Source organism: Cryptosporangium arvum DSM 44712, assembly GCF_000585375.1.
Taxonomy (GTDB): Bacteria; Actinomycetota; Actinomycetes; order Mycobacteriales; family Cryptosporangiaceae; genus Cryptosporangium; species Cryptosporangium arvum.
Window position 1 is genome coordinate 5287365 of record NZ_KK073874.1, and the last position, 54200, is coordinate 5341564.

Annotated in this window: 59 protein-coding genes, 2 pseudogenes and 2 riboswitches (2 of these 63 cut by a window edge); of the genes and pseudogenes, 36 read left to right on the forward strand and 25 right to left on the reverse strand. The window is 73.7% G+C overall.

Features of this window, described 5'->3' with window-relative positions:
- Positions 1-858, reverse strand: the 5' end (the start) of a protein-coding gene (locus tag CRYAR_RS23980; protein ID WP_084700886.1) for an AAA family ATPase. Its footprint begins 1677 nt before the window's first position; 858 of the gene's 2535 nt are visible here — the first part of the coding sequence; it begins with the start codon at positions 856-858; the stop codon falls past the left edge of the window.
- On the reverse strand, positions 855-1520 hold the full coding sequence (locus tag CRYAR_RS23985; protein WP_035855379.1) for a hypothetical protein: 666 nt from the start codon (positions 1518-1520) through the stop codon (positions 855-857). The genes CRYAR_RS23980 and CRYAR_RS23985 overlap by 4 nt, the downstream gene beginning before the upstream one ends.
- 152 nt (positions 1521-1672) lie before the next feature.
- Between CRYAR_RS23985 and CRYAR_RS23990 the strand changes: the two genes are divergently transcribed.
- Positions 1673-2989, forward strand: coding sequence for a serine hydrolase domain-containing protein (locus tag CRYAR_RS23990; RefSeq protein ID WP_051570875.1), 1317 nt, complete (start codon positions 1673-1675; stop codon positions 2987-2989).
- A 13-nt stretch (positions 2990-3002) separates the two neighbouring features.
- Positions 3003-3716: a MerR family transcriptional regulator gene (locus CRYAR_RS23995; RefSeq protein ID WP_211247608.1), complete on the forward strand. Its 714-nt coding sequence runs from the start codon at positions 3003-3005 to the stop codon at positions 3714-3716.
- Between the two features lie 40 nt (positions 3717-3756).
- Here the strand turns inward: CRYAR_RS23995 and CRYAR_RS24000 are convergent, their stop codons facing one another.
- A complete protein-coding gene (locus tag CRYAR_RS24000) occupies positions 3757-4323 on the reverse strand; it encodes a TetR/AcrR family transcriptional regulator (protein ID WP_035855380.1) in 567 nt (188 codons plus the stop codon).
- A gap of 124 nt (positions 4324-4447) precedes the next feature.
- Here CRYAR_RS24000 and CRYAR_RS43550 point away from each other — a divergent pair, with 124 nt between their 5' ends.
- The 6 genes from CRYAR_RS43550 (at position 4448) to CRYAR_RS24030 (ending at position 9238) form a co-directional block, all read left to right on the forward strand.
- A complete protein-coding gene (locus tag CRYAR_RS43550) occupies positions 4448-5014 on the forward strand; it encodes a hypothetical protein (protein ID WP_051570876.1) in 567 nt (188 codons plus the stop codon).
- Positions 5015-5115: 101 nt separating this feature from the next.
- Positions 5116-5670 (forward strand): copper chaperone PCu(A)C, encoded by a 555-nt coding sequence (locus tag CRYAR_RS24010; protein WP_035855381.1) that lies wholly within the window; start codon positions 5116-5118, stop codon positions 5668-5670.
- On the forward strand, positions 5667-6851 hold the full coding sequence (locus CRYAR_RS24015; RefSeq protein ID WP_035855382.1) for a Dyp-type peroxidase: 1185 nt from the start codon (positions 5667-5669) through the stop codon (positions 6849-6851). The genes CRYAR_RS24010 and CRYAR_RS24015 overlap by 4 nt, the downstream gene beginning before the upstream one ends.
- A complete protein-coding gene (locus CRYAR_RS24020) occupies positions 6824-7441 on the forward strand; it encodes a copper resistance CopC family protein (protein WP_051570877.1) in 618 nt (205 codons plus the stop codon). The genes CRYAR_RS24015 and CRYAR_RS24020 overlap by 28 nt, the downstream gene beginning before the upstream one ends.
- 88 nt (positions 7442-7529) lie before the next feature.
- Complete coding sequence (locus CRYAR_RS24025) at positions 7530-8840, forward strand: PP2C family protein-serine/threonine phosphatase (RefSeq protein WP_051570878.1); 1311 nt, start codon at positions 7530-7532, stop codon at positions 8838-8840.
- Positions 8837-9238, forward strand: a complete 402-nt coding sequence (locus CRYAR_RS24030) for a response regulator (protein ID WP_035855383.1) — start codon at positions 8837-8839, stop codon at positions 9236-9238. The genes CRYAR_RS24025 and CRYAR_RS24030 overlap by 4 nt, the downstream gene beginning before the upstream one ends.
- Here CRYAR_RS24030 and CRYAR_RS24035 read toward each other — a convergent pair.
- From CRYAR_RS24035 to CRYAR_RS24050, 4 genes are all read right to left on the reverse strand, one after another.
- On the reverse strand, positions 9207-11426 hold the full coding sequence (locus CRYAR_RS24035; RefSeq protein WP_211247609.1) for an ATP-binding protein: 2220 nt from the start codon (positions 11424-11426) through the stop codon (positions 9207-9209). The genes CRYAR_RS24030 and CRYAR_RS24035 overlap by 32 nt on opposite strands.
- Before the next feature lie 18 nt (positions 11427-11444).
- Positions 11445-12557: an L-talarate/galactarate dehydratase gene (locus CRYAR_RS24040; RefSeq protein ID WP_035855384.1), complete on the reverse strand. Its 1113-nt coding sequence runs from the start codon at positions 12555-12557 to the stop codon at positions 11445-11447.
- Positions 12557-13462: a 5-dehydro-4-deoxyglucarate dehydratase gene (gene kdgD / locus CRYAR_RS24045; RefSeq protein ID WP_035866120.1), complete on the reverse strand. Its 906-nt coding sequence runs from the start codon at positions 13460-13462 to the stop codon at positions 12557-12559. Before kdgD ends, CRYAR_RS24040 begins: the two co-directional genes overlap by 1 nt.
- Positions 13463-13532: 70 nt before the next feature.
- Entirely contained in the window at positions 13533-14417 is an 885-nt protein-coding gene (locus CRYAR_RS24050) for a LysR family transcriptional regulator (RefSeq protein ID WP_035855386.1), read from the reverse strand.
- 126 nt (positions 14418-14543) lie between these two features.
- Between CRYAR_RS24050 and CRYAR_RS24055 the strand changes: the two genes are divergently transcribed.
- The 7 genes from CRYAR_RS24055 (at position 14544) to CRYAR_RS24085 (ending at position 23429) form a co-directional block, all read left to right on the forward strand.
- Positions 14544-15518 carry a tripartite tricarboxylate transporter substrate binding protein gene (locus CRYAR_RS24055; RefSeq protein ID WP_035855387.1) on the forward strand — a complete coding sequence of 325 codons (975 nt, stop codon included), beginning with the start codon at positions 14544-14546 and terminating at the stop codon, positions 15516-15518.
- The gene (locus tag CRYAR_RS24060; protein ID WP_035855389.1) at positions 15515-16075 is read left to right on the forward strand and encodes a tripartite tricarboxylate transporter TctB family protein; all 561 of its coding nucleotides are present in this window, start codon (positions 15515-15517) and stop codon (positions 16073-16075) included. Before CRYAR_RS24055 ends, CRYAR_RS24060 begins: the two co-directional genes overlap by 4 nt.
- 15 nt (positions 16076-16090) lie before the next feature.
- Complete coding sequence (locus tag CRYAR_RS24065) at positions 16091-17578, forward strand: tripartite tricarboxylate transporter permease (RefSeq protein ID WP_035855390.1); 1488 nt, start codon at positions 16091-16093, stop codon at positions 17576-17578.
- A gap of 14 nt (positions 17579-17592) precedes the next feature.
- Positions 17593-18717, forward strand: a complete 1125-nt coding sequence (locus tag CRYAR_RS24070; RefSeq protein ID WP_035855391.1) for an MFS transporter — start codon at positions 17593-17595, stop codon at positions 18715-18717.
- Positions 18718-19122: 405 nt separating this feature from the next.
- Positions 19123-19701 (forward strand): hypothetical protein, encoded by a 579-nt coding sequence (locus CRYAR_RS24075; RefSeq protein ID WP_051570880.1) that lies wholly within the window; start codon positions 19123-19125, stop codon positions 19699-19701.
- Between the two features lie 519 nt (positions 19702-20220).
- Positions 20221-20997, forward strand: a complete 777-nt coding sequence (locus CRYAR_RS43555) for a copper resistance CopC family protein (protein ID WP_169745080.1) — start codon at positions 20221-20223, stop codon at positions 20995-20997.
- The gene (locus CRYAR_RS24085) at positions 20994-23429 is read left to right on the forward strand and encodes a cytochrome c oxidase assembly protein (RefSeq protein ID WP_157018020.1); all 2436 of its coding nucleotides are present in this window, start codon (positions 20994-20996) and stop codon (positions 23427-23429) included. The genes CRYAR_RS43555 and CRYAR_RS24085 overlap by 4 nt, the downstream gene beginning before the upstream one ends.
- Positions 23430-23432: 3 nt before the next feature.
- Here the strand turns inward: CRYAR_RS24085 and CRYAR_RS24090 are convergent, their stop codons facing one another.
- Positions 23433-23693 (reverse strand): hypothetical protein, encoded by a 261-nt coding sequence (locus tag CRYAR_RS24090; protein ID WP_211247611.1) that lies wholly within the window; start codon positions 23691-23693, stop codon positions 23433-23435.
- Positions 23690-24298, reverse strand: coding sequence for a superoxide dismutase (locus tag CRYAR_RS24095; protein WP_035855392.1), 609 nt, complete (start codon positions 24296-24298; stop codon positions 23690-23692). Before CRYAR_RS24095 ends, CRYAR_RS24090 begins: the two co-directional genes overlap by 4 nt.
- A gap of 87 nt (positions 24299-24385) precedes the next feature.
- On the opposite strand from CRYAR_RS24095, the gene CRYAR_RS24100 reads away from it, so the two are divergent.
- Genes CRYAR_RS24100 through CRYAR_RS24120 form a run of 5 tightly spaced genes read left to right on the forward strand, consistent with a single transcriptional unit; the run spans position 24386 to position 28626 of the window.
- Complete coding sequence (locus CRYAR_RS24100; RefSeq protein WP_035855393.1) at positions 24386-25468, forward strand: FecCD family ABC transporter permease; 1083 nt, start codon at positions 24386-24388, stop codon at positions 25466-25468.
- Between the two features lie 8 nt (positions 25469-25476).
- Complete coding sequence (locus tag CRYAR_RS24105) at positions 25477-26430, forward strand: ABC transporter substrate-binding protein (protein WP_084700894.1); 954 nt, start codon at positions 25477-25479, stop codon at positions 26428-26430.
- Positions 26427-27194, forward strand: coding sequence for an ABC transporter ATP-binding protein (locus CRYAR_RS24110; RefSeq protein WP_035855396.1), 768 nt, complete (start codon positions 26427-26429; stop codon positions 27192-27194). Before CRYAR_RS24105 ends, CRYAR_RS24110 begins: the two co-directional genes overlap by 4 nt.
- Positions 27191-27877, forward strand: a complete 687-nt coding sequence (locus CRYAR_RS24115) for a class I SAM-dependent methyltransferase (protein ID WP_035855397.1) — start codon at positions 27191-27193, stop codon at positions 27875-27877. Before CRYAR_RS24110 ends, CRYAR_RS24115 begins: the two co-directional genes overlap by 4 nt.
- Positions 27874-28626 carry a class I SAM-dependent methyltransferase gene (locus tag CRYAR_RS24120; RefSeq protein ID WP_035855398.1) on the forward strand — a complete coding sequence of 251 codons (753 nt, stop codon included), beginning with the start codon at positions 27874-27876 and terminating at the stop codon, positions 28624-28626. The genes CRYAR_RS24115 and CRYAR_RS24120 overlap by 4 nt, the downstream gene beginning before the upstream one ends.
- Here CRYAR_RS24120 and CRYAR_RS24125 read toward each other — a convergent pair.
- The 5 genes from CRYAR_RS24125 to CRYAR_RS24145 all read right to left on the reverse strand — a co-directional run bounded on the left by CRYAR_RS24125 (position 28623) and on the right by CRYAR_RS24145 (position 31630).
- The gene (locus CRYAR_RS24125) at positions 28623-29324 is read right to left on the reverse strand and encodes a (2Fe-2S)-binding protein (RefSeq protein WP_035855399.1); all 702 of its coding nucleotides are present in this window, start codon (positions 29322-29324) and stop codon (positions 28623-28625) included. The genes CRYAR_RS24120 and CRYAR_RS24125 overlap by 4 nt on opposite strands.
- A gap of 2 nt (positions 29325-29326) precedes the next feature.
- Complete coding sequence (locus tag CRYAR_RS24130; RefSeq protein ID WP_035855400.1) at positions 29327-30139, reverse strand: CbtA family protein; 813 nt, start codon at positions 30137-30139, stop codon at positions 29327-29329.
- Positions 30139-30351 carry a CbtB domain-containing protein gene (locus tag CRYAR_RS24135; RefSeq protein WP_035855401.1) on the reverse strand — a complete coding sequence of 71 codons (213 nt, stop codon included), beginning with the start codon at positions 30349-30351 and terminating at the stop codon, positions 30139-30141. The genes CRYAR_RS24130 and CRYAR_RS24135 overlap by 1 nt, the downstream gene beginning before the upstream one ends.
- 45 nt (positions 30352-30396) lie before the next feature.
- A riboswitch (adenosylcobalamin (AdoCbl) riboswitch) is annotated at positions 30397-30489 on the reverse strand.
- Positions 30490-30532: 43 nt separating this feature from the next.
- Positions 30533-31294, reverse strand: a complete 762-nt coding sequence (gene cobF, locus CRYAR_RS24140; protein WP_035855403.1) for a precorrin-6A synthase (deacetylating) — start codon at positions 31292-31294, stop codon at positions 30533-30535.
- A 9-nt stretch (positions 31295-31303) separates the two neighbouring features.
- Positions 31304-31630 carry a DUF6223 family protein gene (locus CRYAR_RS24145; RefSeq protein ID WP_035855404.1) on the reverse strand — a complete coding sequence of 109 codons (327 nt, stop codon included), beginning with the start codon at positions 31628-31630 and terminating at the stop codon, positions 31304-31306.
- Between the two features lie 154 nt (positions 31631-31784).
- Here CRYAR_RS24145 and CRYAR_RS24150 point away from each other — a divergent pair, with 154 nt between their 5' ends.
- Positions 31785-32855, forward strand: a complete 1071-nt coding sequence (locus tag CRYAR_RS24150) for a sensor histidine kinase (RefSeq protein WP_035855405.1) — start codon at positions 31785-31787, stop codon at positions 32853-32855.
- Complete coding sequence (locus CRYAR_RS24155) at positions 32852-33514, forward strand: response regulator (protein ID WP_035855406.1); 663 nt, start codon at positions 32852-32854, stop codon at positions 33512-33514. The genes CRYAR_RS24150 and CRYAR_RS24155 overlap by 4 nt, the downstream gene beginning before the upstream one ends.
- A gap of 2 nt (positions 33515-33516) precedes the next feature.
- Here the strand turns inward: CRYAR_RS24155 and CRYAR_RS24160 are convergent, their stop codons facing one another.
- On the reverse strand, positions 33517-33903 hold the full coding sequence (locus CRYAR_RS24160) for an ATP-binding protein (RefSeq protein WP_157018022.1): 387 nt from the start codon (positions 33901-33903) through the stop codon (positions 33517-33519).
- Positions 33904-34047: 144 nt separating this feature from the next.
- On the opposite strand from CRYAR_RS24160, the gene CRYAR_RS43560 reads away from it, so the two are divergent.
- Complete coding sequence (locus CRYAR_RS43560; RefSeq protein ID WP_051570885.1) at positions 34048-34407, forward strand: STAS domain-containing protein; 360 nt, start codon at positions 34048-34050, stop codon at positions 34405-34407.
- Here CRYAR_RS43560 and CRYAR_RS24170 read toward each other — a convergent pair.
- Together CRYAR_RS24170 and CRYAR_RS24175 are read right to left on the reverse strand one after the other, a co-directional pair.
- Entirely contained in the window at positions 34404-35261 is an 858-nt protein-coding gene (locus tag CRYAR_RS24170) for a bifunctional 5,10-methylenetetrahydrofolate dehydrogenase/5,10-methenyltetrahydrofolate cyclohydrolase (protein WP_035855407.1), read from the reverse strand. The genes CRYAR_RS43560 and CRYAR_RS24170 overlap by 4 nt on opposite strands.
- 15 nt (positions 35262-35276) lie before the next feature.
- Positions 35277-35360: riboswitch (ZMP/ZTP riboswitch) on the reverse strand.
- A complete protein-coding gene (locus CRYAR_RS24175) occupies positions 35360-35899 on the reverse strand; it encodes a hypothetical protein (protein WP_035855408.1) in 540 nt (179 codons plus the stop codon). Its footprint overlaps the riboswitch before it by 1 nt.
- A gap of 133 nt (positions 35900-36032) precedes the next feature.
- On the opposite strand from CRYAR_RS24175, the gene CRYAR_RS24180 reads away from it, so the two are divergent.
- From CRYAR_RS24180 to CRYAR_RS43565, 6 genes are all read left to right on the forward strand, one after another.
- Entirely contained in the window at positions 36033-37967 is a 1935-nt protein-coding gene (locus CRYAR_RS24180) for a sensor histidine kinase (protein WP_035855409.1), read from the forward strand.
- Positions 37967-38602 (forward strand): response regulator transcription factor, encoded by a 636-nt coding sequence (locus CRYAR_RS24185; RefSeq protein ID WP_245620717.1) that lies wholly within the window; start codon positions 37967-37969, stop codon positions 38600-38602. The genes CRYAR_RS24180 and CRYAR_RS24185 overlap by 1 nt, the downstream gene beginning before the upstream one ends.
- Before the next feature lie 123 nt (positions 38603-38725).
- Positions 38726-38953: a hypothetical protein gene (locus CRYAR_RS24190; protein ID WP_035855412.1), complete on the forward strand. Its 228-nt coding sequence runs from the start codon at positions 38726-38728 to the stop codon at positions 38951-38953.
- Between the two features lie 28 nt (positions 38954-38981).
- Positions 38982-39464 (forward strand): pyridoxamine 5'-phosphate oxidase family protein, encoded by a 483-nt coding sequence (locus tag CRYAR_RS24195; protein ID WP_035855413.1) that lies wholly within the window; start codon positions 38982-38984, stop codon positions 39462-39464.
- Positions 39465-39494: 30 nt separating this feature from the next.
- Positions 39495-39968 (forward strand): hypothetical protein, encoded by a 474-nt coding sequence (locus CRYAR_RS24200; protein ID WP_035855414.1) that lies wholly within the window; start codon positions 39495-39497, stop codon positions 39966-39968.
- A gap of 55 nt (positions 39969-40023) precedes the next feature.
- Entirely contained in the window at positions 40024-40899 is an 876-nt protein-coding gene (locus CRYAR_RS43565; RefSeq protein WP_051570886.1) for a DUF4352 domain-containing protein, read from the forward strand.
- A 45-nt stretch (positions 40900-40944) separates the two neighbouring features.
- Here CRYAR_RS43565 and CRYAR_RS24210 read toward each other — a convergent pair whose 3' ends face one another.
- The 4 genes from CRYAR_RS24210 to CRYAR_RS24225 all read right to left on the reverse strand — a co-directional run bounded on the left by CRYAR_RS24210 (position 40945) and on the right by CRYAR_RS24225 (position 44167).
- Positions 40945-41160 (reverse strand): hypothetical protein, encoded by a 216-nt coding sequence (locus tag CRYAR_RS24210; protein ID WP_035855415.1) that lies wholly within the window; start codon positions 41158-41160, stop codon positions 40945-40947.
- A 14-nt stretch (positions 41161-41174) separates the two neighbouring features.
- Positions 41175-42389, reverse strand: a complete 1215-nt coding sequence (locus tag CRYAR_RS24215) for an alpha-amylase family protein (RefSeq protein WP_035855416.1) — start codon at positions 42387-42389, stop codon at positions 41175-41177.
- An 81-nt stretch (positions 42390-42470) separates the two neighbouring features.
- Positions 42471-43139: an NADPH-dependent F420 reductase gene (locus CRYAR_RS24220; RefSeq protein ID WP_035855418.1), complete on the reverse strand. Its 669-nt coding sequence runs from the start codon at positions 43137-43139 to the stop codon at positions 42471-42473.
- Positions 43136-44167, reverse strand: a complete 1032-nt coding sequence (locus tag CRYAR_RS24225) for an LLM class flavin-dependent oxidoreductase (RefSeq protein ID WP_035855419.1) — start codon at positions 44165-44167, stop codon at positions 43136-43138. Before CRYAR_RS24225 ends, CRYAR_RS24220 begins: the two co-directional genes overlap by 4 nt.
- Positions 44168-44209: 42 nt before the next feature.
- Between CRYAR_RS24225 and CRYAR_RS24230 the strand changes: the two genes are divergently transcribed.
- The gene (locus CRYAR_RS24230; protein ID WP_035866147.1) at positions 44210-44716 is read left to right on the forward strand and encodes a MarR family winged helix-turn-helix transcriptional regulator; all 507 of its coding nucleotides are present in this window, start codon (positions 44210-44212) and stop codon (positions 44714-44716) included.
- A 9-nt stretch (positions 44717-44725) separates the two neighbouring features.
- Entirely contained in the window at positions 44726-45250 is a 525-nt protein-coding gene (locus tag CRYAR_RS24235) for a PadR family transcriptional regulator (RefSeq protein WP_035855420.1), read from the forward strand.
- On the opposite strand, the gene CRYAR_RS24240 is transcribed toward CRYAR_RS24235, so the two are convergent.
- The gene (locus CRYAR_RS24240) at positions 45207-46370 is read right to left on the reverse strand and encodes an NAD(P)/FAD-dependent oxidoreductase (protein WP_211247613.1); all 1164 of its coding nucleotides are present in this window, start codon (positions 46368-46370) and stop codon (positions 45207-45209) included. The two genes, CRYAR_RS24235 and CRYAR_RS24240, sit on opposite strands and share 44 nt — an antisense overlap.
- Before the next feature lie 45 nt (positions 46371-46415).
- The gene (locus tag CRYAR_RS24245) at positions 46416-46970 is read right to left on the reverse strand and encodes an OsmC family protein (RefSeq protein ID WP_035855421.1); all 555 of its coding nucleotides are present in this window, start codon (positions 46968-46970) and stop codon (positions 46416-46418) included.
- 89 nt (positions 46971-47059) lie between these two features.
- On the opposite strand from CRYAR_RS24245, the gene CRYAR_RS48180 reads away from it, so the two are divergent.
- From CRYAR_RS48180 to CRYAR_RS43570, 4 genes and pseudogenes are all read left to right on the forward strand, one after another.
- Positions 47060-49759: an ATP-binding protein gene (locus CRYAR_RS48180; RefSeq protein WP_035866153.1), complete on the forward strand. Its 2700-nt coding sequence runs from the start codon at positions 47060-47062 to the stop codon at positions 49757-49759.
- Entirely contained in the window at positions 49756-50535 is a 780-nt protein-coding gene (locus CRYAR_RS24255) for a class I SAM-dependent methyltransferase (protein ID WP_051570888.1), read from the forward strand. Before CRYAR_RS48180 ends, CRYAR_RS24255 begins: the two co-directional genes overlap by 4 nt.
- Positions 50536-50634: 99 nt before the next feature.
- Positions 50635-50751, forward strand: a pseudogene (locus CRYAR_RS50890) (IS5 family transposase); the annotation flags it as partial.
- Between the two features lie 194 nt (positions 50752-50945).
- A complete protein-coding gene (locus tag CRYAR_RS43570) occupies positions 50946-51434 on the forward strand; it encodes a hypothetical protein (RefSeq protein WP_084700896.1) in 489 nt (162 codons plus the stop codon).
- 214 nt (positions 51435-51648) lie between these two features.
- On the opposite strand, the pseudogene CRYAR_RS45985 reads toward CRYAR_RS43570, so the two are convergent.
- Positions 51649-52396, reverse strand: a pseudogene (locus tag CRYAR_RS45985) (IS5 family transposase).
- Positions 52397-53263: 867 nt separating this feature from the next.
- Entirely contained in the window at positions 53264-53635 is a 372-nt protein-coding gene (locus tag CRYAR_RS24270) for a VOC family protein (RefSeq protein WP_035855422.1), read from the reverse strand.
- Positions 53636-53684: 49 nt separating this feature from the next.
- On the opposite strand from CRYAR_RS24270, the gene CRYAR_RS24275 reads away from it, so the two are divergent.
- On the forward strand, positions 53685-54200 hold the 5' portion of the coding sequence (locus CRYAR_RS24275; RefSeq protein ID WP_051570890.1) for a phytanoyl-CoA dioxygenase family protein. 267 nt of this gene lie beyond the right edge of the window; only the first 516 of its 783 coding nucleotides appear in the window; it begins with the start codon at positions 53685-53687; the stop codon falls past the right edge of the window.

Genomic DNA, 54200 nt, shown 5'->3' on the forward strand with positions numbered 1-54200 from the left:
CTTGAGGATCCCGACGCCCATGAACATGTTGGTGAACGCGCCGGGGTCGACGAACACGTACGGTTTGCCGGTCTCACCGGCCACCGCCTCGGCCATCAGCGTCTTGCCGGTGCCGGGCGGGCCCCAGAGCAGGATGCCGCCGGGCACGTACCCGCCCTTGGACTCGATCGCCTCGGGGTTCTCCAGGTAGACGATGTTCTCCTTGACCCGCTCGAGCACGTGGTCCTGACCCCACACGTCGGTGAAGCGGGTCTTCACGTCGTCGGGGTAGTAGACCTCGACGCCGCCGCGGGAGAGGAACCAGAAGATCGCGACGAACTGCCCGACCGCGATGAACAGAATGAACACGACCTGCAGGAACATCGGCGCGGCCTGCCACAGCAGCGCCGGGACCTGGAACAGCGCCAGCAGCGGCGTCGTGTCGAGCACCGCGGCGAGCACGACCGCCAGGAGCGTCAGGATCAGCAGCCACTTGACGACCCGGATCAGGCGGAAGCGGGTCCAGTCCGAGAAGAGCCGGTGCGACGTGCGCTCGAACCCCCCGAAGATGCCGTGCGTCCACAGGCGGTGGTACCCGGACGCGTGCTCGCTGACCAGGTAGTGCAGCTGGCGCAGCACCTCGATGCCGGCCAGCACCAGGAGCGTGATGCCGGTGCCGCTCTGCAGCTGCAGCCGGTTGGCGTCGGCGAACGGCAGCAGCGGGTTGTCGGCCATCGCCGCCCACACCAGCGCGAACCACACGAGCGTGAACAGCAGCAGGAACTTGACGCGGTCCCAGAAGGGCAGCTTCTTGCGGGTGGTGCGTACCTGTTCGCGCGGCCCGGTCTCCGGCGGCCGTAAGCCCTCCACTGTGGTCATGTGTCGCTCCTCACCGTGAAGGACGTCGCGATCGTGTCGAGCTCGTCCAGCCGCTCGCGGTAGCAGCTGGTCGAGCACCGGATGATCAGCAGGTAGAGCATCGTTCCGGCGTTGTCGACCAACGCGGTCTGGTCGAACGTGTGCAGCACGCCGTTGGCCAGCTCGTAGTCGAAGATCACCCGGACGCCGTGCAGCCCGTCGGACGGGGTGAGCACCTCGCTGTGCACCAGCTCGAAGCCGGTGAGCGGGAGCGACCCGGCCGAAGCCTCCCGGGCGGCCGGGGTGACCGGCAGGAAGGCGTCACGCAGCAGGTCGAGTGAGACCTTGCTCTGCTGTTGTTCGGTGAGCGGGGAGACCCGGGCGTAGACGATCGGGTCGTCGGTGAGCCCGACGGTGACCAGATGGTCCGCGGCCGGGGTGTCGGCGGCGTCGTAGGCGACCGACCACCAGGACTGCTCACGCATCTCGGCCGCCACCGAGTCGGTGTTCGTGCCGCTCAGCGCGTCGTCGAGCGACTTCGTGGCGGTCTCGTGCCAGCCGTGCGGAACCTTGAAGTACGTCCGGTGGCCCGAGTTCTTCACGTACGTGAAGTCCGGTGCGCCGCAGCCGGCGACGAGGGCCAGCACGATGATTCCGACGATGTGGATCCTGCGTTTGTGCATAGCGACTCCACCACCCGCTCGGCCCGGCGCAGCGTTGTCAGTATCTACCCGGACTGTTACACCGTCGTGACCTTCTGAAATTTTCGGTGCATGCGTAAACAAAAGAGTCGGGGGTTGACCTTGACCCAGGGTCAACCCTCCACGCTCGAGCCATGCGCGAAAACATCTCGGCGTTCTGCGACGCCAACCAGGTCCCCGGTTACCTCGTCGGTGTCTCCCGGGGCGGTACGACGACCACGCTCGCCCACGGCGTCGCGAACACCACGACCGGCACCCCGATGACCGGCGACACCGGCTTCCTGTTCGGATCGATCACCAAGATCATGACCACGACGCTGGTGCTCCAGCAGGTCGAACGCGGCGCACTGCGGCTCGACGAACCGGTCGCGGACCACCTGCCGGGGATCCCGCCGGGGATCCTGGTCCGGCACCTGCTCAACCACACCAGCGGGCTCGACGCCGACCTGTTCTTCCCGGACGCGAACGGCCCCGGCGCGCTCGCCGAGTACGTCGCCCGCCTCGAGCGCGAATGCGGGACGCTGTTCGGGCCCGGCGAGCTCGTCAGCTACTCCAACGGCGGCATGATCGTCGCCGGGCGGCTGCTCGAGGTGGTCACCGGCCGCACCTACCCCGAGCTGCTGGCGGCCGAGATCTACGGGCCGGCCGGCATGGCCGACGCGAGCACGTCGGCGAAGGAGGCGATCCTGCGCCCGACCGCGGTCGGGCACTTCCCCGGCGAGGACGGCGTCCCCCGGCGCACCGAGGTGTTCATGCTGCCCGACAGCTGGGGGCCGGCCGGCGGCACGCCGATCGGCACCGTCGCCGACCTGCTCGCGTTCGGGCGGGCGCACCTCGACGACGGCGGCCCACTGCTCTCGGCCACCTCGGCCGCGGCGATGCGCACGGTCTCGGCCGACCTCGGCACCCCGAACACGTCGCCGATCGGCCTCGGCTGGCTGCTCGCGCGGCACGGCGACACGACCGTGCTGTCGATGACCGGCGCCTCCCCCGGCGGCGTCGCGGTGCTCGCCGTCGTCCCGTCGCTGGATCTCGTCTTCGTCGCGTACGGCAACGCCCCGCAGGCGCTCGCACTGCACGAGGAACTACTGAGGGGCCTGGTGCCCGGGACCGGCGACCTGACCGTGTCCGAGCACCCGCACGACCTGACCCCGTACGCCGGGACCTACCGCTCGAACCAGCTGCGCGTCGACGTCCGCGTCGTCGGTGACACCCTGGAGGAGACCGTCACCTACGAACCCGCGGACGCGTCGCAGGAACGCATCTTCACCGGCTTCGCCGGCGGCGGGTTCCCGTTCCCGCCGATGCGGTACGTGCCGGTGGGGCCGGGGCTGTTCGCGCCCGAGGGGCTGCCGCTGGACCAGCCGCTCGGCTACACCCGCCAGCTGCTGGTGTCCTACCACGGCGAGTACCGCAACGCGGGCGGCCGGCTGAGCCGCCGTGCGCGCTGAGAAGCTCTCTCCCATGAACCTGCTGACGATCGGCCAGCTGGCGGCGTACGCCGGGGTCACGATCAAGGCCGTGCGGCACTACCACGCGCGTGGCCTGCTGCCGGAGCCCGGGCGCGACGCGTCCGGGTACCGCCGGTACGGCGCCGCGCACGCGGTCGCGCTGGTCAAGATCAAGACCCTGGCCGACGCCGGCGTGCCGCTCGCCCGGGTCGGGGAACTGCTCGCGGCCGACGCCGGGCAGCTGCGGAACGCGGTCGCCGAGATCGACCGGTCGCTCGACGCGCGCATCGCGGAGCTCCAGCGGGCCCGGACGCAGATCGCGCGGCTGGAGAGCGGCGACCGGCTGTTCGTGCCCGCGCGGTGCGACGCGTACCTGCGCCGGTTACGGGCCCTGGGGATCAGCGAACGGTCGGTGACCTCCGAGCGGGACGTGTGGATCCTGCTGCGCGCGGTGTCGCCGGAGACCGCCGACCGGTGGGTGGACGAGAAGACCGCGCTGCTCGACGACCGCGAGTTCCGCGGGCTCTACCTGGAGTACGACGCCGCGTTCGACTGGGACCCGGCCGACCCGCGGCTGCCGGACCTGGCCGCGCGCACCCGGGCCTGGCTGGCGGGACAGCCGCCCGAGGACCCGGGTGACGCGGACCTGTCGATCGCGGCGCTGGCCGCGAACTCGGTGGCCGAGCAGTCCCCGGCGTGGCTGCGGCTCGCGGCGTTGCTGGCGTGAGCGCGGGGTCTGGGCTTGTTATTTTCGACGAGCGGAGGTTTCAGCGGACGTAACGCTCGATCGCGTGGCGGATCTGCTCGGGGGTCATCGGGTCGGTGGAGAGCGCGCTGTGCAGCACCAGGCCCTCGATCAACGCGTCGAGTTCACGGGCGGTGGTGGGGTCGAAGTGCCGTTCGAGCGCGTCGCGGCTGCGCTGCATCCAGGCCTGGGTGACCGCGCGCAGCGCCGGGTTGCGGGCGGCGGCGACGTAGAGCTCGACGGTGAGCACCAGGTCGGGCGAGGAGCCGAGCAGGTCGTCGCGGACGAGCGTGATCACGGCTTCGATCGCCGAGGCGCGGTCGGTGGCGGCGGTGAGGCGCTCGTCGAACACGGCCGCGATCGTCTCGGCGTGCCGGGTGAAGGCTTCGGTGAGCACCTCGTCCATCGACGCGAAGTGGTAGGTCATCGACCCGAGCGGCACGTCGGCGACGCGCGCGATCTCCCGGTGGGTCGTCGCGGCCACGCCTTTCTCCGCGAGCACCACCAGGGCGGCGTCGATCAGCCGGTCCCGCCGCCCGGGGTCGTGCCGCCGCACCCGCCGCGGGGTGGGGATGCGGTCCGCGTTCATGTGTACGAGCGTACATAAGCAACACGACGCCGCCAACCGCACCGGCTCCGGCGGGCACCGGCTCGACGCGGTTCGCACCGAGGGTGATCGAGCCGGGCCGGCGGGGTCTGGCAGAATGCGCGGCATGACGGTGCCGGGGATCCTGCGCGAAGCGCGCGCCCTGGTCTTCGTACTGGTCTGCCTGAGCCTGTCCACCGCGCTGCACACCTGGGCCCACGGTGATCTACCTCCGCTGATCGCCCTGATCGCCGGCGCCGGCCTGGTCGTGCCGCCGGCGATCGTGCTGACCGGCAAGCAGCGCGGCCTCCCGCTCATCGCCGGTGCGCTCGCGGTCACGCAGGCCGCGCTGCACGGGCTGTTCACGCTGGTTCCGGCCGGGGTCGGGCACACGATGACGATGCCGGCGCCGGGTTCCATGCTCACCGCGCACGTCGTCGCCGGTGGGCTCACCGCGCTCTGGCTCTACGCCGGCGAGGTCGCGGTCTGGCGGCTCGTCCGCCGGCTCGCCCAGCGTCTGCCGCGCCTGGGTCTGTTGTTCGCGCTGGCGGCCCGGCGGCTGCTCGCGCCGGCTCCGCGCCGCTTCACCCGGGCGCGCCTGGCCGATCTCGCGCCCGCGCTGCCCGAGCCCACGTGGCTGCGCAGCGTCGTCCGGCGGGGGCCTCCGGCGGCCCTCGCCGTGACCGCCCGCTGACCTGATCCCCGCCGGCTCGCGCCGGTGGTCCGGGCTGCCCCGGGTGGATCACGGCCGTCCGCGTCCGTGTTCCGTTCCACCCGCCCAGAGAGGGCACACCCATGTCTTCACGCACCCGTCGTGCGTCCGTCCTGCCCGCGCTCGGTCTGACGCTGGCCCTGCTGGCCGCCGGCTGCGGCAGCGATTCCCCCGCGACCACGGCCGCGGCCGAGAAGCCCGCGGCCCCGGCGTCCTCGTCGGCGGCCGCGACCGCGATCTCGATCACCGACCCGTGGATCAAGGCCGCCGACAAGGGCATGACCGCCGCGTTCGGCACGCTCGTCAACAACACCGACAAGCCGCTCACGATCGTCGGCGCGTCCTCGGACGTCTCGGCGATGGAGCTGCACGAGATGACGATGAAAGACGGCAAGATGATCATGCGGCCCAAGGAGGGCGGCTTCGTGCTGCCGGCCAAGGGCAGGCACGAGCTCTCGCCGGGCGGCGACCACCTGATGTTCATGGCGCTCACCGCACCGGTGAAGGCCGGTGACGAGGTCGCGTTCACGCTGAAGCTCGCCGACGGCGGCACGGTGCCGTTCACCGCGGTCGCGAAGCCGTACTCGGGTGCCGAGGAGAGCTACGCCCCCGACGGCGGCATGGACATGCACGAATGAGTCCTCGCCGCCCCACGGTGAGCAGGCGGGGCCTGCTCACCGGCGGTGCGGCAGCGGTCGGCGGCGCCCTGGTGGGCGCCGCCTCCGCCACCGCCGTCACCGCGTCCTCCCCCGACGACCGGCCGGCCGCGCGCCCGGAACCGGCCGAGTTCGGCCGCCAGACCGTGCCGTTCCACGGCGAGCGGCAGGCCGGCATCGACACTCCCCCGCAGGCGTTCGCGTCGTTCCTCGCGTTCACGCTCGCGCCCGGTACCGACCGGGACGCGCTCGGCCGCATGCTGCGGCTGCTGACCGACGACGCGGCCCGCCTCACCCAGGGCCGGCCCGCGCTCGGCGACACCGAGGCCGACCTGGCGGCGATCCCGGCGCGCCTGTCCGTCACGTTCGGGTTCGGGCCCGGCCTCTACGCGGCCGCCGGTCTCGCGCCCGCGGTCACCGCGCTGCCCGCGTTCGCGATCGACCGGCTCGACCCGCGCTGGACCGGCGGCGACCTGCTCCTGCAGGTCTGCGCCGACGATCCGACGGCGGTCGCCCACGCCCAGCGCATGCTGATCAAGGACGCCCGGCCGTTCGCCGCCGTCCGCTGGGTGCAGCGCGGCTTCCGGCGCGGGCGCGGCGTGGAGGCCGACGGCGCGACCCACCGCAACCTGATGGGTCAGCTCGACGGCACGGTCAACCCCAAGCCCGACAACCCGGCGGTCTGGAACGGCGACACCACCACGCTCGTCGTGCGCCGGATCCGGATGGAGATCGAGACCTGGGACAAGCTGTCACGGACCGACAAGGAGCTGGTCACCGGACGGCGCCTCGACACCGGCGCGCCGCTGACCGGCCGGAACGAGCACGACGAACCCGATTTCAGCGCGGTCGACGCGTCGGGGCTGCCGGTGATGCCGGACTTCTCGCACGTCACCCGCGCGCACGTCAGCGATGAACGGATGCGCATCCTGCGACGTCCCTACAGTTACGACGGCGAGCCGGACGCCGCCGGAGTTCCGGACAGCGGGTTGATCTTCGCGTCGTTCCAAGCCGACGTCGCGACGCAGTTCGTCCCGATCCAGCAGCGCCTCGCCGAACAGGACCTGATGAACCAATGGATCACTCCGATCGGATCGGCCGTCTTCGCGGTACCGCCCGGCTGCGCGGAGGGCGGGTGGATCGGCGAGGGCCTGCTCGCCTGAGCCCGCGCCGGGAGACGCTCGCCCGGGCCGCGCTGGTGCTGGTCGTGGGCCTGGTGGCGCTGCTCGTCGCGCAGCCGGCCCGGGCCCACTCGGATCTGGAGAGCAGTTCCCCGAAGGCCGACAGCACGGTGACGAGCGCACCGGAGGCCGTCTCGCTGACGTTCGGCGAGGTGATCCGCGGAAACTTCAGCACGGTCGTGGTCACCGGCCCGGACGGCGTCAAGTACGGCGACGGTCCGGCCCGCGCGGTCGACAAGACGCTGACGCAGCCGGTGAAGCCGCTGGTCGCGGGCGAGTACACGGTGGCGTGGCGGATCGTGTCGGCCGACGGGCACCCGCGCCAGGGCGTGTTCCGCTTCACCGCGGACGTGCCCGCGGCCCCGTCGGCGAGCCCGGTGCCCAGCGAGGCGCCGTCCAGCGCGCCGGCGGCCGCCGCTCCGGCGCCGTCGGCGAGCCCGGCCGCGGCCGGGCGCAGCACCGACGACGGCGGCACGTCCTGGCGGCCGTGGGCGATCTCCGGCGTGGTCGCGGTGATCGCGCTGGCCGGCGCGGCCGTCCTGGCCCGGAGCCGCCGCGGCGTGACCCGTTGAGCGCGCGCGCCGGGCGTTCCGGCGCTCGGCGGCGCCCCGGATCGTCCCGGTCCGGGGCGCCGCCGCGATCGGGCGTTAGGCTCGTGCGGTGGCCGAGGATCTGCTGGCCCGCCTGCGGCGGGCGGAGGACGAACTCCGGTCCCAGGTCGACGCGCAGGCTCGGCTGGCGTTCCTGGCCGCGATCTCGCTCGAGCTGGACTCCAGCCACGAGGTCGACGAGACGTTCCTGCGGGTCTCCCGCATGATGGTGCCGGCGGTGGCCGACGCCTGCCTGGTCTATCTGCGCGACGACGCCGGCCCCCGGCTGGTGGCCGCCGCGCACCTCGACGTCGCTCAGGAGCGGGCGCTGCGGGCGCACGTCCCGAGCTGCCCGACGCTGGCCGAGCGGGTCGAGGTCGTCCTGCGCTCGGGTGAGCCGATCGAGTCGGGCGTGGAGTGCACGTGCGCCGACGGGCTGCCCGCGCGCTACGCGGACGGCGTGCTCGTGCCGCTGCGGGCGCGGGGCCGGGTCTTCGGCGGGCTGTGGCTGGCCCGCGACCGGCTCGGCGCCGACAGCCGCATGCTCGACGTCGCCTTCGTGGACGACCTGGGGCGGCGGGTCGCGATCGCGGTCGACAACGCGCTGCTGCACCGGCAGCGCCGCGACAACGTCATCGCGCTGCAGCGGCGGCTGCTGCCACCGACGCTCCCCAGCACCCCGGAGTTCGAGTTCGCGGCCGCGTACGAGGTCGCCGACGTCTCGCTCGACGTCGGCGGGGACTTCTACGACGTCGTGCGGCAGCCGGGCGGGTCGTTCGCGCTGATCGTCGGCGATGTGTGCGGGCGGGGGGCGAGCGCGGCCGGGCTGAACGGCCTCTCCCGGCACACGCTGCGGCTGCTGCTGGAGGAGGGCTGGTCGCCGGCCGACGCGCTGGCCCGCCTCAACCGCTCGATCCGCGACGAGGGCAACCTGGCCCAGTTCTGCACGGTGCTGGTGATCTCGCTGACACCGGAGACCGACGGTGCCACCGCCACCGTGACCAGCGCCGGGCATCCGCTCCCCTACCGGATCAGCGAAGGCGGCACCGTGACCCAGTGCGGGGCCAACGGTCAGCTCCTCGGCGTGTTCCCGCAGCTCAAGGTCGTGGACGTGCCGATCCGGCTGGGCTTCGGCGACACGCTGTTCCTCTACACCGACGGGGTGACCGAGGCCAGGAGCCCGGCCGGGCTGTTCGAGGACCGGCTGGTCGCCGAACTGGCCGCTACCGGGGGTTCGAGCGCGGCGGAGACCGTGGAGCGGGTGCGTACCGCGGTCACCGCGTACCGGCGCTCGGCCGCGGACGACGTCGCCATCCTCGCCGCCCGGTTGCGGCCCCCGGGGACCGGGAGCATGCTGACGCGAAGTGAGGGGGTCTCGTGACCAATGACGTCGTCCTGCTCGTCGAAGACTCCGACGAGGACGTCGAAGCGGTCCGCCGGGCGCTGCGGGTCACGCACCCGGCCGTGCAGCTCGAACACGTCGGCAGCGGCGGCGAGCTGGTGCCGTGGCTGATCGCGTCGCAGCGGCCGGCGCTGGTGCTGCTCGACCTGAACATGCCCGGCCTCGACGGTCAGGCCGCGCTCCAGGCGGCACGCGAGCGCGTGGAGTTCGCCGAGATCCCGATCGTCGTGTTCACCTCGTCGACGCGCTCGGGCGACGTCGACCGGGCGTTCGAGGCCGGAGCCAGCGGTTACCTGGTCAAGCCGCTGAGTTTCCAGCTGCTCCAGCAGAGCCTCGCGCGGACGGTCACGTACTGGCTGACGAAGGCGGAAGCGTGAACCAGAACGTGCTGCCGCGGCCGGGCTCGGAGTCGACCCGGAGCTGACCGCCGTGCCGCTCGACGATGCGACGCGCGACCGCGAGGCCGACGCCGGCGCCCTCGTACCGGCTCCCGCGGGCGTGCAGCCGCCGGAAGATCTTGAAGATCTCGCCGTGGAAGACCGGGTCGATGCCGATCCCGTTGTCGCGCACGTAGAACGCGCCGTCGCGGGCACCGATCTCGATCCGGTCGCCGCCGTACTTGATCGCGTTGGACAGCAGGTTGACCAGGACGTCGAGGATGAGGACGGGGTCGCCGCCGGCCGGCGGTAGCGGACCGGCGCGGACGATCTCGACGGGCGCGGCGGCCAGGCGGGGGGCGAGCGTCTCGAGCGCGTCGTCGACCACCCCGTCCATGTCGACGGGCTGGGCGGTCACCGCGGACGCGCCGAGCTGAGCGAAATCGAGCAGGCCGTTGAGCAGGTCGTTCATCCGCCCGGCGAGACGCTGGATGGTGGTGAGGCGTCGGCGGGACTCGTCATCGAGGCCCTCGTCGGCGTCCTCGAGCACGAACGTCGCGTAGTTGGCGATGCCACGCAGGGGTTCTTTGAGGTCGTGGGAGACCGCGTAGCTGAACGCGTCCAGGTCGGCGTTGCGGGCCGAGAGCTCGGCGTTGAGCTCGGCCAGGTGCGCGGCGTGCCGGAGCTGCACGGCGGCGATCGAGCGCCAGAACTCGGCGGCGATGTCGCGGTCGCCGGTCGTCCAGGCGACGCTGGTGCCGCGGACGGTCTCCCGCCAGACCGTGGACGACCCGCGCGGGGTCAGGCGCCGGCCGCCGGGCCCGGTCACGACCGGCCGTTCCGGGTCGACCGCCCACCGCCGGTCGACCGGCTGCTCCCGCCGGAACCAGGCGAGGTAGTCCCCGCTGTCGGTCAGGGGGACGACCATCGCGCCGGCGACGTCGTCGTGCCCGGCGCCGGGCACCGCCTCACGCAGGCAGTCGCTGGCCCAGACCCGGCCGGTCCCGCGGCCCGCGGCGGACAGGATCGGGTCGGGATCCGGAGGGACCAGGCCCGCGGATTCGGTCGTGTCGCCCACCCGGATCAGGCAGCCGTCGGCGTCGACCAGGTCGGCCATCGACACCGGACCGTGCACGACGGCGCCGGGGAAGGCCTCGACGTCGGTGTGGACGAGCGTGTTCAGCTCGCCCCGGCGGCCGGCCAGCGCGCTCGCGGCCTCCCGCTCGTCGACGACCGCGAGCTGCAGCGACAGCGCCGCGCCGAGGAACTCGCAGGCCGCGCGGACCTCCGGGTCGAGCCAGCGCGGACGGCTGTCGTGGCAGGCCAGCAGGCCCCAGAGGCGTCCGTCGTCGATGAGCGACACCGACATCGACGCGGCGACCTCGATGTTGCGCAGGTAGTCGAGGTGGTAGCCGGAGACCGTGCGCAGCACCGACCCGGACAGGTCGAGCGGCCGGTCGGTGCCCGGGAGCAGCGGCGGGTCGAGCGCGACGCTCTCGTCCGCGACGTCGCCGATCAGCCGGATCCAGTTCCGGACGTAGAGGCGCCGGGCCTGCGGCGGGACGTCGCTGGCCGGGAACCACAGCCCGAGCCAGGAGGCCCAGTCGGGGCGGACGTCCTCGGCGATCACCTGACCCGGGCCCTCACCGGCGAACCGGTACGCGACCACGCGTTCGTAGCCGGTGAGCGCGCGGATCTCGCGGACCGCCGCCGCGCACAGCTCGGTGGCCGTGCGGGCACCGCGCAGGCGGGCGAGCGCGTCACGCACCCCGGGGTAGAGCGGGGTCGACGCCGGGGGCGCCGCCGGCTCGAACTCCACGACCGCGAGGCCGTCGGCGCGGTGCACGGTGGCGTCGAACGGCGCCCCGGTCGTCGTGCGCACCCGCACCACCGCCGAGGAGCCGTCGGCGAGCCGGGCCAGCGCGTCCCGGAGCGGCCCGGCGTCGGCGAGCAGGTCACCGAGGTGGTCGCCGCGCCGCGCACCGAGGATCCCGGCGGCGTTCCGGCTCGCCAGCTCGATCGTCAGGTCCGGTTCGCGCACGGCCAGCAGCGCGCCGTAGGGCTGGATGCCGCCGAGCAGGTGGATCGGTTCGGTCAGGCACTGCGCGAGGTCGAACGGGGTGCCTGCCGCGTACTCCGCGGCGAGTTCCCGGGCCGACAGACCGGTCACTGCCTCATCGCCCGCCACCAGCGGCACCTTACGCGGTCAGGTCACCGTGACGCGATCGGTGGTCCAGGCGCGGGCCTGTTCGCTGAGCGTCACGCCCAGGCCGGGGCGCGTCGGGACGACGATCCGGCCGCCTCCGATCTCCAGGCGCTCCTCGAACAGCGGGTGGAGCCAGTCGAAGTGCTCGAGCCACGGTTCGGTCGGGTACGCGGCCGCCAGGTGGACGTGGATCTCCATCGCGAAGTGCGGCGCCAGCGTCAGGTGCGCGTGCTCGGCCAGCGCGGCCAGGCGCAGGAACTGCGTGATCCCCCCGATCCGCGGCGCGTCGGGCTGGAGGACGTCCACCGCGTCGAGCAGGGCCACGTGTTCCCCGACGCTCGTCAGCATCTCCCCGGACGCGATCGGCGTGTCCAGCGCCCGGGCCAGCTCGCCGTGCCCGGCGGCGTCGTAGGCGTCGAGCGGTTCCTCGATCCAGACCAGCCCGAGCTCCTCGAGCGCACGCCCCATCCGCAGCGCGGTCGCCCGGTCCCACTGCTGGTTCGCGTCGACCATCAGCGGCACGTCGTCGCCCAGGTGCGACCGGACGGCCCGGACCCGGGCGAGGTCCGTCGCCGCGGACGGGTGCCCGACCTTGATCTTGATCCCGCCGATCCCGGCGGCCAGCGCGGCCGACGCGTTGTCGAGCACCTCGGCCACCGGCGCGTGCAGGAACCCGCCGGACGTGTCGTAGCACCGCACCGAGTCGCGGTGCGCGCCGAGCAGCTTGGCCAGCGGCAACCCGGCCCGCTTCGCCTTCAGGTCCCAGAGTGCGACGTCGATCGCCGCGATCGCCTGGGTCGACGCACCGCTGCGCCCCACCGACGCGCCGGCCCAGACGAGCTTCGTCCACAGCCGGGCGATGTCGCTGGGGTCCTCGCCGATCAGCTCGGGCGCGACCTCGCGGGCGTGCGCGAACTGCGCGCGGCCGCCGGCCCGCTTGCTGTAGCTGAAGCCGATCCCCTCGTGCCCGTCGGCCGTGCGGACCTCGGCGAACAGGAACGCGACCTCGGTCATCGGACGCTGGCGCCCGGTCAGCACCTTGGCGTCGCTGATCGCGGTGGCCAGCGGCAGCGTCACCGCGGAGAGCGTGACCCCGGCGATCCGGTCGGCCATCACACGACCGTGGCGACGAGGGCGCCGAGCGCGGCCTGCTCGTCCGGGGTCAGGTCGGTCAGGGGTGGCCGTACCCGCCCGCCGTTGCGCCCGACGACGTTCAGACCGGCCTTGACGATCGAGACCGCGTAGCCGCGGGCGCGGTCGCGGATGTCGAGGTACGGGATGACGAAGTCGTTGAGCATCGTGTACACCGCGGTCCGGTCCTGGGCCCGCACGGCGGCGAAGAACCGCAGCGCGAACCGCGGCGCGAAGTTGTACAGCGCCGAGGAGTACGTGGTGACGCCGAGCTGCAGCAGCGGCAGCGCGAACGTCTCCGCGGTGGGCAGCCCGCCGACGTAGAGCAGCCGGTCGCCGACCCGTGCGTAGGTGCGGGTGAGGCGTTCGATGTCGCCGACGCCGTCCTTGAGCCCGATCAGGTTCGGGTTCTTCCCGGCCAGCTCGTCGACGGTCACGTCGTCGAAGACCGCGTTGCTCCGGCTGTAGACGATGACGCCCAGCTCCACCGCCGAGCAGACCGCGGTGACGTGGGCGGCCAGCCCGGCCTGCGTGCCCTCGGTGAGGTACGGGGGCAGCAGCAGCAGACCGGCCGCGCCCGCGTCGGCGGCCGCCCGGGCCTGGGCCACGGCCTGCGCGGTGCCACCGGTCGCCGGCGCGACGACCGGCACCTGGGCGCCGACCTCGTCGACGGCCGCCCGGACCACCGCGTCGATCTCGGCCGTGGTGAGCGAGAAGCCCTCGCCGGTCCCGCCGCCGGCGAACAGGCCCGCGACCCCGAACCCGGCCTGCCAGGCCAGGTGCTCGCGGTAGCGCGGCTCGTCGAACGCGAGCTGGTCGTCGAAGTGCGTCACCGGGAACGAGAGCAGGCCGCCGCCCAGGCGGGCGGCGAGCTCGGCAGGAGGCATCGTCACCCGATCACGGTAAGAACCCGCGACGATGCGTGTCCAAGAGTGTTTCCGTATGACGCGATGCCCGTCAGGCATCACCGCGCAGGACGGCGAGGGCACGGCCGAGCGCCGGGTTACCGGACGCGCGCGGCCACAGCAGGTGCAGCTCGACCGGGCGCGCGACCGGCGTGGTCAGCGGCACGAACCGCACGCCCGGGATCCCCAGCAGGGTGGCCGACTCCGGCACGAACGCGACGCCCCGCCCGGCCGCGACCAGCCACAGCATCGTCATGATCTGGCTGACGCTGTGCACGACCCGCTCGTGCGCCAGCGGCACCATGCTGACGACCAGGTCGTAGAAGTACCGGGCCTTCTGCGGGGAGTGGAAGATGAGCGGCTCGGAACCCAGATCGGCCGGGGTCACGGCGCGGCCGAGCGTGGCCAGGCGGTGCCCGGCCGGAACCGCGAGCACCAGCGCCTCGCGGTGCACCTCCCGGGAGTCGAACAGCGCGGTGTCGAACGGGGGCCGCGCCAGCCCCAGGTCGAGGTCCCCGGCGGCGAGCGCGGCGAGCTGCTCGCGCGTCACCAGCTCGAACAGGTCGATCCGCACCTCGGGCAGCCGCCGCTCCAGGTCGTTGAGCAGCCGGCCGAGGATCCCGAACGTGGACGCCGCGGTGAACCCGAGCCGCACCACGCCCCGGCTCCCCGACGACACCCGCTGCGCCAGGTCGGGCGCGGACTCGACGAGAGCGAGGATGCGCCGGGCCTCGGCCAGGAACGCCGCGCCGGCCGGGGTGAGCAGCACCCGGCGGTTGTCCCGGTCGAGCAGCCGGGCCCCGACCGCAGCCTCCAGCTTCTGGATCTGCCGGCTCAGCGGCGGCTGGGTCATCCGGAGCCGGGCCGCGGCCCGTCCGAAGTGGAGTTCCTCGGCCACGGCGACGAAGCCGCGCAGCTGCTCGAGCGTGTACGTCATGGCGCACGTCTACCATGCCGCCACGGCATCACTTGATGCCGTAAGAGATTTAGACACGCATCAATGGGGCCCCTAGGCTCCCGACCAACCCCGAACGGGAACTCCCCACCGTTGAGGAGCAGACCCATGAAGCGTGTCGCCGTTCTCGCTCTAGTCGCCGTTCTGGCCGGGTGCGGAGGGAACCTGGGCGAGTCCTCCGACGACGAATCGTCCTATCCCGATCGGGCGATCACGCTGCTCGTCGGCCAGGACGCCGGTGGCTCGACCGACCTGATCGCCCGGGCACTGGCCGAGCAGGTCAGCGACGACCTCGGCAAACCGGTCACGGTCGTCAACCGGCCCGGCGCCAACGGGGGCGTCGCGGCGAAGGAGCTCGCCGGCACCGAGCCCGACGGGTACACCGTGATGATGTTCGTCGGCTCGCTGGCCTACATCACGCCACTGGCGGTGGCGCCCGGCCAGGCCGTCGACATCACGAAGTACGACGTCGTCACCGGCGTCTCCCAGGACGACTACGTCCTGGTCACCACGCCGGCGAAGAAGTTCACCACGGTCAAGGACATCGTCGACGCCGGGCGGGCGATCAAGTACGGCACGACCGGTGTGGGCACCGGGAGCCAGCTGAGCTCCGCGCTGCTGTTCGCGCAGGCGAAGGTGAACGCGACCGCGGTGCCGTTCGACGGCGGCGCACCCACGTTGACCGCGGTGCTCGGCGGCCAGGTCGACGTGGCGTCCGTGCAGCTCGGCGAGGCCCAGGAGCAGATCAAGGCCGGGAAACTGGTGCCGCTGGTGACGTTCGCGCAGAAGCGTCCGACGTACCTGCCGGACACACCGACGGCGAAGGAAGCCGGGTACAACGCGCCGGTGCAGCAGTCGCGGGCCGTGGTGGCGCCGGACGGGACGCCCACCGCGGTGGTCGACCGGCTCCGGGGCGCGTTCGGGAAGGCGTTCGACGCCCGGGAGTACCAGGACTTCAACACCGAGCGCCTGCTGACGCCGAACGAGGTCGACGGGAAGACGCTGCTCGACCAGTGGACCGGTTCGCTCCGGACGTACCGGTCGCTGACCGAGCAGTACGGCATCGACCTGGCCGGCAAGTGACCTCGACGTCCGCCGGGGACCGGCCCGAACCCGGCGAGCGACCGGCGGACGGGCCGGTCGTGGAGGAGCCGGTCGCGCCGACGCCGGTCGCCGGGGAGCCGGTCGCGGAGGGGGTGCCGCCGGCGGGGCCGGTGGCGAACCTCGTCGTGGCGGGGGTGGTGGTGGCGATCGGGGTGGCGGCCTTCGTCGGCGCGCTCGGGCTGGGGCTCGGGAGCGCGGCGGCGCCGGGGCCCGGGCTGTGGCCGGCGATCGTCAGCGGGTCGCTGGCCGTGCTGGGTGGCGTGCTCGCCGCCCGCGCCCGCGGCACCGACGACGCCGAGCGCTTCACCCGCACCGGCCTGCTCGTCGTCGCCGCGGTCGCGACGATGGTCGTGTTCGTCGCCGTGGTCGGGCTGGTCGGCTTCGAGCTGCCCACCGCGGCGCTCGCGTTCGTTTGGCTGCGCTTCCTCGGTCACGAGTCCTGGCGCGTGTCGATCGCGGTGAGCCTCGCCGCGACGATCGTCTTCTACGCCCTCTTCGTCGGCGCGCTCGACGTCACCATTCCGCACTTGTTCTAACGGGAGCCCATCGCGATGGAAGGCGTGCTCGACGGCTTCGCCGTCGTCCTGGAGCCGGGCAACCTGCTGTACTGCCTGCTCGGCGTGGTCATCGGCATGCTCATCGGCGTGCTGCCCGGCCTCGGTCCCGCGGCGACGATCGCCATCCTGCTGCCGGTCACGTTCGGGCTGGAGCCGGTCACCGCGATCATCATGCTCGCCGGGATCTTCTACGGCGCCCAGTACGGCGGCACGATCACCAGCGTGCTGCTGCGCCTGCCGGGCGAGGCGTCGTCGGTGGTCACGGTGTTCGACGGGCACGCGCTGGCCCGGCAGGGACGGGCCGGCACCGCGCTGGGCATCGCCGCGATCGGCTCGTTCGTCGGCGGCACGGTCTCGATCGTCGCGCTGAGCCTCCTCGCGCCGTTCGTGGCCTCGTTCGCGCTCGACTTCGGCCCGCCCGAGTACACCGCGCTCGCGCTTCTCGGCATCCTGCTGATCTCGACGATCTCCCAGGGCGGACGGATCAAGGCGCTGACCGCGGCCGCGCTCGGCCTGCTGCTCGCCGTCGTCGGCCGGGACGGGTTCACCAGCGCCGAGCGGTTCACCTTCGACAACCTCTCGCTCGCCGACGGGCTGGACTTCGTCCCGATCGCGATGGGGTTGTTCGGACTCGGGGAGATCCTGCACAACCTGGAGGAACGCCACCGGGCGGCACCGGAACCGGCGCCCGTGCACAACGTCTGGCCGAGCGTCGCGGATCTCCGGCAGGCGAGCGGGGCGATCGGCCGGGGCGGTGTGCTCGGGTTCGTGCTCGGCGTGCTGCCGGGCGGTGGGGCCGTGATGTCGTCGCTGGCCGCGTACGCGGTGGAGAAACGCCGCTCCAAGCACCCCGAACGGTTCGGGCACGGCGCGATCGAAGGGGTCGCCGCTCCGGAGACCGCGAACAACGCGGCCGCGACCTCGTCGTTCATCCCGTTGCTGTCGCTCGGGATCCCGGCCAACGCGACGATGGCGGTCATCTTCGGCGCGCTGCTCATCCAGGGCATCACGCCGGGCCCGCAGCTGGTCACCGAGCACCCCGAGCTGTTCTGGGGTGTCGTCAACTCGATGTACATCGGCAACGTGCTGCTGCTGATCATGAGCATCCCGCTGGTCGGGCTGTTCGTGCGCATCCTGCGGGTCCGCCCGGCGATCCTGGCTCCGATCACGACGCTGATCACGCTGATCGGCGCGTACACGGTGAACAACAGCGTGTTCGACATCGGGCTGGTCGTCGCGTTCGGTGTGCTCGGGTACCTGATGAGGAAGTTCGGGTTCGACCCTGGTCCGCTGGTGCTCGCGTTCGTGCTCGGCTCGCTGCTCGAGACGTCGCTGCGCCGGTCGTTGCTGCTGTTCGACGGCGACCCGACCGGCTTCCTGACCCGCCCCATCTCCGGGACGCTGCTCGCGCTGTTCGTGCTCGTCGCGCTGGCTCCGGTGGCCCGCGCCCGGCTCCGGAAGCGTGATCGAATAGCGGGGTGAGCACCCCCCGGCAGATGTGGCCGCTCTACGCCGCCGGCTTCACGACGGCGTTCGGCGCGCACGGCATCGCCGCGAACCTCGGGGGGTTCTCCGACGACGCGGTCACGTCGCTGCTGGTGCTCGGCGGCCTGCTGGCGCTCTACGACGGCGCCGAGGTCGTCCTCAAGCCGGTGTTCGGCACGCTGGCCGACCGGATCGGGGCGCGGCCGGTGCTGCTCGGCGGGCTGGTGGCGTTCGCGCTCGCGTCCGCGGTGTACGTGGTGGCCGACAGCCACGCCTGGCTGTGGGCGGCGCGCCTGGGCCAGGGCGCGGCCGCCTCGGCGTTCTCGCCGTCGGCGTCGACGCTCGTGGCCCGGCTGAACCCGGCCGCGAAACACGGGAGGGCGTTCGGGTCGTACGGGTTCTACAAGTCGATCGGGTACACGCTCGGGCCGCTGCTCGGCGGGGTGCTGGTGTGGGCCGGTGGGCTGCGGTTGCTGTTCACGGTGCTCGCGGTGCTCGGCGCGGCGGTGGCGGTGTGGGCGCTCCTCGCGGTGCCGGTGGTGCCGCCACTGCCCAAGACCCGGCAGACGCTCGTCGACCTGGGCCGGCGGCTGGCCGACCCGGGCTTCCTGCTCCCGACCGGCGCGCTGGCCGGAGCCACCGCCGCGCTCTCCGCCGGCGTCGGGTTCCTGCCGGTGAGCGGCCGGGTCGCCGGACTGGGCACGATCGCGACCGGAGCGGCGGTGTCGCTGCTGGCCGCGTGCGCGGCGGTCGTCCAACCGCGAGCGGGGCGCGCGCTGGACGCCGGGCGCCTGACCGCCCGGGCCGGTCTCAGCACCGGGCTGGCCGTGACCGCTGCCGGGCTGGCCGCCGCGACGATCCCCGGACCGGCCGGGGTGCTGATCGCGGCCGCGCTGATCGGGGCCGGCACCGGCGTCATCACACCGTTGGCGTTCGCGGCGCTGGCCGCGAACACACCGGAGGAACGGCTCGGCCAGACGATGGGCAGCGCCGAACTGGGCCGCGAGATCGGCGACGCCGGTGGTCCGTTGCTGGTGGCGGGGGTGGCGGCGGCGCTGACGCTCACGTTCGGCTTCGCGGCGCTCGCGGTGGTCCTGGCGGTGATCGCGGTGGTCGTGGTGCGCGGCCGGTCGTGAGTGGGTGGTCGTGGTCTGTGGCTGGGGTGGCGCGGCGCGCTCGGGCGCGGTGCGGGCATGGGGCGGGCGCGGCTGGGCGCGGCCAGGCGCGGCGCGGGCGTGGCCGGGCGCGGCGCGGGCGTGGCCGGGCGCGGCGCGGGCGTGGCCAGGCGCGGCGCGGGCGTGGCCGGGCGCGGCGCGGGCGCGGCGCGGGCGTGGCCAGGCGCGGCGCGGGCGTGGCCAGGCGCGGCGCGGGCGTGGCCAGGCGCGGCGCGGGCGTGGGCGCGACCAGGCGCGGCGCGTCCCGAGCGTGACCGGGCGCGGCGCGGCGGGCGTGGTGCGGCCGGGCGTGGTGCGGCCGGGCGTGGTGCGGCCGGGCGTGGTGCGCGGCCGCTTGCGGGAGGGGGCTCTGGCAGCATGGGGCGCATGGGGAACCCGGGGCTGCTGCGTGAAGCGCGCGCCCTGGTGTTCGTGCTCGTCTGCGTGAGCCTGTCGGTGGCGTTGCACGGGTGGGCGCACGGGCACCTGCCGACGCCGTTGGCGCTGCTGGCCGGGAGTGGTCTGGTCGTGCCGCCGGCACTGATGCTGACCGGTCGCCAGCGTGGTCTCTGGACCATCGCGGGCGCGTTGGCGGTGGCTCAGGGTGGGCTGCACGTGGTGTTCTCGCTGGGGTCGTCCCATTCCATGGCGGGGGCGTCCCATCTGGTACCGGCGGCGCCCCTCGGCACGGTCGGGTCGGTCCGGCCCGGGGTGATGCTGGCGGCGCACGTGGTCGCCGGGGCGCTGACCGCGTTGTGGCTGGGTGCCGGCGAGGACGCGGTGTGGCGTCTCGCCCGGTGGTTCGCGCGGCGGCTGGTGCGGTTCGCGCTGATCGTCCGCCGACTGCCGGTGCTGATCGTGCGCCGGTCGCTGGTGCGGCGGGACGAGCGGGTCGTGCTCGTCACCGAGCCGCGGTGGACGCGCTGCATGGTGCGCCGAGGCCCGCCGGTGGGGACGGCTGCCTGAGCGGCGGAGTTCGCTGCTCGGGCCGGGCTGGTCGGGCGATGGAGTGAGCTGCTCGGGCGGGCCCCTCGAGCGGCGGCTTTCGCTGCTCGGGCCGGCTGCGTGAACGGCGGGACCCGCTGCCGGGCCCGCTGCGTGAACGGCGGGACCCGCTGCCGGGCCCGCCGCGTGAGCGGCGAGATCCGCTGCCCAGGCCAGCTGCCTTAGCGGCGAAATCCGCTGCTTGGACCGGCTGCCTGAACGGCGAAATCCGCTGCTCGGACCGGCTGCGTGAGCGGCGAGATCCGCTGCTCGGCTGGCTGTGTGAGCGGCAGGATTCGCTGCTCGGGCCGGCTGTTCGAACTTGTGCGTTCCCCTTTTCCCAGCGTCGCGGGCGTGGTGCCGTCGCGATGCCCTCATGAGTGTTCAGAGGTAGTCATGCGTGTAGTGGTTCGCCGTGCTCTCGGCGCGGCGTTTGTGGGTGTGGTGCTCGGATCCGGGGTGTTCGGAGGGGGTGGTCCGGCTCGGGCGCATTCGGACATCGTGAGTAGTAGTCCGGCGGCGGGGAGCACGGTCGTGGTGCCGCCGCGGGAGATCTCGCTGACGTTCGCGGGCGAGATCCGCGGCGGGTTCAGCACCGTGGTGGTGACCGGTCCGGAGGGGACCGCGTACGGCGACGGGAAGCCGCGTGCTGCCGGGCGGGTGCTGCGTCAAGCCGTGCGACCGCTGGTCGGGGGCCGGTACACGGTGGCGTGGCGGATCGTGTCCAGCGATGGCCACCCGCTGCAGGGTGTCTTCACGTTCACCGCCGATCCGACTCGGACCGGAGCGTCCCCGGGCGGTTCCCGGCCCACGGGCGTGACTTCGGCGCCGCAGTCGTCCTCGGCACCAGGCTCCTCCCCCGCACCAGGCTCGTCCTCCGCGCCGGACTCCGCGCCGGGCTCCGACTCGGACTCGGGCTCGGGCTCGGGCTCGGGCTCGGGCTCGGGCTCGACGCCGGGCGCAGTCTCGGGCTCGGACTCCGCGCAGGGCTCGGACTTGGCGCCGGGCCCGGACTCGGACTCCGGGTCGGGCTCGGGCTCGGACTCCGGGTCGGGCTCGGGCTCGGACTCCGGGTCGGGCTCGGGCTCGGACTCCGGGTCGGGCTCGGACTCGGGGTCGGCTGGGGCTGTTGATGGCTCGAGCGGGAACGGTGATGCCTCGGTCGGTGGGGACGGGGCGTTCCTCTGGGCCGCGGGGGTGGGGATGTTCGTCGTCGTCGCCGGGCTCGTGGCTCTGGGGCGGAGGCGTCGTTTCCGCGACGGCGAGGTCTCGCGATGACGGCGACCGCAGCGGCGCGCGGGCGCTCGCGGCGACGGGCGATGACGATCGGGCTCGCGGCGGGGGCGGCGGTCACCGGGTCGGGGGTGCTCGCCGGCGCGCTGCGGTTCGGCCAGGCGCTGGAGGCGGCGATCCCCGGTCTGCCGACACCGGGCGCGTTCACCTCGTGGGGGCTGCCGCTCGCCACCGGTCTCGCGACCGCCGCCGGGACCGTCGCGGTCGGCACCGCGTTCGTCGGAGCCTTCCTCGTCCCTGGTGCCCCACCCGCCACCGGCGCCACTTCCGCGCCGGGCACCGCCCCCGACTCCCCCGACGAGCCCGACGCCCGAACCCCCGCCGAAACCACGGCCGGGAGCGCGGCCAAAAGCGCGGCCAAGAACGCGACGAGGATAAGCACCGGCGACACAACCGGTTATGGCACCGGGAACGCAACCGGGAGTAGCGCCGAGAAAAGCACCGGAAGCGCCGCCGGGAAAAGCACCGGAAGCGCGGCCGGGAGAAGCACCAAAAACGCCGCCGAGAAAAGCACCGGAAGCGCGGCCGGGAGAAGCGTCGAAGGTGCGACCGGTAGAAGCACCGAGAACGCGGCCGGAGGAGACACCGGGAGCGCGACCGAACGGGCGGCCGGGAACGGCACCGAGAGTGCGGCCGGGAGAAGCACCGGGAGTGCGACTGGGAATGGTGCCGGGAGTGGGGCCGGCTCGGGGAGCGCGGTCGAGCGTCGGGCCGGGCCCGGGGGGATGATGGGGGCGGCGGGGTACCGGTTGGTGCGGGCCGCGTCCTGGGCGGCGGTGGCGTGGTTCGTCGCGGTCGGCGCGGCGGTTCTGCTCACCACGTCGGACCTGCTCGGCGTTCCCGCCTCCGGTATCGGCGCGACCGAGACGCTCAGTTTCGTCAAGGACGTCTCGCAGGGGCGGGCGCTGGCGGTCCAGGGTGGGCTGGCCCTCGTCGTGGCGGTCGGGGGGCGGCTCGTGCTCTCCCGCAACGGTGCGGCCTGGGTCGCGGTGGCCGCGCTCGCCGGGATCGTGCCGCCGGCGTTCACCGGTCACGCCGCCGGGGCGGGGAACCACGCGGTGGCGGTCACCGGCCTCGCGTTCCACGTCGTCGGCGCGGCACTGTGGACCGGCGGGCTCGTCGCGCTCCTGCTGATCCGCCGCACCGACGTCCTGGCGCCGGCGGCGCGGGCCTACTCGCGGATCGCGCTGTGGTGTTTCGTCGCGGTCGGGCTCTCCGGGGTGCTGAACGCCTGGGTGCGTCTGGGCACGGTGGACGCGCTCCTGCACTCGCGGTACGGCACGCTCGTCGTCGGCAAGGCGGTCGCGCTCGTCGTGCTCGGGGTGGTCGGCGCGCTGCACCGGGCCCGCACGCTGACGCGGCTGCCCACCGCGTTCCGGCGGCTCGCGGCGGGTGAGGTGCTCGTCTTCGCGGCCACGACCGGGCTGGCGGTGGCGCTCTCGCGCAGCCCCACGCCGGTGCCCACCGACCCGGTCGACCCCGACCCGACCACCGACCTCGTCGGCTTCGGGATGCCGCCGGTTCCGACCCTGGGGCGGTTGATCACGCTCTGGTACCCCGACCTGTGGTTCGCCACGATCGTCGTCGTCGGCGCGGGGCTCTACCTGGCCGGTGTGCTCCGGCTACGCCGACGGGGCGTCCGCTGGCCCCGGAACCGCACCGCTTTCTGGCTGGGCGGGCTGCTCCTGCTCGCCGCGGTCACGCTGACCGGCGTCGGCCGGTACAGCTTCGTGCTGTTCAGCGTGCACATGTTCCAGCACATGGTGTTGTCGATGGCGGTGCCGATCCTGCTGGTGCTCGGCGCACCGGCCACGCTCGCGCTGCGGGCGCTCGATGCGCGGAGCCCGCGCGCGTGGCTCCTGGCCGTCCTGCACTCGCAGGCCCTCACGGTGCTGAGCCACCCCGTCGTCGCGACCGGGCTGTTCGTCGGCAGCCTCTACGGTCTGTACTTCTCCGACCTGTTCGAGGACGCCATGCGCTCCCACGAGGGGCACCTGGTCATGCTCACGCACTTCGTGCTCGTCGGGTACCTGTTCTTCTGGGTGGTGATCGGGGTCGATCCGGGGCCGAGGCGGCTGCCGTACCCGGTGCGGATCCCGGTCCATTTCGCGGGCATGGCGATGCACGCGTTCTTCGGTGTCGCGCTGATGCAGGCGGGCACGGTGATCGCCGAGCCGTGGTACGCCGGGCTGCACCGTCCGTGGCTCACCGATCTGCTGGCCGACCAGAACCTCGCCGCCGGCATCACCTGGGCGTTCGGCGAGCTCCCGTCGGCGGCGGTGCTCGCGGCGCTGTTCTGGCAGTGGGTGCGCGCCGACGAACGCGAACAACGCCGCGTCGACCGTGGGCCGGCCGACCGGGACCTCGCCGAGTACAACGCGGCGCTGCGGGCGCTGCACCGGGCCGATCCGCCGTGACGCTCAGAGTGAGCCGGCCGCCAGCAGGATCGTGAGGTCCTGGACCACCTCGTCGCAGGACTGGTCCGAGGCGGTCGCGAGCAGCGCGACCGCCAGGTCGGCGAGGACGAAGAACGCGCCGGCCTTCGCGGCGTCGTCGGGGAACGACGCCAGCAGCGCCTCCGCGCCGGTGTCGTCCCCGCGGCGGCGCGCGGCGATCACCCCGGCGGCGCGCTGGGCCGCGTCGGTCGCCGCGCGCACCGCCGCACCCGGCTCGGCGGTCACGGCGCGACCGCCGCCGCGTACCGGGACGCCACGTCGGCCCAGTTGACCAGCGACCACAGCTTCTGCACGTAGTCCGGCCGGACGTTGCGGTACTGCAGGTAGTAGGCGTGCTCCCAGGCGTCGAAGACCAGCAGCGGGGTGGTGTTGAGCCCGACGTTGCCGTGGTGGTCGTAGACCTGGTGGATCAGCAGCGTGCCGCTGACCGGCTCGTGTGCGAGCACACCCCAGCCGGAGCCCTGCACGCTCGTCGTGGCCACGGTGAGCTGCTTCTGGAAGGCCTCGAACGAGCCGAAGTGCTCGGTGATCGCGTCACCGAGGACCCCGTCGGGACGGTCGCCGCCGTCGGGCGTGAGGTTCTGCCAGAACTGGGTGTGCAGCACGTGCCCGGAGAGGTTGAACGCGAGCGTCTTCTCCAGCCCGACCAGCCCGGTCGGGGTGAAGCCGTCCTTCGCGCGCACCTCCGCGAGCTGCTCCACGGTGTCGTTGGCGCCCTTCACGTAGGCGGCGTGGTGTTTGGCGTGGTGCAGCTCGAGGATCTCGCCGGTGATCGCGGGCTCGAGCGCCGCGTAGTCGTACGGCAGGTCCGGCAGCGAGTACGTGGCCATGGGAGCGGGCCTCCGGGTCGCGGGGCGGTGGACGGCACCGAGCGTCCTCCGTCTAGAGTCTTAATGCAAGTAGCTTGCAAGAGCACAATGACTGCACCAAGGAGGACCGTGGGGCCCGTCGACGCGCTCGGGTTAGCCGCCCGGCGGCGGCGCACGCTGGGATGGCTCACCGCGCTGACGCTCGGCCTGCTCGCCACCGTGGTCGCCGGGCTCGGCTCCGGCGCGGTCGGGGTCAGCCCGGCCACGGTCGCCGCGATCCTCGGCCACCACCTGGCCGGCTGGCCCGGCGACGCCACCTGGGACCTCGCCGAGGACGCGATCGTCTGGGACGTCCGCGCGCCCCGGGTGGTGCTCGGCGCGCTGGTCGGCGCGGGGCTGGCGGTCTGCGGGGTCGCGCTGCAGGCGATGGTGCGCAACGTCCTGGCCGACCCGTACCTGCTCGGCATCAACTCGGGCGCGTCCAGCGGCGCCGCGGCGGCGATCCTGTTCGGTTTCGGCGCCGGGTTCGGTGAGCACGCGCTGCCGTTCAGCGCGTTCCTCGGTGCGCTCGCCGCGTCGTTCGGCGTGTTCCTGCTGGCCCGCAGCGGCGGCCGCGTCACGTCGCTGCGGTTGCTGCTCGCGGGCGTCGCGGTCGGCTACGCGCTCTACGCCGCCACCAGCTTCCTGATCTTCGCGTCCGGCTCCGCCGAGGGCGCCCGCTCGGTGATGTTCTGGCTGCTCGGCTCGCTCGGCCTGGCCCAGTGGAACGCACCGCTGGCGGTGGTGGCGGTCGTCGTCACGCTGACGACGGCGCTGCTGACGATCTGGGGACGGCGGACGGACTCGCTGGCCATCGGCGACGAGACCGCGCACACGCTCGGCGCATCCCCCGAACGGTTCCGCGTCCGGCTCCTGGTCGTCGTCGCGCTGTGCATCGGCGTGCTGGTGTCCGCGTCGGGCTCGATCGGGTTCGTCGGCCTGGTCGTGCCGCACCTGGCGCGGCGGCTGGTGGGGGCCACCCACGTCCGGGTCGTCCCGGTCGCCGCGCTGCTCGGCGCGCTCCTGCTGATCTGGGCCGACGTGATCGCGCGGACGCTGCTCCAGCCGCAGGAGATCCCGATCGGGATCATCACGTCCCTGCTCGGCGCCCCCTTCCTGCTCGTGCTGATCCGCCGTTTCCACGCCTCGTGAGGATTCCCGTGCGCAGACTCGCCCTGGCCACCGTCGTTCTCCTGGTCACCGCCGCCTGCGGCAGCGGCAGCGGGACCACCTCGACCGGCTCCGGCGGCGCCTACCCGGTCACGATCTCCAACTGCGGCACCGACGTGACGTTCGACGCCGAGCCCGAACGCGTCGTGCTGCTCAAGAGCGCCGCCGTGCCGTTCCTGCACGAACTCGGCGTCCTGGACCGCGTCACCGCCCGCGCCGGCCAGTACCCGAAGGCCTACTACGACGCCGGGACGCTCGCCGAGCTCGACCGGATCCCGCTGCTCACCGACAAGACCGACACCAGCGGCCACCTGCAGATCTCCCCGGAGGTGGTGATCGCGCAGAAGCCCGACCTGGTGCTGGGCCAGGTCGACAACCTCTCCCGCGAGACGCTGTCGGCCGTCGACATCCCGCTGATCGAGGAACCGGCGCTCTGCGAGACGACGACGACCGCGCCGACGTTCGACGACGTCTACCGGCAGCTGGAGAACTACGGCAAGGTCTTCGACGAGCCGTCCGCGGACGCCGTCGCCGCGCTGCGGAAACGCACCGCGGCGGCTACGGCGAAGCAGCCGGGCGGACGCACGGCCGCGGTGCTCTACCCCACCGTCGGCGGCGGCACGACCTACGCCTACGGCACGCTGAGCATGGCCGACCCGCAGCTGACCGCGGCCGGGTTCACGAACGTCTTCGGCGACGTCGACGAACGTGTCTTCGAGGTGACCCGCGAGGAACTGCTCGGCCGCGACCCCGACGTGCTGATCCTGCTCCACAGCGACGGCGACCCGAAGGCCGTCGAGCAGGCGGTCACCGGCGCACCGGGCGCGGAGCGGCTCACCGCCGTCCGTGACGGCGCCGTGCTGACGCAGCTGTTCAACTTCACCGAACCGCCGTCGCCGCTGTCGATCACCGGCCTGGAGATGATCCGGAAGCACTTCGGATGATCACCGCCGACGGGGTGTCCTGGTCGTACGGTGCGAAGCTCGTCCTCGACGGCGTCGACGTGAACGCCGCCGGGAACCGGGTGCTCGGGCTGATCGGCCCGAACGGCAGCGGCAAGACGACGCTGCTGCGCCTGCTCTACGGCGCGCTACGCAGCCCTACCGGGCAGGTGAGCGTCGACGGCGACGCGCTGGACCGCCTCCCGGGTCGGGAGACCGCGCGCCGGCTCGCGGTCGTGGTGCAGGAGACCGGCGGCGAGACGTCGCTGACCGTCGGCGAGATGGTGCTGCTCGGCCGGGGCCCGCACCTCTCGACGTTCCAGCGCACGAGCGCCGCCGACCACACGATCGCCGCCCGCGCGCTGGAACGCGTCGGCGCCGCCCACCTGGGCGGGCGGCCGTTCGCCGAGCTCTCCGGCGGCGAACGCCAGCGGGTGCTGATCGCCAGGGCGCTCACCCAGCAGGCCACGCACCTGCTGCTCGACGAGCCGACGAACCACCTCGACATCCGCTACCAGCACGAGGTGCTGCGGCTGGTGCGCACGCTCGAGACCTGCTCGGTCGTCGTGCTGCACGACCTGAACCTGGCCGCCCGCTACTGCGACGACCTGGTGCTGCTCTCCGACGGCGGCGTCGTGGCCGCCGGCCCGACCGGCGAGGTGCTCGACCCGGCCGTGCTGGAGCCGGTCTACGGCATCGGCATCCACCGGATCGACCTCGACGGCCACCTGCACCTGCTGTTCCGACCCGAGGAGGCGATCGTGTGAACGTCCAGGACCGCATCAACGAGTACTGGACCGGGCGGGCCCCGTCCTACGACGACTACCAACAGCAACCCGCTCGTCTCGACGCCGACCGCGCGGCCTGGGGCGCGATCTGGGCCGCCGCCCTCCCGGCCGCGCCCGCCGACGTGCTCGACGTCGGCACCGGCAGCGGGCAGGTCGCGCACACGATCGCCCGGCTCGGCCACCGGGTCACCGGCATCGACCTCGCCGAGGGCATGCTGGAGCGGGCCCGCGCCCACGGCGGCGACGCCACGTTCCGCTCCGGCGACGCGGTCGAGCCGCCGTTCCGACCGGCCCGCTTCGACGCGGTCGTCAGCCGCTACGTCATGTGGACGCTCCGCGAGCCGGCCCGCGCGGTCGCGAACTGGATCCGGCTGCTGCGTCCCGGCGGGACGATCGCCGTCGTCGACAGCACCTGGTTCCCGGACGGCCTCGACGCCTCCGGCGGGGACTTCAGCCGCTGGTACGACGCGTCCGTGCGGGCCGCCCTGCCGCTGGCCGCGGCCCCCTCGATCCAGCCCACCGCCGACGTGTTCACCGCCGCCGGGCTCACCGACGTGCGGGTCACGCCGCTGACCACGATCCTCGAGCTCGACCGGACGTTCGGCGTCGCCCCGGGCCACGAGGTGCAGATGCAGTACCTGATCCGAGGAGCCGTCCGGTGAACGACCTCGCCGACCTCGTCCGCCGCTGGGACGACCAGCAGGCCGCCTACGTCGCCGGGCGCGAGCAGCGTTTCACCGCGATGCTCGACGTCCTCGAACTCACGGTCGGGGCCGACCGCACGATCGTCGACCTGGGCTGCGGGCCCGGTTCGCTGAGCCGGCGCATCCTCGACCGTTTCCCGGGCGCGCGGGTGGTGGCGATCGACTACGACCCGGTGCTGCTCACGCTGGCCCGGGAGACGCTCGGCGGGCGGGCGACGGTCCTCGACGCCGACCTCACCGACCCCGGCTGGGCGTCGTTCGACGGCGAGGTCGCGGCGATGGTGTCGACCACCGCGCTGCACTGGCTGCGGCCCGACCAGCTGATCCGGCTCTACACCCAGGTACACGAGCGCCTCTCCCCCGGCGGGGTGCTGCTCGACGGCGACCACTTCCGCTTCGACGCCCGCGACGCCGCGCTGCGCCGGATCGCCGCCGACCACGACGACACGACGCAACGGGCGGCGTTCGCGGCCGGCGCCGAGGACTGGACGGCCTGGTGGACCGCCGCGAGCACCCATCCCACGCTGGCCCCGCACGTCCCCGCCCGCGAGCGGCGTTACGCGCAGCGCGTCAGCGCACCCGAGACCACCGTCGAGTTCCGTCTCGCCGCCCTCCGCCAGTCCGGCTTCGCCGCGGCCGGCCCGGTCTGGCAGTTCCTCGACGACTACGTGGTCTGGGCCCAGAAGCAGGGAGAGACCGGGCCTTAGCGCAACACGCAGTCGCCGCACACCGGGCGGGGCGGACCGGGGTCGAGCCGGTAGATCAGGCAGCAGCTGTTCCGGCGGAAACCGGCACCGACGTCCGGCGCGGCGATGCTCCACGGTGGACGCCGGAGCAGCGCGTCGGCTAACCGCGCTGCCCGGCCGGCCAGCGCGGGCCGGGCCGCGGCGAGCATCGTCACCGAGCTGTTCAGCGCCGAGGCGCTGTTGTCACGCAGGATCGCGGGCGCGACCGGGTTCGTCCCGGCCGCCGCCTCGGTCAACCCGGCGACGAGCGGCACCACGGAGTCGGCGAAGGCGTCGACGAGGGAGCCGGGAGCGACCGGCGTCACCGGCGACCCGAACGACACCGGCACCATCCCGCCGGGCACCGGCCGCCACCAGACGTCCGGCGGCGGAACCGCGGAGGACACCACGGCCAGCGCGAACGCCGGTGCGAGCACCCGCGCCACCACGCCCAGGTGCGCGGTCGCGAACGCCACCCGCTCCTCGACCGGCCGGCCGGCCATCCCTTCCAGCGCCCGCCGGACGGCCGCGGTCCGCGCCCGCCACGCGTCCCCCGACGCGTCGAGCAGCGTCGACACCGGCTGCCACGGCGCCGGCGGCGGAGCGCCGGCGGCATGGGTGTGGACCGCGAAAGCGGGCCCGAGCTCGTCGAGCCCGGACCCGCGGTCGCGGTCGGTCACCGTCAGGCGGGCACCGCGTCGCCGGCCGTGGCCGGCGCCGGTTCGCCGAGCAGCACCCGCTCGGCCAGCGGCCCGAAGACCAGGCCGAACGTGCCCCAGAGGAGGGCCTGCGCGCCCACCGAGTAGAGGCGGAAGGACGCCAGCACGTCGGCGGGGAACGCCGGGTAGACGATCCGACCGCCCGGGTCACGCAGCGGTTCGGGCATCTCGGCGATCGTCGGGAGCAGCAGCAGCACCACCGTCACCGCCACCACGTACACGCCGCCGGCGAGCAGGGTCGCGTTCCAGTTGCCGAACCGGGCCGCCAGCCGCTGCCCGAGCCAGACCGACGCACCGAGGATCACCAGCGACGCCAGCACCAGCGCGAGGTACAGCCCGCCGCGTGTTCCGATCGTGTCGTCGTCGCCGACCGCGGGCGGGTTGGCCGGGTACTTCAGCCACGGCACCAGGAACAGCCCGAGGAACGCGCCCCCGGCGACCAGCAGCGCGAGCACCCGCGGCCGGACGGTGCCGACCCGGCCCAGACAGATCAGGTAGATCACGGTGGCCAGCAGCCCCATCGCGACCCCGAACACGATGATGCCGGTGCCGATGCCGACGTTCGCCTGGATCGTGCGGCTGAACACCTCGGCCTCGGCGGCCGGGACGGGAAGGCCCGCCGCCTTGTCGAGGGCCTCCTGGGCGGCGCCCCGGCCCTCCTCGTAGTCGATCGCCTTCTGGATCTGCGGTTCGGCGAAGATGCGCGCGAACAGGAACGCCAGCAGGCCACCGGCCCCGCCGGCGAGTGCGCCGCGGAGCAGGAGCTTGAGTTCCATCAGTGGCAGGGGAAGCCGAGGAAGTGACGCGCGTCGTGGATGTACTCGTGGACGTGCACGTCGTTGCCGAACACCGAGGTGGCGCCCTGGTCGACGCCGATGAAGTAGTACGCGAGCAGCGCCAGCAGCACGGCCGCACCGAGGTAGACGGCACCCCGCGAGCCGGAGATCACCACCGGGGTAGCGGCGGAACGAACGGACGGACTAGTCACGTAGAGCCTCCTCCGGGGATCGTGCGTCCCCTGTTGCAACGGGCTCGTGACGGCACCAGTATCTGACTCCCCGGCCCGGGACCGGATCACAGTGGCGCGACCGTGCTGGACTTCCACCAGCTTCCTCGCGCCGCCACGCTCTGAGAACCGTAGGACCGCGTGGGCCCGCGGTCAACGTGAGCTAGCGCTCCTTGCGACGGATGAGGTAGGTGTCCATGATCCACCCCTTTTGTGCACGCAACTCCGCGCGGGTCGCGGCCACCCGGTCGGCGACGTCGTCCAGCGGCCCCGCGATCAGCACCTCGTCGGGGGCACCGAGGTAGGCGCCCCAGTAGAGCTCGGCGTCCTCTCCGGTGAACCGGCGGAACGCGAGGCTCGCGTCGAGCATCACGACCAGGTCGGCGTCGCCGTCGTGGTGGCCGTTCGCCACCCGGCGACCGGTGGTGACGACCACCGCACCGGCCGTGCGGGTCAGCGTGATCCGGTGCCGCGCGGCCAGCACCTGCACGCTGCTGATGCCCGGGAGCACGTCGTAGCCGCACGCGACCTGCCCGCGGCCGACGATCGTGTCGAGCATCCGGATCGTGCCGTCGTAGAGGGCCGGGTCGCCCCAGACCAGGATCCCGGCGGTGCCGTCCGCGGCCACCTCGGTGCGCAGCGCGTGCTCCACGGCCGCCGACCGCGCGTCACGCCAGGCCTCGACCGCCCCCGCGTAGTCCTCCGCGGTGCGGTCCCGGGGCGGGTCGGCGATCGTCACGACCCGGTAGCCGCCGGTTCCGCGGAACCGCTCCAGGATCGCCTGCCGGGCGGCGGTCAGCTCCGCGGTCGTCTCCCCCTTGTCCAGGACGAGGAACACGTCGACGCCGCGCAGCGCGTCGACCGCTTCGACGGTGAGCAGGCCGGGGTCGCCCGCGCCGATACCGATGACCCGAATGTGTCGCACCCGCGGAGCCTAACCAGGCTGTTCGTCCACCGCGCAGGTACGGGTCCTGCGCCGGGCCAGACCACCGAGCAGCGCCGCGGTCAGCCCGAGGACCAGCGCCACGAACCCGCCGACGATGCCGCTGCCGCTGCCGGGACCGCCGTCCGCGGTGGCGACGACAAACGCGCCGGCCAGGGCACCGGCACCGCCGGTGGCCAGCGCCGCGGCCGACGCCCGCCGCCCGGCCCTGGCCAGCGCGACGCCGCCGAGGACGACCCCGGCCAGCGCGATCACGGCCGCGGTGCTGGCGACGAGCCGCCCGGTGGTGAGGCTGTACACCGTGGACTCCAGAACCATGGGAACTCCTCCGTCGTTGGTGACCTGATCGTGTCCCGCCGGCGGCCGGTCGCGCGTCGTGCGGACGCGGGCGCTTCGCGCTGCTGCGAACGTGGTAGCCGGGTCCTCCTCGCGCAGGACCCGCGCGGCCGGGGAGCCGGTTTACAGTGCCCGCATGGGCCGTGTCCGGGACGCCGCGATCGCCCTCGGGCTCGCGGCCGTCCTGGTTCTCGCCGGGCTCTCCGAGGGCACCGGGGCGTCGATCGGGTACGTGTTCCTGGCCGGGGGCGGGCTGGTGCTGGCGGCACGCGGCCGGGCGCCCGTCGTCGTGCTCGTCGTCGCCGGGCTGTGCGCGATCGGCCACCGCGCGGCCGGGTTCGACGTGCTCGCGGTCGGCTACCTGGTGGCGGTGTACGGGGCAGTGCGGGCCGGGCACCGCCGGGTCACCGCCGGGGTGAGCCTCCTCGTGCTCGTCGCGCTGCCGGTGGCCACGTCGCTCTCCGGGGTGCACGGCGCCGGAGCGGCGCTGACGCAGGCCCGGGGGGTGCTCGAGCTGGCCTGGCTGATCGCGGCCGGAGCGGCCGGGGAAGCGCTGCGCCAGGCCGAGCGGCGGGCCGACGAGGCCGAGCGCACCCGCGAGGAGATCGCCCGGCGCCGGGCCGACGAGGAGCGGCTGCACATCGCGCGCGAGCTGCACGACTCGCTGACCCACCAGATCTCGGTGATCACCGTGCAGTCCGAGGCCGCCGTCCACCTCGCGAAGAAGCGCGGCGAGCCGGTGCCGGCACCGATGCTGGCGATCCGGGACGCCGGCCGCGAGGCCTCCCGCGAACTGCGCGCGACGCTGGAGGCGCTGCGTGACGACGCGCGCACCCCGCCGCGCGGGATCGACGACATCCCGGACCTGGTGCGCCAGGTCACGGTCGACGCGTCGCTGACCGTGGAGGGCGACCGCGGCGACGTCCCCGCCGCGGTGGACCGCACCGCGTTCCGGATCGTGCAGGAGTCGCTGACCAACGTCGCCCGGCACGCCGGGGCCACGTCGGCGTCGGTCCGGATCGCCTACCGCCCCGAGGTGGTGACGATCCAGGTCGACGACGACGGCCGGGCGCGACCGGCCGCACCGCCGGTGCCGGGGGTCGGCCTGGCCGGCATGCGTGAGCGGGTGACCGCGCTGGGCGGAACACTGCGTGCCGGTGCGCGCGACTCCGGTGGGTTCACCGTCCACGCCGAGCTGCCGCGGTGATCCGGGTCCTGCTCGTCGACGACCAGCCGCTGATCCGCAGCGGGTTCCGGGCGCTGCTCGAGGCCGAGGACGACCTGGAGGTGGTCGGCGAGGCCGGCGACGGGCACGAGGGCGTCGCGCTGGCCCGGCAGCACCGGCCCGACGTCGCGCTCGTCGACGTCCGGATGCCGGTCACCGACGGCATCGAGACGACCAGGCGGATCGCCGGTGACCCCGCGCTGGCCGGGGTGCACGTCGTCATCCTCACCAACTACGGCCTCGACGAGTACGTGTTCCACGCGCTGCGGGCGGGGGCCGCCGGTTTCCTGGTGAAGGACATCCAGCCGGAGGACTTCCTGCACGCGGTGCGCGTCGCCGCGCGGGGTGACGCGCTGCTCGCCCCGTCGATCACCCGCCGGCTGATCGACCGGTACGTGACCCGGCCGGTGCGGGTGGACACGACCGCGCTGGCCGGGTTGACGCAGCGCGAGCGGGACGCGGTCGCGCTCGTCGCGCAGGGGTACTCGAACGAGCAGATCGCCGGGCTCTGGGTGATCAGCCCGGTGACCGCCAAGACCCACGTGAACCGGGCGATGACCAAGCTTGGCGCCAGGGACCGTGCGCAGCTCGTCGTCCTCGCCTACGAGTCGGGCCTGGTCCGGGGCCCGGACCGCGGCTAACGTCAGCCGCTCGACCTCGGTCGGAGCGTGGTGAGCGCCGCCCACACGGACTTCCCGTCCGGCACCGGGCACACGCCCCAGCCGCTCGCGAACGTGTCGACGAGTCGCAGTCCGCACGGTCCGCGCCCGACCGGGATCGTCGACGGGGTGACCGAGCGGTCGGCCACCGACAGGTGCAGGGAGGAGCCCCGGTAGGCCATCGTGACGAGCATGTCGGTGCGCGCGTGCCGCACCGCGTTGTCGACCAGTTCGGTGACCACCACCGCCGCCGCCTCGCCGACGTGCTCGAGGGACCAGGCCGCGCAGGCCGCCGCCAGCATCCGGCGGGCCTCCGGCGCCGCGTCCGCGGTGGGCCGGAGGTACAGCCGCAGACGGGCGACGTCCGGCATGTGAGCCTCCTCCGACCCGGGCGGCCCGGTGGTACCCCCGCTACGGAGGCGGAACCGCCGGACCGGGTTAGACTTCTGATCGGGTTCGGCCCAGAGCCCGGTCATGCACGCGCGCCCGCCACGGCGCCCTGACCGGAGGTCTCCGTGACCGATTCGTACTTCGCCGAGCCCGACCTCCCTCTCACCGTCACCGTGCGCCGCCACCAGGCCGGTATTCGCCTCGAGCTGACCGGTGAACTCGACCTCCGGACCGAGCCGCTGCTGCTCGGCGCGATCGATTCGCTGCTGCCGCGGCCCGGCGGCCCGGTCATGGTGGACTGCACCGCGTTGCGGTTCATCGACGCGCGCGGGCTCGCGACGCTGCTGCGCGCCCAGGCCACGCTCACCGACGCCGGTTACGGCCTCGCCGTGACCAACCCCTCCGCGGCGCTGCGCCGCATCCTGTCCGCGACCGGTCTGTCCGGCACGCTGCCCGAGCGCTCCCGCCCGAAGCTCGACCGTTAGGCGGTGGCCCGCTCGGCCGCGGCCACCGCGTTGCGGAACAGCATCGCGACGGTCGTCGGTCCGACGCCGCCGACCCGCGGCGTGATGGCCGAGGCCACCTGCTCACACGCTTCGTCGACGTCGGGCAGGAGCCGCCGGCCCGCGTACCGGACCCCGGCGCCGATCACGACCGCGCCCGGGCGCACGTGCTCGGGCCGGACGATGCCCGGCACGCCGGCCGCGGCGACCAGGATCTCCGCGCGGCGGGTGTAGCGCTCCCAGTCCGGGACGCCGGTGTGCACGACGGTGACCGCGGCGTTCGCGGTCGGCCGCTTCTGCGCGAGCAGCATGGCCAGCGGCCGGCCGAGCGTCGCGCCCCGCCCCAGGATCACGACCTCGCGCCCGGACACCGGGATCTCGTAGTGCGCGAGCAGCGCCTCGATACCGGCCGGGGTGCACGGCAGCGGCCCGGGAAGGCCCACCGCGAGCCGCCCCATGTTCGTCGGGTGCATGCCGTCGACGTCCTTGTCGGGCTCGAGGGCCTGCAGGGCGGCGTCGTAGTCGAGGTGGCCCGGGATCGGGTACTGCACGAGCACGCCGTGCACGGTCTCGTCGGTGTTGAACTCGCTGACGACCTCGAGCAGGTCGGCCTGGGTCGCGTCGGCGGGCAGGTGCCGGTGCGGCGAGTCGAAGCCCAGATCGGCGGCCTGCTTCTGCTTGATGCGGATGTAGCCGGCGCTGGCCTCGTCGTCGCCGACCAGGACGGTCGCGAGGCCGGGCCGCACGCCCCGGGCGCGGAGCGCGTCGGCGCGCCGGGCGACGTCGGCGAGTACGGACGCGGCCACCGGGCCGCCGGGCAGGAGTCGAGCCGTCATCGACGCTCCTCGAGGTGCGGAAGCCCAGGCGGTCGACTCCCGCGGAGAGGCTCCCCGATGGTTCGGACCATCCCAGTGCCGCCAGTCGCGTCTACCGGTCAGGATACCGGGGCCGGGACGAGCGCGGCGCGTGCCGTCGCCCGTGCGCCCAGCGCCGCGACGAGCACGACGTTCACGGTGACGGCGAGCCAGCCGACGTTCGCGATGTGCGCCACCGGCCAGCCGAGCGCGGCGACCGCCACCCCGAGCGCGACCCAGGTGTGCTCGCGGCGCAGACCCACCGCGATCAGGAGCAGCGTCAGCGGGAAGCCGAGGCCGAGGACCTTGATCAGCGTCGCGGCGCCGCCGGCGTCGTTGAGGTCGGTGTCGCCCAGCGCGACGTGCAGCGTGTTGAAGCCGTAGCCGATGTTCCCGGCCGCACCGAGCACCCCGACGACCAGCAGTGCGACGGCGAACGCGCCCCGCTGGGTGCCGGCCGCCCAGAACACCACGAGCACGTACCCGGCGGCGCCGAGCACGTGCAGCACGCCCGCGGCCGGGTCGTCCCAGCCGCGGAGCGCGTAGAGCAGGTCGGCGGCGAGGTAGATCAGCGGGGCCACGAGCAGTGACCCGGTCAGCAGGCGGTCGGTGGGTGTCACGGGACGCTCCCTCGGTCGGCGGGTTGCGCTCCACGATCGGGGCTCCGGCGGCCCGGGACATCGGGGCCGGCCCCCGGGGGTCCTAGGGCCAGCCCTGATCCATCCGGCCCCGCGGCTCTGCGACGATGCCGCCATGACCAGCACGGTTCGCGCGGCGGGCACGGGCGTGGCCGCGTTCGTCGTCGCGGGCGCGGGGGCGGGCGTGGCCGCGCTCGTCGTCGCCGGGTTCGTGCTGGGCCCGCACCTGGGCAACCTGCACAACGGTCTGATCGGGGCGTCGTTCGGCGCGGTCGGTCTCTACGTCGTGCACCGCCGGCCGGCGGTCCGCGAGGGCTGGTTGTTCGTCGCGACCGGGGCCGCCCACGCGTGGATGTTCGCCGCGCGGGAGTACGGCCTGCACCCCGGCCCGCTGCCGGGCGCGTCCTGGGTCGGCTGGCTCGGGGTGTGGCCGCTGCCGCTGGTGCTGGTGCTGGTCGGCGTCACGATCATGGGTTTCCCGGACGGGCGGCTGCCGTCGCCGGGATGGCGGCCGGTGGTCGGAGGGCTGGCCGCGGTCGGTCTGGTCCTCTCGGCCGTGTCGGCGTTGTGGCCGGTGGAGTACGCCCGCACCGGGCTGGTCGCCCCGCACCCGCTGCACCTGCCGGGGCGGGCGGACGCGTTCTACGAGATCGCCCGGGGCGTCGGCTACCTGCTGTTCCAGCTGACGTGGGTGGTGTGCGTGGTCGTGCGGCTGCGCCGGGCCCGCGGCGACGAGGCGCGTCAGCTGCGGGTGTTCGTGTTCGCCGCGGTCGGGTCGGGCGCGGCGATGGTGACCGGCCTGCTGATCTGGGGCAGCCCGCTGGCCGGGGTGCTGGCCGTTCCGCTGGTGGCGGTCGCGGCCGGTGCCGCGATCCTCAAGTACCGGCTGTACGACATCGACCCGGTGCTCAACAAGGCGTTCGTGTTCGCGGTGATGGCCGGCCTGGTGACGCTGGGTTACGCGGTGCTGGTGACGAGCATCGGGCAGCTGGTGTCCGGCTACGCCTCGCTGGTGGCGACCGGGGTGGTCGCGGTGGCGTTCGAACCGTTGCGCCGGCGGGTGCAGCGGCTGGCCGACCGGCTGGTGTACGGGCACCGCGCGACCGCGTACGAGGCGCTGGCCCGCCTGTCCGCGCACCTGGCGACGCCGGCCGGCCGGCCGCTGGACGGGATCTGCGCCACGGTCGCCGACGGGGTCGGGGCACGCGAGGTCGTGCTCTGGGCCGGGACCGCCGACGAGCTGCGTGCGGTGTCGGCCTGGCCGGAGAGCGCCCGGCCCGGCGGCGTGTGCGCGCTGGGCGACGTACCGGGGGTGCCGATCGTCCACGACGGGCGGTTGCGTGGGGTGCTCACCGTGGTCAAGGCCGACCCGCTGTCGGCCGCCGAACGTCGCCTGGTGGGTGAGGTCGCGGCCCAGGCCGGTCTGATCCTCGAACTGCAGGGCACCGCGCAGCGCCTGGTGGCCGCCGGGGACGCGGCCCGCCGCCGGTTGGAGCGCGACCTGCACGACGGCGCCCAGCAGCACCTGGTGACCGCGTCGTTCGAGCTGGGGAGCCTGGTGCGGCTGGCCGAGGCGTCCGGCGACGCCGACCTGGCCGCGCGGGCGGAGTCGGCGCGGGCACGGGTGCTCGCCGCGACCGCGGAACTGCGTGAGCTGGCCCGGGGCCTGCACCCGGCGGTGTTGACCGACGACGGGCTCGGCGCGGCCGTGGAGCAGCTCGCCGACCGGTCGGCGATCCCGGTGCGGGTGGCGTTCGACGTGGAGTCCCGGCCGCCCGCCGAGGTCGAGGCGACCGCGTACTTCTTCGTCAGCGAAGGGCTGGCGAACGCGGCGAAACACTCGGGGGCCTCGGTGGTGCGGGTCGGGCTGACCCGGCGCGGCGACCGGCTCGCGATCGACGTGATCGACGACGGGGGCGGCGGCGCCGAGGTCCGCACCGGCAGCGGGCTGGAAGGGCTGGCCGACCGGCTGGCGACACTCGGCGCGCGGCTGGAGGTCGACAGTGGCCCGTCGGGGACCCGGATCGCGACGGTGATCCCGTGCGCGTGATGCTCGCCGACGACTCGGTACTGCTGCGCGAGGGCGTCGCCCGGATCCTCGCCGAGACCGGTTTCGTGGTGACCGGCCAGGCCTCCGACGGCCCGGGGCTGCTGGCGATGGTGCGCCGGGATCCGCCCGACGTCGCGGTGATCGACCTGCGGATGCCGCCGGGCTTCTCGGCCGAGGGCATCGACGCCGCGGCCGCGATCCGGGCCACCGCGCCGGGGGTCGGGCTGCTGATCCTGTCGCAGTACGTCGAGGTGCACCACGCGCTGCGCCTGATGACGCAGTTCGACGGCGGCGTCGGCTATCTGTTGAAGGACCGGGTGTCCGACCTGACGGCGTTCGCCGGTGACGTGCGCCGGATCGGCGGCGGCCAGACCGTGATCGACCCCGAACTCGTGTCCCAGCTGGTACGCCGGCGGCGGGAGCAGGATCCGCTCGAGGAGCTCACCGCTCGGGAACGGTCCGTGCTCGGGTTGATGGCGCAGGGACTGTCGAACGCGGCGGTCGCGGCCGAGCTCCACCTGTCGGTGAAGACCGTGGAGGCACACATCGGGGCGATCTTCGCCAAGCTCGGCCTGGCCCCCGACGACCGCGAGCACCGCCGCGTGCGGGCCGTGCTCACGTTCCTGCGGGCGTGACCGGCGGCGTCCGGTGCACGTTGCCCGGCGCGAAGCCGGCGAACAGGTTGTGCGGGAACATCTGCGGCACCACGACGCTGGCGCGGTCCAGGTCGGCCAGTTGCCACCGAGGTCGAGGTAGCGGTGCAGGATCCGGCCGGCGGTCCCGGCACCGGCGTGCCAGCCGGCGTCGCCGAACGTCATCGTGCCCAGGCCCAGGCGCGCGACGCGCAGCCCGGTGCGGCCAAGGCGCGCGTGCTGGAGCGGATCGACCGCCTGCACGATCATCTCGGGCAGATCCGGGCCAAGATCGACGTGTACTCGTCCGGCCGCACCTGGTCGCCGGTGGGTTGGGGCGGCGGAATCGGGTAACCGGGGGCACCACTACCGAGGGAGCTCCATGGCTGACGACGACGCCCGTACGGTTTCCGAGCTGATCAAGAGCAGCGGCCGGATCGGCATGCTGACGACCACCGCGCCCGACGGGACGCTCACCAGCCGCCCGATGGCGCTGCAGGAGGTCGAGTTCGACGGTGATCTGTGGTTCTTCGCCGAGCGGGTGTCGCGCAAGGTGGCGCACCTGGCCGCCCACCCGGGCGTGAACGTGACCGTGGGGTCGGGCACCACCTGGGTGTCGCTGGCCGGCACCGCGACGCTTGAGGACGACCCGGCGAAGAAGAAGGAACTGTGGAACGCGGGCGTCGAGGCGTGGTTCCCGAACGGGGCCGACGAGCCCGGGGTGGCGCTGATCAAGGTCACCGGCGAGTCGGCCGAGTACTGGGACACCCCGGGCGGCCGGGTCGCGAGCCTGTTGAGCTTCGCCAAGGCCAAGGTCACCGGCAAGCCGTACGAAGGCGGCGAGAACGAGACCGTGCAGTTGTAAATTCCGCCCGCACTGGGTAACGGCATCGGCATGACCGACCTCGGGTTCCTGCTGCTGCCGATCGTCGTCGCCGCCGTGCTGGTGCTGTTCCTGCGGGGACGCAGCCCGGGCCTGCCGGAGGGCACCGACGGCCTCGACCGGGCGGCGAGCTCGGAGGTGCGCCGGTCCGTGCGTGCCGGGACGCCGGTCACCCGCCCCGAGCTCGCCGACGCCGCCGCGTCCCACGCGCTCTACGTGCTCGCGGCGAACGAGCACGCGGTGCGCCGGATGCGCTCGATGCGGTGGATGTTCGGCCTGGTCGGCGCCGGGCTGATCGTCGCCGGGGTGCTCAGTTACCTCGACGACCCGACGCTCCGCAACGCGCTGACGCCGCTGGTGGGGGTGCTCGGGTGCGCGATGCCGTTCGTCAACCCGATGATCAACCGGCGCCGGATCGCCCGCGCCGAGGCCGCCCTGGCCGCCGACCGCGCTCTCGGCGCCCCGTCACACCAGGCGGTGAGCTGACCCGGGCGCACCGCGCTCCGCGCGCGGCTGGCGGGCCGGGGTACCTTCCGTACTCATGACGTACCCTAACGACCCGCAGCAGCCGTACGGAAGCGGTCCGCAGCCGCCTCACGGCTCGGGGCCGCCGTACAACCCCGGCCCGCAGCAACCGTACGGCGATCCGTCGTCGCTTCCGCAGCCGCCGTCGTACGGCGACCCCGCCGCAGGTCAGCCCTACGGTCAGCCCGCTTACGGGCAACAGCCGTACGGGCAGCAGCCGCCGTACGGGCAGCCGGCCTACGGCCAGCCGGGCCCGCCGCCGTACGGTCAGGTTCCGCCGCCGAAGAAGTCCAACGGCGGCAAGATCGCCGCGATCATCGGTGGCGTTTTTGTCGCGTTATGCCTTGTCTGCGGCGTTGTCGGCTTCTTTCTGTACAACGGCGCCAAGGACGCGGCGAACGATGCGTCCGAGCGCTACAGCTTCTCCCCTCCCGCGATCACCAGCGGCGAGCCCGAGAGCGGCACCAGCGAGGCTCCGTCCGGCGGCCAGGACGGCGCGCTGAACCAGCCGGCCCGCGACGGCGACGCCGAGTTCACGGTCACGTCGGTGAAGTGCGGCATCAACGAGATCGGCCAGTACGCCAAGTACAACCCCAAGGGTCAGTACTGCCAGATGAAGGCCACCGTGAAGAACGTCGGCAGCGGTGAGGTCTCGCTGGTCGCGGCGTCGAAGTACGCGGCGACGACCGACGCGGGCACGTCCGTCGACGCCGACATCACCGCCACGGTCGCGTCGAACCCCGACGACACCAGCAAGTTCCTCGGCGACGTCGCCCCCGGCGGCAGCGAGGACATGGTCGTCGCGTGGGACATCCCGAAGGGGCAGAAGATCACCAAGATCACGCTCTTCGGCTCGTTCGGAAGCTCGGGCGTCGCCGTCGCCGTGTCCTGACCGCGCGGTCACGGGCCGGCGCACCGGCCGGCCCGCCGCGCGGCGTCAGACGTAGTCGCCCGCGTACAGCTCCAGGCGCCCGCACCCGCGGCAGCGCAACGCGCGGATCTCGCGCCGCGGTTTGCCCATCGTCCGGGCCCCGCCGAAGAGGCCCCGCTGGAGCGAACCCTCGATCCAGCGGGTGTAGCCCCGCGCCGACTGGCCGCTGTCCTCCAGGAAGCCGTCGTCGAACTCCTGCGCACCACACCCCGTGCACGTCATGAGGCGAGTATCGCTCAGCTGTGCCAGAGCGTCCCGCCGTCCGCGTCGAGGACGCGCACGTCGGTGCCGGTCAGCGCGACGTCGAGGTGGTCGGTGCCGTCGCTGACCCGGTAGGTGTACTCGGTGTTGGTGAGCGTGAGCGCCTCGGTCGTCGCCGCGTGCAGCCACGGGTGGCGCCGCCGCAGGCCGATCAGGTCCTGGTGGGCGCGGTGCAGGCGCTCGCCCCACGGCGCGAGCTCCCCCGGCTCGTCGGGGAAGGCCGGCCGGACCGCGTCGTCGCCGCCGAGCCGTTCCTCTTTGACGCCGGTGAAGCCCTGCTCGTCGCCGTAGTAGATCGACGGCACCCCGCCGACCGTGAGCAGCACCGCGAGCGCCACCAGCGCGCCGTCCTCGCCGACGGTGGACGCGATGCGGGTCACGTCGTGGTTGCCCACGAACGTGTTCAGCCCGACGCTACGCAGGTGCTCGCGGTGGCGTTGCAACGACCAGTCGAGCTCGTAGAAGTTCCGGTCGGCGAGGCTGGACCAGATCGCCTTCCAGAGCTCGTACTGGGTGACCGCGTCCACCCCGGACGCCGCCGCGAACGCGACGTAGTCGCCGTGGATCACCTCGGCCAGGAACCAGGCGCCGGGGTGGCGCTCGCGGGTGCGCCCCAGCACCTCGTGCCAGAACGCCGGGTCCACCGAGTAGGCCGCGTCCAGGCGCCAGCCGTCGATGCCGCGGTCCAGCCAGTGCGTCAGCACGCGGGTGGTGTAATCGAGCGCGGCGGGGCTGCGGTGGTCCAGCCGCGCCAGCCCGTCGTGGCCCTCGAAGACCCGCGGCTCACGCCGCTCCCAGTCGATGTCGAAGAGCCCCGCGCCCGGCGCGTCCGGGCCCTCGCGCAGCACGCGGACCAGGTCGGGGTGGGAGCGCCCGACGTGGCTGAACACGCCGTCGAGGACGACGCGCAGGCCGCGGGCCCGGCAGGCGGCGATCAGCGCGTCGAAATCGTCGGCGTCACCGAGCCGCGGATCGATCGCGAAATGGTCGAGGGTGTCGTACCCGTGGGTGCTCGCGGTGAACACCGGCCCCAGCAGCAGCCCGTTGGTGCCCAGCTCGATCGCGTAGTCGAGCCAGTGGAGCAGGCGCCGCAGCCGGGGCGCCGGGGCCGGGTCCGGGTCGCGGATCGGCGCGCCGCAGAACCCCAGCGGATACACGTGCCACCAGACGGCGTGCTGGACCCACTCCATACCGCTCCTCACCGAGCCGGGTCCATCACGGTACTTCGCCGGTGAGGACCGGCCGGGCCCGGCTCCGGGTTCTGCCCGCGATCAGCCGGCCGCCCGGGCGGCGGCCACGGCGCGGCCCTGGGCGGTGTCGGGGTAGCGGGCGAGCAGGGCGCGGACGGACGCGGCGTCGACGTTGGCGCCGAACAGCTCCGCGCCCGGCTGCAGCCGCACCCCCTCGGCGAGCGGGCCGGCGACGACCGGGTCGAAACCCAGCGCGTCGACGAGGCCGGCGACCGTCGCCACGGCCGCGTCGTCGTCGCCGGCGATCGCGATCGCCTTGCGGTCGGCCGCCCCCGCTTCGCCGTCGAGGTCGTGGTAGCCCATATGGTTGAACGCCTTCACCACGTGCGACTCCGGCAGGTACGCCTGCACGATCTCGCTCGACGAGGTGCGCGGATCGGTCAGGTCGTCGCGGACCCCGTCGATCTCCCACCAGTAGTTCATCGCGTCGACGACGACCTTGCCGCGCAGCGGCTCCACCGGTACGGCGCGGTACTTGCCGAGCGGCAACGCCAGCACGACGAGGTCCGCGCCCGCGGCGGCGTCGGCGGCCGACACCGCCCGGGCTCCGGGCACCAGCACGTCGACGATCAGCGCGATCTTCGCCGGGTCGCCGGAGCCGGCGATCAGCACGTCGTAGCCGGCCGCCACCGCGAGCCGGGCCAGTACCGTGCCGACCTTGCCGGCTCCGAGAATTCCGAGGGTGGTCACTGCGCCACCATGTCACGGACCAGCGGCGCGACCTTCGCGCCGAACAGCTCCACGGCCCGGGTGCGGGCGCCGACCGACTGCGCGCCGACGGTGTAGATCAGGTCGAACCGTCCCACGCCGAGCGTCTTCACCGACTCCGCGATGCGCCGGGCGACGGTCTCCGGCGCGCCGACGTAGAGCGAGCCGCCCTCGACCTCGGCGTCGAACTCCGCGCGGCGCAGCGGGGGCCACCCGCGCAGTGCGCCGATGCGGTCACGCTGCACCTTGTACGCCGGGTAGAACGCCTCCCTGGCCTCCTCGTCGGTGTCGGCGACGAAGCCGGGCGAGTGAATGCCGACCGGGTGCGCTTCGGTGCCGAGCTGCTCGGCGGCCCGCCGGTACAGGTCGACGTAGGGCGCGAACCGTCCGGCGGGGCCGCCGATGATCGCGAGCATCAACGGCAGGCCGTAGCGCGCGGTACGCACGACCGACTGCGGGGAGCCCCCGACGCCGACCCAGGTGTCGAGGTGGCCCGACTCGGTCTTCGGGAACACGTCGGCGTCGACGAGCGCGGCGCGGGTCGTGCCCTCCCAGGTCACCGGCTGCTCCTTCAGGAGCTCGGCGAACAGGTCGAGCTTCTCCTCGAACAGCACGTCGTAGTCGCTCAGGTCGTAGCCGAAGAGCGGGAACGACTCGGTGAACGAGCCGCGTCCCAGGATCACCTGCGCCCGGCCGTTCGAGATCGCGTCCACGGTCGCGAACCGCTGGAACACCCGCACCGGGTCGTCCGAGCTGAGCACGGTGACGCCGGACGCGAGCTTGATCCGCCGGGTGCGTGACGCGATGCCGGCCAGCACGGTCTCCGGGGTGGAGATCGAGTACTCCGGCCGGTGGTGCTCGCCCAGCGCGATGACGTCGACGCCGAGCTCGTCGGCGAGCACGGCCTCGTCGATCACCTGGCGGATCGCGGCGGCGTGCGAGACGGGCGCGCCGGTGTCGTCGGCCGGCACGTCGCCGAAGGTGTCGAGGCCCAGCTCGAGCTCTGTCATGACGGCTCCCTCCAGTATCATTGACACGTCAATCACTTGGAGGTGGCCGCTATTCCCCGGACCCGAAGGCTGCCGACGCGCGACGAGCTCACCGTCTGGCGGGACTTCCTCGAAACCACCGACGCGCTGAAGGCGACGCTGGCCGCGCGGCTGGCCGCCGACACCGGGCTCTCCCCCGGCGACTACGCGGTCCTGCTGGCGCTGAGCGAGGCCGAGGGGCAGCGCCTGCGCTCGTCCGTGCTGGCCGAGGCGGTGGGCTGGGAGCGCAGCCGGTTGTCGCACCACCTCGGGCGGATGGAGCGACGGGGACTGATCCGGCGGGAGAACTGCACCGGGGACAACCGGGGGCAGGAGGCGGTGCTCTCCCCGGCCGGGTCGCGCGCGTTCCGGGCCGCGACCGTGCCGCACCTCACCGCGGTCCGCGAACTGTTCGTCGACGCGCTCACGCCGGAGCAGCTGGCCGCGGCCGGGGAGATCGCCGCCGCCCTGGACGCGCACCGGAGCCGTTCGCGCCGCCCGGCCTCCTCCGGGCCGGGCGAACCGCACTAGGCTGGGGCGATGCCCGCGCTCCCCGCGCTGTCCCTGCCGGAGTGGATCGTGCTCACGCTCGTCGACGAGCACCCCACCCACGGCTTCGCGATCGCGACGCTGACCGCGGAACAGCACGACGTCGGGCGCGCCTGGCACGTACCGCGCCCGATCGTCTACCGCTGCATCGACCGCCTCGTCGACCTCGGCCTGGTCCGGCGCGAAGCGACCGAGGCGGGTGACCGCGGCCCGCGGCGATCGATCCTGAGCAGCACCGCCGACGGCGGGTCGGCGGTGCGCGCGTGGCTGCGCCAGCCCGTGGCGCACGTCCGTGACCTGCGCTCGGAGCTGCTGGTCAAGCTCGCGCTGCGGCTCCGTCGCGACCTGCCGCCGGACGAGCTGGTGGCCGCGCAGCAGCGGACGCTCGCGCCGGTCCGCGACGCGCTGGAGAGCCAGCGCGACCACGCCGAGGGCTTCGGCGCGATCCTGGCCGGCTGGCGGGTCGAGAACGTCAACGCCGCACTGCGTTTTCTGGACTCCTTGGCCGCTCGCTGACGTCGTCCCTCATCGCGTCGCTCATCGCCCGGACCAGCGCGCGGATCTCGGTGGCGTCCCAGCGGTAGCCGGCGACCCGGTCGGCGAGGTCGAGCAGCGGCCGGGTGCGCCGGTCCCGCTCGGCCTCGAAGTCACCGAGCGCGTCCGCGACGACCGCGCCGGCCAGCAGCTCGGCGTCGCGCAGCGCGTCGGAGAGGCCGGAGGAGCTGATCGGGTCCTTCCAGGATCCGGCGTCACCGACCAGGGCCCAGCCCGGCCCGCACGCCTGGCGCAGGTGACCCGGGCGCCCGGTGAACGTCCGCACGACCCCGTGCACCGTCCCGGCCGCGACCCGGGCCGCGAAGCCGGGTGACGCCTCGGCGAGCAGCGCGCCGATCACCTCGCGCCCGCCGCGCCCCACCCGCGCCGGGCTCGACCCGGCGAACACGCAGACCCGTCCGTCGTTGGTGGGGATCAGCCCCGCGGCGGCGGAGGGTCGATAGGCCCACTCGTAGCCCCGCGTGGTCACCCCCGACCAGTAGCCGTAGACGTAGGCGCCGGTGTTCCGGGCCCGGTGACGGACCACCGAACCGGCCAGCCGCGCGACCGCCGAGCGCACCCCGTCGGCCCCGATCACGAGGCCGGCGCGCACCGCGACGTCCGGGCCCCGCCGGGACCGGGCCCGCACCCCCGCGACGCGCCCTTCGACGTCGATGTCCAGCGCGGTGACCTCGAAGCCGTAGCGCACCTCGGCGCCGGACCGCACGGCCGCGTCGACCAGGGCCGGGTCGAGCACGGTGCGCCGCGGGGCGCAGAGCGCGTCGACCCCGTCGCCCGGGCGGACGTCGACGCTCACGGCGTCGGCCTCGTAGTGGAACGTCACCGACGAGATCGGTGGCGTTCCCGCCGCCCGGAGTGCGGGCAGCACGCCCCAGCGGGCGAGCCGGGCGACGCCGCCGCGCATGAGCGCGTGCGTCGAGAGCGTGTCCAGACCGTACCGGCCGCGGTCGAGCACGAGCACGGACAGCCCGGCGCGGGCCAGCAGCATCGCGGTCGACGCGCCGGCCGCCCTGGCGCCGACCACGACCACGTCGTACGCCGAGTACAACGGGCGCGAGTAGAGCGGGAGGTTCACAGCCACGGTGCTCCGTTCGGATCAGGTCGGATGGCGGTGCGCGGTGGCGGCTCAGCCGCCGTCGACGTCGATCCGGACCGCGACACCGTGCGTGAGCACGTCGAGCACGGCCGAGCGGGCGGCGGAGCGCTCGACGACGTCGCGCAGTTTCGCCGGATCGTCGCCGCGCAGGTGGAAGCTGATCCGCAGCTGCGAGAAACCGTTGCGGACGCGCTCGTCGAGGCCGAGGATGCCGCGCAGGTCGATGTCGCCCTCCACGGTGGACGACACCTCGGTCAGCGTGACGCCCCGCGCGGCCGCGACGTTCGCGATGCCGCCGGTCAGGCAGGCCGCGAGCGCGTGCAGCAGGAACTCCGGCCCGGTCGGGCCCTGGTCGGCGCCCACCAGCACCGCGGGGTGGTCGGAGTCGTAGGTGCGCGGCTCGGCGTGGTTGAGCTCCTGGCCGGCGCCGTAGAAGCCGTCGATCGTCGAGCGGTTGTGGGTGCCGCTGACCCAGGTGTTGGTCGCGCGGAAACGGAACTCCGCGATCCGGGGATCGGCCGTGACCGCGTCGATCGTGGCGAACAGGGCACCGGTGTCCACGCCGTTGGCGAGTGCAGTTGTCATGCGTTCCACTGTCGGCTCGCCGGTCGTCGGGGACATCCGTGCGCGCCACGGAGGTTGTTCGTCCGTGGCCACCACGCAAGACTGGGTCCGTGGCCGAGACGCTGACCGCCCGCGAGGCCGAGGTGCTGGCGCTGCTCGCGGAGCGGCTCACGAACGTCGAGATCGCCGCGCGGCTGGTCGTGTCGGTGCGCACGGTGGAGAGCCACGTGTCGGCGCTGCTGCGCAAGCTCGCGGTCGCCGACCGGCGGGAGCTGGCCCGGCTGGCGCCGACGGCGGGTGCGCGGCCTACGCTGCCGTCCCCGCTCACGTCGTTCGTCGGACGTGTACGCGAGCTCGACGCACTCGTCGACGCCGTGTCGCGCGACCGCCTCGTCACGGCGACCGGGCCCGGCGGCGTCGGGAAGACCCGGCTGGCGCTGGCGGCCGCGCACCGGGTGAGCGGCGACTACCCCGACGGCGCGACGTTCGTCGACCTGGTGCGGATCGTGGACCCGGCGATGGTCGTGGCCGCGGTCGCCGACGCGGTGGGCGTGCCGGAGCGGGCCGGGACGAACCGGGAGCAGGCACTGCTGGCCGCGCTCGCCGCGCGCGACGGGGTGGTGGTGCTCGACAACTGCGAACACGTCGTCGACGGGGTGCGCCCGTGCGTGGAGCGGCTGCTGACCGGCTGCCCGCGGCTGCGGGTGCTGGCCACGAGCCGGATCCGGCTGATGCTGCCGTACGAGAGCGTGTTCGCGGTACCGGGGCTGTCGGTGGACGCCGGGGACGCGGGGGCGTTGTTCGCGGCGCGGATGGTGGCCGGTGGGGCGCCGGCTCCGTCGGGCGGCGACGAGGAGATCATCCGGGGCATCTGCCGGGGGCTGGACGGGATGGCGCTGGCGATCGAGCTGGCCGCCGCCCGGGTCCCGGCGATCGGGCTGGACGGGTTGCTCGGTGCCGATCTGCCGCTGCTGACCGCCGGGTACCGCGCGGAGCACCGGCACGGTTCGCTGCGGGCGACGATCGACTGGAGCTACGCGCTGCTCGGACCGGACGAGCGGGCGGCGCTGCGTGCGGCGTCGGTGTTCGCGGCCCGGTTCGACGCCGAGTCGCTGGCCGCCGTGCTGGGGTGGTCGCGGACGGCGACGCTGGACGCGCTGGGGCGGCTCGTCGACTGGAACCTGGTGGCGCCGCGACGGGGGGCGGTGACGCGGTACCGGATGCTGGAGACGATTCGCCAGTACGCCGCGGACCTGTCCCCGGACTACCGGGAGGCGCACGTGCGCTGGGCGCGAGAACGCCTGACGTCGCTGCTCGCGGACGCGGTCGGCCCGGCGCCGCGCGTGGCCCCGACGGCTGCGGGCGCCGGGGAGGACGGGGCCGCAGAGCGGTCGGTGTGGTGCGCGGCGGTGGACGCGGTGCTCGACGACGGGCGGGCCGCGTTGCCGTGGCTCGGGGCCCAGCCGGGGCGCGGAGCGGAGGCGGCGCGGCTGGCCGGCCTCGTCGCCGCGGTCTCGTTCCAGCGGGGGCGCCCCGGCGAGGCCCAGCTGCGCTACACCCAGGCCGCCGACCGCGCCGACGACCCGGCCGAGCGCCACCGCTACCTGCGGTACGCCGCCGGGGCGGCGGCGGTGCGCAACCTCGGCTCGGACGCCGTCGACCTCCTCGAGCGGGCCGCGGCGGGCGCCGCCGACCCCGACGCCGCCGCCGAGGACCTCGCGCTGGCCGCGATGTACGAGCACCGGTGCCGCGGCATCATGGGCCGCACCGTGACCGCGGAGCAGACCGAGGAGCGCCTGGCCCGGGCCCGGGCCGTCTCGGCCGGCGGGCCGCGGGCCCTGGCCGCGATCGCGATGGCCGAGGGCTGGGCGCCGGGCGCGACCGCACGCTCGCGGCAGCGCACCCTCCGCGCGTTGGAGCTCGCCCGCGCCGCCGGCGACCCGCTGCTGGAGAACATGGTGCTCGACCAGCTCATCGTCGTCGAGCTCGCCGACCGGGACGTCGCGGCCGCGCTGGACGCCGTCCGCGGACGCCTGCCGGTGCTGGCCGGCGAACCGGTCGACGCCCGCACCGGGTTCGAGTTCTTCGACGCCGCCCAGATGGGCAGCAACCTCTTCCTCGCCGCCGGTGACCTCGCCGAGGCCCGGCGGCACGCCGACCTCGTCGCCGCGCTGCCGTTCTACCGCGAGGAGGAACACATCGGACTGGCCCGCCGGATCGACGTCGACGCGCTGGCCGGCGAGTTCGGCGCGGTCGTCGAGGCCGGCGAGCGGATGGAGCGGGACTGGGTACGGGCCGGCCGTCCGGTCGCCAGCAACCTGGCCGTGAGCGCGTACAGCGTCGCCGCGGTACACGGCCTGCTCGGGGACGACGACGCCCGCCGGCACTGGACCGGGATCACCACGGCGCTGCTCGGCGCGTACCCCGAGGTGATCCGGCAGCGGGCGGGCTGGGTGCCGGTGCTCGACGCGCTCGTCGACCTGCACCGGGGCGACGCGGCCGCGGCGTTCGCCCGGCTGGCGGCCGAGCCCGAGGACGGCGCGGACTGGGCGAACGCCAACCTGGTGACCTGGCAGGCGTGGTACGCGGCGCTGTGGGCGGAGGCGTCCGTCCTGGCCGGACACCCCTCGGCCGCCGACCGGCTGCCGGTGGCCCGCGGCGTGGCCCGCACGAACCCGATCGCGCTGACGATCATCGACCGCAGCGCCGCGCTGCTGCGGGGAGACCGGGCGGAACTGCCCGCGCTGGCCGAGCGGTTCGCGCGTGCCGGTTGCCCGTACCAGCGCGACCGGACATATTCGCTGGCATGACGACGACCTGGAACGGGTGGGTCGAGGCGGCCACCGTGCTCGACGTGCTCTACCGCCCCCTCGCCGACGCCCTGCTCGACACGATCCCGCCCGGTGGCGCCCGCCGGATCCTCGACGTCGGCTGCGGAACGGGAGCCACGACGATCGCCGCGACCCGCCACGGCCACTGCGTGGGCGTCGACATCTCCGACCCGATGGTGACCGCCGCACGGAAGCGGGCCGGGGCCGGGGCCGAGTTCGTTCTCGCGGACGCGCAGACCCATCCGTTCCCGGAAGCCGGGTTCGACACCGTGATCTCGCGGTTCGGCGTCATGTTCTTCGACGACCCGCTGGCCGCGTTCGCGAACCTGCGCCGCGCCTGCGTCCAGGGCGCGGCGCTGCGGTTCGTCGTGTGGCGGACCGCCGAGGAGAACCCCTTCCTGCGCGCGGCCGTGCCGGCGGCCCGGGCGGTGCTTCCGGACCTCGAGGAGCGTCCGACGACCGGACCGGGCCCGTACGGCCTCGCCGATCCGGACGCCACCCGGGCCGGGCTCGAGGCCACGGGGTGGGCGGACGTCGACATCCGTCCGCTCGACATCGAGTGCCGGATGCCCGAGCCGGACCTCGAGGTGTACCTCACCCGGATCGGGCCGCTCGCCTCCGCGCTGGCCGACGCGGACGCGGAGACCTCCACCCGGGTGTACGACACGATCCGCCCCGCCTACGACCGCTGGGTGCACGACGGCGAGGTGCGCCTGCCCACCGCGTGCTGGCTGATCGAAGCGGAGGCCCGCTAGGGCTGTTCGAGAGGGCGGTTCGCTGGTAGTCGCCCGGTTCGCGGTGGCCGGGGCCTACCCGAGTGACCTGACCGACGCGCAGTGGGCGCTGATTGGGACCGCCGGCTGGTCCGCGGATGCGAGTCCCGGCCGGAGACCAGCGTCTCGCGCACGTCATGGGCCTCGACGGTCAACATGGTCCGCCGGCTGACCGGCACCAGCACCCCGACCTGGCGAGGAGCCTGCCCACGACGAACGCAGATCCAAACGCCTGGTCAGACGGCACGTCCTGACCGAAGCCCAACCAGGCCTGTTCGCTCTCGACCCGACCGGAGGAGATCGAGTGGCTTGCGGTGCATTCCCAGAGCGCCGAGGCTGTAGCTGCGGCGTTGGGGCTCGGTCGACTTTCGCAGGCGCCGTGGGAAGACGCGGTGACCGCCGCCTACGCCGGCCAGTGGATGGTGACGCCGCCCATCGATGGTTGGACCCTCGCGGCATCGAGGAGTGTGCCGGCTCCGGACGACAGCCGGTTCGCGTCGTGGCTGGCCGGCCTCAGCGCGTCACTCGGACAAGTCCAATACTTCGGGTCGATCCGCAGCGCGGATTACTACGCGTGGGGGAGGGCGAGCGGCGGCGTCGTCGAGCGGGCCTTCGGATACCTCGGCGAGCGCGAGGAAGCGCTCTTCGACATCGGTGAGCGCACAGCCGAGGAACACGCGCTGGGCGTCGGTTTCCTCCCGGACAGCTGGCCGGAATGGCCGGAGGAGCCGGAGCCGGACGATGACGAGGACGCCGGCCCCTGGCCGGACGAAGAAACCGCGCTCACACTCGCCGGGTTCTGGAGTGTCGATCCACGAAGTCTGGAAGGCGCGCCCATGGCAGGCTTGCCGTGGATCACGGAGAGCCATGCGGACGGCTAGAGCACGCATCCGAACCAGGCCGTGTCCTGCGAATCCGTGCTCGGCCGCGGCTCCGCTCAGCCGCCGCCAGGCCGCGGTGTCGGACCATCCGGATACAACAGCTGCCCACTACCCAGCGGCAGCCGGATAGTCCTCCGCCTTGCCCGACGGCGCCCGAGCGGTGCCTCGCTGCGAGCGAGATCCGCAGGACACGACCTAGCGAGTGTCCTGCAAGTCATCGGAGCCAGAGCACGATCGCGGCGAGGATGGGGTCTGACTGGTGGTAGGCCGTCCATCTGGCGTAGCGGGTCGCCAGGTCACGGAACTGTTTGAAGCGGTTGAAGCAGCGTTCCACGACGTTGCGCTGCTTGTAGGCCCGCGGCTCGAGGCCGGGGGGCGGCCACCAGTCGAGCCTTTGGCCGCCCGATCCGGGCGACCCGGATCCCGTCGAGCAGAGGCAGCAGTTGCGGGTTGTCACCGGCCTGACCAGGCGTGTACACGATCTGCATCGGCGGGCCGCGCCCGTCGACAGCGAGGTGGATCTTGGTGCTCAGCCCCCCCGCGGGACCGTCCGAGTCCTTCGCCCTCGACCGCGAGGTCCTCGACGTCGATCCCGCCGCCCGACCCGGCTCCGCAGCCCCTTTTGTGCGGGCACCGGCCGCATGTTGATGCGCCCGGACCACGGAGGAGTCGATGCTGATGATCCATTCGACCTCACCGACGGAGTCGTCTTCGACGATCACGTGATCGAGGATTTTCTGCCAGGTGCCATCGGCGGTCCACAGCCGCAGCCGTTCGTGCGCGGTCTTCCACGGTCGTTACCGTTCAGGCAGGTCACGCCACGGCGCACCCGTCCGCGTCTTCCACAGAATGGCGTTGATGACCTGCCGGTGATCACGCCACCGACGACCACGCCCAGACGTCGGTAACAACGGCTCGATCACCGCCCACGCCCGATCAGTCAGGTCTCCCCGACCTACCACGCCACAGGATTACCAGACGTCGCAGCTCGACCACTTACAGGACACTCGCTAGACGCCTGATCCCTCGTCGAACCGATCCGGACAAGCGTTCACGGAACGCCCTCTGAGGCGGTTGATCCCGCACTCGACTACGTGGCGCTGCTCGTAGGTTTCGGGATGGAGAGCCGGTGGCCGCCCGCCGTGGCGTTTGCGGTGGCTGATCCGGTCTGCCAGGAGGGTGGGCGCGGATCCCGCGGCGGCGCCGGTAGACGCGGTGGGCGCGGGATCCGTAGGCCTTGTCGGCCAGGACCCGGGCCGGCCGGGCGCGGGCCGGCCGGGCGCGGGCCGGCCGGGTGTGGGACCGGCCGGGTGTGGGACCGGTGACGCGGATGGCGTCCAGGGCGGGTGGGAATTGGGGCGGCGCGGGCCTGTCCGCGGTGATCAGCAGCGGCCGCTGCCCGGCCTCGGCTGCGAGCTGGATCGTGGTGCCCAACCCGCCGCGTGACCGCCCAGACCCTGGTCGTTGGGCTCTGCGGTGCACCTCCCGGCGGGTGTGTCTGCCCTTGCCCCCGTTACGAGCTCGGGCAGCGGGCTGGTGGGCCCGGGCCACGGTCGAGTCGACCGACACATCCCCGGTGATCAGCGCTTTCACCGGCACCGGCACCGGCACCGGCGCCCGCGCCCGCGCCCGCGCCCGCAGATCAGACCCGACCCGCGACCCGGTCGCGCCCGGCGCTCCGGTGCGGACCCGCCACCGGATCCCGTCGATGACCTGCCACTACGAACGCAGCGGCAGGTCACCTGGCTTTTGCCGGCAGCAACACCCCAGCGAGGACCCACTCCGCGTTCGTCAGATCACCCCACGAACGACGAGGCTTCACGCACGCGCTAGCCGTTCGGGCGTGACTCCAGGCCCTGCAGCGACCACGAGTTGCCGTCGGGGTCGGTGAAGTAGACGAAGTTGCCCCACGGCTGCGGGTCGACCTCGCTCGCGTCGACCCCGGCCTCGGTCAGCTGCGCGCGGGCCGCTCCGGCGTCGGCGACGACGACCTGGATCTCCTGGGTGCCGGGGGCCTTCTCGGTGATGCCCTCACCGAGGACGATCGAGCATGCGGAGCCGGGCGGGGTGAGCTGCACGAACCGCAGGCCCTCACGCACCCGGTGGTCGTGGTCGGCGTGGAAGCCGACCCTCTCGTAGAAGGCCTTGGCGCGGTCGACGTCGGTGACCGGCACGGGAATCAGCTCGATCTTCCAGTCCATGGCAGGCACTCTAGGGAACCGGTACGACACTTTCCGGAGTGGAGAGATCGTGGACGCACGCGACATCGACCAGTTCGAACGCGACGGCTACGTGGTGGTGCGTGGCGCCCTCACGCCGGAGACGGCGGCGGCCTGCCGGGACGCGATCTGGGACGCGCTCGCCGGCCACGGCGTGACCCGTGACCGGGCGACCTGGACGCGACCGATGGTCCCGGTCCCCTGCCCGGAAGGTGGTCCGTTCGTCGAGGCCGGGACGTCACCGGCGCTGCGGGCGGCGTACGACGCGCTGATCGGGCCCGGCCGCTGGCGGCGCCGCCGGGGGGTCGGGGGCCTCGTGCCGGTGCGCTTCCCCTCGGAGGAGTTCCCCGGCGACGTCGGCTGGCACATCGAGGGCAGCTACCGGGGCACCGGCGGGTACTGGGCCAACGTGCGGTCGCGAGCCCGCGGGCTGCTGGCGTTGTTCCTGTTCACCGACGTGGGTGAGCACGACGCGCCGACGCGGCTGGCGATCGGGTCGCACCGGTGGGTGCCGCGGTTGCTGGCCGGGGCCGGGGAGGCCGGTATG

Excerpts from the sequence above, each read along its gene's own strand:
- CRYAR_RS24145 (WP_035855404.1), bottom strand. The coding sequence starts at position 31,630 with ATGGTTCTGGAGTCCACGGTGTACAGCCTCACCACCGGGCGGCTCGTC.
- CRYAR_RS24225 (WP_035855419.1), bottom strand. The coding sequence starts at position 44,167 with ATGACAGAGCTCGAGCTGGGCCTCGACACCTTCGGCGACGTGCCGGCC.
- CRYAR_RS24180 (WP_035855409.1), top strand. The coding sequence starts at position 36,033 with ATGACCAGCACGGTTCGCGCGGCGGGCACGGGCGTGGCCGCGTTCGTC.
- CRYAR_RS24245 (WP_035855421.1), bottom strand. The coding sequence starts at position 46,970 with ATGACAACTGCACTCGCCAACGGCGTGGACACCGGTGCCCTGTTCGCC.
- CRYAR_RS24210 (WP_035855415.1), bottom strand. The coding sequence starts at position 41,160 with ATGACGTGCACGGGGTGTGGTGCGCAGGAGTTCGACGACGGCTTCCTG.
- CRYAR_RS24055 (WP_035855387.1), top strand. The coding sequence starts at position 14,544 with ATGAAGCGTGTCGCCGTTCTCGCTCTAGTCGCCGTTCTGGCCGGGTGC.
- CRYAR_RS24215 (WP_035855416.1), bottom strand. The coding sequence starts at position 42,389 with ATGGAGTGGGTCCAGCACGCCGTCTGGTGGCACGTGTATCCGCTGGGG.
- CRYAR_RS24040 (WP_035855384.1), bottom strand. The coding sequence starts at position 12,557 with ATGGCCGACCGGATCGCCGGGGTCACGCTCTCCGCGGTGACGCTGCCG.
- CRYAR_RS24255 (WP_051570888.1), top strand. The coding sequence starts at position 49,756 with ATGACGACGACCTGGAACGGGTGGGTCGAGGCGGCCACCGTGCTCGAC.
- CRYAR_RS24110 (WP_035855396.1), top strand. The coding sequence starts at position 26,427 with ATGATCACCGCCGACGGGGTGTCCTGGTCGTACGGTGCGAAGCTCGTC.
- CRYAR_RS24010 (WP_035855381.1), top strand. The coding sequence starts at position 5,116 with ATGTCTTCACGCACCCGTCGTGCGTCCGTCCTGCCCGCGCTCGGTCTG.
- kdgD (WP_035866120.1), bottom strand. The coding sequence starts at position 13,462 with ATGCCTCCTGCCGAGCTCGCCGCCCGCCTGGGCGGCGGCCTGCTCTCG.
- CRYAR_RS24270 (WP_035855422.1), bottom strand. The coding sequence starts at position 53,635 with ATGGACTGGAAGATCGAGCTGATTCCCGTGCCGGTCACCGACGTCGAC.
- CRYAR_RS24050 (WP_035855386.1), bottom strand. The coding sequence starts at position 14,417 with ATGACGTACACGCTCGAGCAGCTGCGCGGCTTCGTCGCCGTGGCCGAG.
- CRYAR_RS43565 (WP_051570886.1), top strand. The coding sequence starts at position 40,024 with ATGACGTACCCTAACGACCCGCAGCAGCCGTACGGAAGCGGTCCGCAG.
- CRYAR_RS24065 (WP_035855390.1), top strand. The coding sequence starts at position 16,091 with ATGGAAGGCGTGCTCGACGGCTTCGCCGTCGTCCTGGAGCCGGGCAAC.
- CRYAR_RS24170 (WP_035855407.1), bottom strand. The coding sequence starts at position 35,261 with ATGACGGCTCGACTCCTGCCCGGCGGCCCGGTGGCCGCGTCCGTACTC.
- CRYAR_RS24095 (WP_035855392.1), bottom strand. The coding sequence starts at position 24,298 with ATGGCCACGTACTCGCTGCCGGACCTGCCGTACGACTACGCGGCGCTC.
- CRYAR_RS24130 (WP_035855400.1), bottom strand. The coding sequence starts at position 30,139 with ATGGAACTCAAGCTCCTGCTCCGCGGCGCACTCGCCGGCGGGGCCGGT.
- CRYAR_RS24075 (WP_051570880.1), top strand. The coding sequence starts at position 19,123 with ATGGGGAACCCGGGGCTGCTGCGTGAAGCGCGCGCCCTGGTGTTCGTG.
- CRYAR_RS24160 (WP_157018022.1), bottom strand. The coding sequence starts at position 33,903 with ATGCCGGACGTCGCCCGTCTGCGGCTGTACCTCCGGCCCACCGCGGAC.
- CRYAR_RS24195 (WP_035855413.1), top strand. The coding sequence starts at position 38,982 with ATGGCTGACGACGACGCCCGTACGGTTTCCGAGCTGATCAAGAGCAGC.
- CRYAR_RS24150 (WP_035855405.1), top strand. The coding sequence starts at position 31,785 with ATGGGCCGTGTCCGGGACGCCGCGATCGCCCTCGGGCTCGCGGCCGTC.
- CRYAR_RS24235 (WP_035855420.1), top strand. The coding sequence starts at position 44,726 with ATGCCCGCGCTCCCCGCGCTGTCCCTGCCGGAGTGGATCGTGCTCACG.
- CRYAR_RS43550 (WP_051570876.1), top strand. The coding sequence starts at position 4,448 with ATGACGGTGCCGGGGATCCTGCGCGAAGCGCGCGCCCTGGTCTTCGTA.
- CRYAR_RS24000 (WP_035855380.1), bottom strand. The coding sequence starts at position 4,323 with ATGAACGCGGACCGCATCCCCACCCCGCGGCGGGTGCGGCGGCACGAC.
- CRYAR_RS23985 (WP_035855379.1), bottom strand. The coding sequence starts at position 1,520 with ATGCACAAACGCAGGATCCACATCGTCGGAATCATCGTGCTGGCCCTC.
- CRYAR_RS23990 (WP_051570875.1), top strand. The coding sequence starts at position 1,673 with ATGCGCGAAAACATCTCGGCGTTCTGCGACGCCAACCAGGTCCCCGGT.
- CRYAR_RS24100 (WP_035855393.1), top strand. The coding sequence starts at position 24,386 with ATGACTGCACCAAGGAGGACCGTGGGGCCCGTCGACGCGCTCGGGTTA.
- CRYAR_RS24185 (WP_245620717.1), top strand. The coding sequence starts at position 37,967 with ATGCTCGCCGACGACTCGGTACTGCTGCGCGAGGGCGTCGCCCGGATC.
- CRYAR_RS24015 (WP_035855382.1), top strand. The coding sequence starts at position 5,667 with ATGAGTCCTCGCCGCCCCACGGTGAGCAGGCGGGGCCTGCTCACCGGC.
- CRYAR_RS24070 (WP_035855391.1), top strand. The coding sequence starts at position 17,593 with ATGTGGCCGCTCTACGCCGCCGGCTTCACGACGGCGTTCGGCGCGCAC.
- CRYAR_RS24085 (WP_157018020.1), top strand. The coding sequence starts at position 20,994 with ATGACGGCGACCGCAGCGGCGCGCGGGCGCTCGCGGCGACGGGCGATG.
- CRYAR_RS23995 (WP_211247608.1), top strand. The coding sequence starts at position 3,003 with ATGAACCTGCTGACGATCGGCCAGCTGGCGGCGTACGCCGGGGTCACG.
- CRYAR_RS24200 (WP_035855414.1), top strand. The coding sequence starts at position 39,495 with ATGACCGACCTCGGGTTCCTGCTGCTGCCGATCGTCGTCGCCGCCGTG.